General features: G+C 38.4%; 42 protein-coding genes (1 of these 42 running past the window's edge). 19 read left to right on the top strand and 23 right to left on the bottom strand.

The features are described 5' to 3' along the window. Positions 1 to 209: 209 nt before the first annotated feature. The 5 genes from ACKWBX_RS12405 to mvaD all read right to left on the bottom strand — a co-directional run bounded on the left by ACKWBX_RS12405 (position 210) and on the right by mvaD (position 5147). Positions 210 to 1052: a pseudouridine synthase gene (locus ACKWBX_RS12405; RefSeq protein WP_413969017.1), complete on the bottom strand. Its 843-nt coding sequence runs from the start codon at positions 1050 to 1052 to the stop codon at positions 210 to 212. Positions 1053 to 1115: 63 nt separating this feature from the next. Next, on the bottom strand, positions 1116 to 2066 hold the full coding sequence (locus ACKWBX_RS12410) for a carbon-nitrogen hydrolase family protein (protein ID WP_413969444.1): 951 nt from the start codon (positions 2064 to 2066) through the stop codon (positions 1116 to 1118). 2 nt (positions 2067 to 2068) lie between these two features. Beyond that, positions 2069 to 2971, bottom strand: coding sequence for a geranylgeranylglycerol-phosphate geranylgeranyltransferase (locus tag ACKWBX_RS12415; RefSeq protein WP_413969018.1), 903 nt, complete (start codon positions 2969 to 2971; stop codon positions 2069 to 2071). A gap of 10 nt (positions 2972 to 2981) precedes the next feature. After that, complete coding sequence (locus tag ACKWBX_RS12420) at positions 2982 to 3920, bottom strand: mevalonate kinase family protein (RefSeq protein WP_413969019.1); 939 nt, start codon at positions 3918 to 3920, stop codon at positions 2982 to 2984. A 141-nt stretch (positions 3921 to 4061) separates the two neighbouring features. Continuing rightward, the gene (gene mvaD, locus ACKWBX_RS12425; protein ID WP_413969020.1) at positions 4062 to 5147 is read right to left on the bottom strand and encodes a diphosphomevalonate decarboxylase; all 1086 of its coding nucleotides are present in this window, start codon (positions 5145 to 5147) and stop codon (positions 4062 to 4064) included. Positions 5148 to 5226: 79 nt separating this feature from the next. Between mvaD and ACKWBX_RS12430 the strand changes: the two genes are divergently transcribed. Beyond that, positions 5227 to 5700 (top strand): TspO/MBR family protein, encoded by a 474-nt coding sequence (locus ACKWBX_RS12430; RefSeq protein ID WP_413969021.1) that lies wholly within the window; start codon positions 5227 to 5229, stop codon positions 5698 to 5700. Here ACKWBX_RS12430 and ACKWBX_RS12435 read toward each other — a convergent pair. The 7 genes from ACKWBX_RS12435 to ACKWBX_RS12465 form a co-directional block, all read right to left on the bottom strand. Further along, the gene (locus ACKWBX_RS12435) at positions 5697 to 6239 is read right to left on the bottom strand and encodes a DUF1697 domain-containing protein (RefSeq protein ID WP_413969022.1); all 543 of its coding nucleotides are present in this window, start codon (positions 6237 to 6239) and stop codon (positions 5697 to 5699) included. The genes ACKWBX_RS12430 and ACKWBX_RS12435 overlap by 4 nt on opposite strands. 12 nt (positions 6240 to 6251) lie before the next feature. Then, on the bottom strand, positions 6252 to 7520 hold the full coding sequence (locus tag ACKWBX_RS12440) for a BaiN/RdsA family NAD(P)/FAD-dependent oxidoreductase (RefSeq protein WP_413969023.1): 1269 nt from the start codon (positions 7518 to 7520) through the stop codon (positions 6252 to 6254). Beyond that, positions 7520 to 8212, bottom strand: a complete 693-nt coding sequence (locus tag ACKWBX_RS12445; protein ID WP_413969024.1) for a glycerophosphodiester phosphodiesterase — start codon at positions 8210 to 8212, stop codon at positions 7520 to 7522. The genes ACKWBX_RS12440 and ACKWBX_RS12445 overlap by 1 nt, the downstream gene beginning before the upstream one ends. A gap of 61 nt (positions 8213 to 8273) precedes the next feature. Beyond that, complete coding sequence (locus tag ACKWBX_RS12450) at positions 8274 to 10139, bottom strand: alpha-amylase family glycosyl hydrolase (RefSeq protein ID WP_413969025.1); 1866 nt, start codon at positions 10137 to 10139, stop codon at positions 8274 to 8276. Positions 10140 to 10149: 10 nt separating this feature from the next. Further along, the gene (locus ACKWBX_RS12455) at positions 10150 to 12453 is read right to left on the bottom strand and encodes a glycoside hydrolase family 65 protein (RefSeq protein WP_413969026.1); all 2304 of its coding nucleotides are present in this window, start codon (positions 12451 to 12453) and stop codon (positions 10150 to 10152) included. Between the two features lie 70 nt (positions 12454 to 12523). Beyond that, on the bottom strand, positions 12524 to 13186 hold the full coding sequence (gene pgmB, locus ACKWBX_RS12460) for a beta-phosphoglucomutase (RefSeq protein ID WP_413969027.1): 663 nt from the start codon (positions 13184 to 13186) through the stop codon (positions 12524 to 12526). 17 nt (positions 13187 to 13203) lie between these two features. Then, entirely contained in the window at positions 13204 to 14229 is a 1026-nt protein-coding gene (locus ACKWBX_RS12465) for a LacI family DNA-binding transcriptional regulator (protein ID WP_413969028.1), read from the bottom strand. 312 nt (positions 14230 to 14541) lie between these two features. On the opposite strand from ACKWBX_RS12465, the gene ACKWBX_RS12470 reads away from it, so the two are divergent. The 8 genes from ACKWBX_RS12470 (at position 14542) to ACKWBX_RS12505 (ending at position 32474) form a co-directional block, all read left to right on the top strand. Continuing rightward, complete coding sequence (locus tag ACKWBX_RS12470; RefSeq protein WP_413969029.1) at positions 14542 to 17658, top strand: SusC/RagA family TonB-linked outer membrane protein; 3117 nt, start codon at positions 14542 to 14544, stop codon at positions 17656 to 17658. 12 nt (positions 17659 to 17670) lie between these two features. Next, complete coding sequence (locus tag ACKWBX_RS12475) at positions 17671 to 19239, top strand: RagB/SusD family nutrient uptake outer membrane protein (protein ID WP_413969030.1); 1569 nt, start codon at positions 17671 to 17673, stop codon at positions 19237 to 19239. Positions 19240 to 19424: 185 nt separating this feature from the next. Next, on the top strand, positions 19425 to 22706 hold the full coding sequence (locus tag ACKWBX_RS12480; protein ID WP_413969031.1) for a VCBS repeat-containing protein: 3282 nt from the start codon (positions 19425 to 19427) through the stop codon (positions 22704 to 22706). A gap of 2 nt (positions 22707 to 22708) precedes the next feature. Continuing rightward, positions 22709 to 26068, top strand: coding sequence for a VCBS repeat-containing protein (locus ACKWBX_RS12485; protein WP_413969032.1), 3360 nt, complete (start codon positions 22709 to 22711; stop codon positions 26066 to 26068). After that, the gene (locus ACKWBX_RS12490) at positions 26058 to 29315 is read left to right on the top strand and encodes a VCBS repeat-containing protein (RefSeq protein WP_413969033.1); all 3258 of its coding nucleotides are present in this window, start codon (positions 26058 to 26060) and stop codon (positions 29313 to 29315) included. The genes ACKWBX_RS12485 and ACKWBX_RS12490 overlap by 11 nt, the downstream gene beginning before the upstream one ends. 51 nt (positions 29316 to 29366) lie before the next feature. Next, positions 29367 to 30716 (top strand): vanadium-dependent haloperoxidase, encoded by a 1350-nt coding sequence (locus ACKWBX_RS12495; protein WP_413969034.1) that lies wholly within the window; start codon positions 29367 to 29369, stop codon positions 30714 to 30716. A gap of 5 nt (positions 30717 to 30721) precedes the next feature. Further along, positions 30722 to 31618 (top strand): GyrI-like domain-containing protein, encoded by an 897-nt coding sequence (locus ACKWBX_RS12500; RefSeq protein WP_413969035.1) that lies wholly within the window; start codon positions 30722 to 30724, stop codon positions 31616 to 31618. 1 nt (position 31619) lies between these two features. Then, a complete protein-coding gene (locus ACKWBX_RS12505; protein ID WP_413969036.1) occupies positions 31620 to 32474 on the top strand; it encodes a hypothetical protein in 855 nt (284 codons plus the stop codon). On the opposite strand, the gene ACKWBX_RS12510 is transcribed toward ACKWBX_RS12505, so the two are convergent. Beyond that, positions 32471 to 36202: a metallophosphoesterase gene (locus ACKWBX_RS12510; RefSeq protein WP_413969037.1), complete on the bottom strand. Its 3732-nt coding sequence runs from the start codon at positions 36200 to 36202 to the stop codon at positions 32471 to 32473. The two genes, ACKWBX_RS12505 and ACKWBX_RS12510, sit on opposite strands and share 4 nt — an antisense overlap. A 35-nt stretch (positions 36203 to 36237) precedes the next feature. On the opposite strand from ACKWBX_RS12510, the gene ACKWBX_RS12515 reads away from it, so the two are divergent. Continuing rightward, positions 36238 to 37437 carry a Pycsar system effector family protein gene (locus tag ACKWBX_RS12515; RefSeq protein ID WP_413969038.1) on the top strand — a complete coding sequence of 400 codons (1200 nt, stop codon included), beginning with the start codon at positions 36238 to 36240 and terminating at the stop codon, positions 37435 to 37437. A gap of 4 nt (positions 37438 to 37441) precedes the next feature. Here the strand turns inward: ACKWBX_RS12515 and ACKWBX_RS12520 are convergent, their stop codons facing one another. Further along, entirely contained in the window at positions 37442 to 39790 is a 2349-nt protein-coding gene (locus tag ACKWBX_RS12520) for a GAF domain-containing protein (protein ID WP_413969039.1), read from the bottom strand. A gap of 136 nt (positions 39791 to 39926) precedes the next feature. Between ACKWBX_RS12520 and ACKWBX_RS12525 the strand changes: the two genes are divergently transcribed. Then, positions 39927 to 40823 carry a metallophosphoesterase family protein gene (locus tag ACKWBX_RS12525; protein ID WP_413969040.1) on the top strand — a complete coding sequence of 299 codons (897 nt, stop codon included), beginning with the start codon at positions 39927 to 39929 and terminating at the stop codon, positions 40821 to 40823. Between the two features lie 47 nt (positions 40824 to 40870). Here ACKWBX_RS12525 and ACKWBX_RS12530 read toward each other — a convergent pair whose 3' ends face one another. Then, complete coding sequence (locus ACKWBX_RS12530; protein ID WP_413969041.1) at positions 40871 to 41554, bottom strand: outer membrane protein; 684 nt, start codon at positions 41552 to 41554, stop codon at positions 40871 to 40873. A gap of 167 nt (positions 41555 to 41721) precedes the next feature. Between ACKWBX_RS12530 and ACKWBX_RS12535 the strand changes: the two genes are divergently transcribed. The 6 genes from ACKWBX_RS12535 (at position 41722) to ACKWBX_RS12560 (ending at position 47146) form a co-directional block, all read left to right on the top strand. Further along, a complete protein-coding gene (locus ACKWBX_RS12535) occupies positions 41722 to 43038 on the top strand; it encodes a gluconate:H+ symporter (RefSeq protein WP_413969042.1) in 1317 nt (438 codons plus the stop codon). A 10-nt stretch (positions 43039 to 43048) separates the two neighbouring features. Continuing rightward, positions 43049 to 43513 carry a RidA family protein gene (locus ACKWBX_RS12540; RefSeq protein ID WP_413969043.1) on the top strand — a complete coding sequence of 155 codons (465 nt, stop codon included), beginning with the start codon at positions 43049 to 43051 and terminating at the stop codon, positions 43511 to 43513. A 5-nt stretch (positions 43514 to 43518) separates the two neighbouring features. Beyond that, entirely contained in the window at positions 43519 to 44631 is a 1113-nt protein-coding gene (locus ACKWBX_RS12545; RefSeq protein ID WP_413969044.1) for a D-TA family PLP-dependent enzyme, read from the top strand. Positions 44632 to 44633: 2 nt separating this feature from the next. Beyond that, positions 44634 to 45698, top strand: coding sequence for a dipeptidase (locus ACKWBX_RS12550; RefSeq protein ID WP_413969045.1), 1065 nt, complete (start codon positions 44634 to 44636; stop codon positions 45696 to 45698). Then, positions 45695 to 46438, top strand: a complete 744-nt coding sequence (locus tag ACKWBX_RS12555; protein ID WP_413969046.1) for an SGNH/GDSL hydrolase family protein — start codon at positions 45695 to 45697, stop codon at positions 46436 to 46438. The genes ACKWBX_RS12550 and ACKWBX_RS12555 overlap by 4 nt, the downstream gene beginning before the upstream one ends. 69 nt (positions 46439 to 46507) lie before the next feature. Beyond that, the gene (locus ACKWBX_RS12560) at positions 46508 to 47146 is read left to right on the top strand and encodes a hypothetical protein (protein WP_413969047.1); all 639 of its coding nucleotides are present in this window, start codon (positions 46508 to 46510) and stop codon (positions 47144 to 47146) included. A gap of 3 nt (positions 47147 to 47149) precedes the next feature. Here ACKWBX_RS12560 and ACKWBX_RS12565 read toward each other — a convergent pair whose 3' ends face one another. Together ACKWBX_RS12565 and ACKWBX_RS12570 are read right to left on the bottom strand one after the other, a co-directional pair. After that, positions 47150 to 49342: an acylase gene (locus tag ACKWBX_RS12565; protein ID WP_413969048.1), complete on the bottom strand. Its 2193-nt coding sequence runs from the start codon at positions 49340 to 49342 to the stop codon at positions 47150 to 47152. A 50-nt stretch (positions 49343 to 49392) separates the two neighbouring features. Beyond that, the gene (locus ACKWBX_RS12570; RefSeq protein ID WP_413969049.1) at positions 49393 to 50424 is read right to left on the bottom strand and encodes a TPM domain-containing protein; all 1032 of its coding nucleotides are present in this window, start codon (positions 50422 to 50424) and stop codon (positions 49393 to 49395) included. A 104-nt stretch (positions 50425 to 50528) separates the two neighbouring features. On the opposite strand from ACKWBX_RS12570, the gene ACKWBX_RS12575 reads away from it, so the two are divergent. Beyond that, positions 50529 to 52268 carry an ABC transporter ATP-binding protein gene (locus tag ACKWBX_RS12575; RefSeq protein WP_413969050.1) on the top strand — a complete coding sequence of 580 codons (1740 nt, stop codon included), beginning with the start codon at positions 50529 to 50531 and terminating at the stop codon, positions 52266 to 52268. A 333-nt stretch (positions 52269 to 52601) separates the two neighbouring features. Here ACKWBX_RS12575 and ACKWBX_RS12580 read toward each other — a convergent pair whose 3' ends face one another. The 5 genes from ACKWBX_RS12580 to ACKWBX_RS12600 form a co-directional block, all read right to left on the bottom strand. After that, on the bottom strand, positions 52602 to 52931 hold the full coding sequence (locus tag ACKWBX_RS12580) for a 2Fe-2S iron-sulfur cluster-binding family protein (RefSeq protein ID WP_413969051.1): 330 nt from the start codon (positions 52929 to 52931) through the stop codon (positions 52602 to 52604). Between the two features lie 36 nt (positions 52932 to 52967). After that, positions 52968 to 53315, bottom strand: coding sequence for a four helix bundle protein (locus ACKWBX_RS12585; protein ID WP_413969052.1), 348 nt, complete (start codon positions 53313 to 53315; stop codon positions 52968 to 52970). 32 nt (positions 53316 to 53347) lie between these two features. Further along, positions 53348 to 54409 carry an NAD(P)/FAD-dependent oxidoreductase gene (locus ACKWBX_RS12590; protein WP_413969053.1) on the bottom strand — a complete coding sequence of 354 codons (1062 nt, stop codon included), beginning with the start codon at positions 54407 to 54409 and terminating at the stop codon, positions 53348 to 53350. Positions 54410 to 54475: 66 nt separating this feature from the next. Further along, complete coding sequence (locus tag ACKWBX_RS12595; protein ID WP_413969445.1) at positions 54476 to 54715, bottom strand: NifU family protein; 240 nt, start codon at positions 54713 to 54715, stop codon at positions 54476 to 54478. 11 nt (positions 54716 to 54726) lie between these two features. Then, positions 54727 to 55866, bottom strand: coding sequence for an Mrp/NBP35 family ATP-binding protein (locus ACKWBX_RS12600; protein WP_413969054.1), 1140 nt, complete (start codon positions 55864 to 55866; stop codon positions 54727 to 54729). Positions 55867 to 56131: 265 nt separating this feature from the next. Here ACKWBX_RS12600 and ACKWBX_RS12605 point away from each other — a divergent pair, with 265 nt between their 5' ends. Further along, positions 56132 to 57496 carry a Fic family protein gene (locus tag ACKWBX_RS12605; protein ID WP_413969055.1) on the top strand — a complete coding sequence of 455 codons (1365 nt, stop codon included), beginning with the start codon at positions 56132 to 56134 and terminating at the stop codon, positions 57494 to 57496. Positions 57497 to 57506: 10 nt separating this feature from the next. Here the strand turns inward: ACKWBX_RS12605 and ACKWBX_RS12610 are convergent, their stop codons facing one another. After that, on the bottom strand, positions 57507 to 57671 hold the final stretch of the coding sequence (locus tag ACKWBX_RS12610) for a LacI family DNA-binding transcriptional regulator (protein ID WP_413969056.1). The gene runs 411 nt beyond the window's last position; 165 of the gene's 576 nt are visible here — the last part of the coding sequence; its start codon lies beyond the right edge, outside the window — the gene reads right to left on this strand; its stop codon occupies positions 57507 to 57509.

A 57671-nucleotide genomic window follows, 5' to 3' on the forward strand; every position in this document is an offset into this window, starting at 1 on the left:
TCTCAATAAAATCCAGTAACCTAAACCACACAATACAAACCAAATTGAAAATAATCTGAAAAAATGAACGTGTGATATTATATAGTAGGTATCATGAATATTGATATCAAAAGTAGAATCGATATCAGATCTGCAAAAACAGACTTCTAATACTAAAATAATAAACGCCAACAGCCAAAATGTTAAATATGGCTTTTTGTAGATGACCACTATTTTATTATCTTCATATTGATTACTTCTTGGTCCGTTAAATAACGCCAATGTCCCCTGGGCAAATCTCTTTTGGTGAGACTACCATAAATAACGCGATCTGACTTTATTATTTTGTATTCCAATGCTTCGAACAGGCGTTCTACGATTTTATTTCGCGAACTGTAGATTTCGATACCTACTTCTCTCTTGGGAGCATTGTCTATAAAACTGATGTCTTGAACCCGTACCACTTTCTCATCGACCATGATGCCTTCCTGAATCTTTTTCAAATCCGCACTTCGCAATTCCCGGTCTAATACCAAATGATACAGTTTTCTTAGTCCGTTTGCAGGGCTTTTTAGATTTCTGGTCAAATCTCCGTCATTGGTAAATAATAAAAGACCGGTATCTTCCTTATCCAACTTATCCACAGGCAGCAATTTGGATTTAGAAGCCTGTGATATCAGTCCGGAAACATGTCTTTTCCCTTTTTCGTCTCGTACAGTAGTGGTGAAGTCTTTCGGTTTGTTCAATAGTACATATTCCTTTTTAACAGGATTGAGTAGTTGTCCATTGAACTTTACCTCGTCGGTAAGTTTTACTTTATATCCCATCTCTGTAATGGGTTTTCCATTGACGGTGATATTTCCTGCAGCAATATAAATGTCGGCATCCCTTCTAGAACATACACCGGAATTTGAAACGTATTTGTTCAACCGGATGGAATTAGGATCCATAGGCTGCTTAGGTGGCGTATTTTTTTTGATCGGAGAATTCCCTCGAGCGTAACTCTTTTTTCGAAAATTACCTCCTTGCCTACCCGACGGCTTTCTATCCTTCTTGGAATCTCCCCTACTCATAGTTTTCTATTTTGTGCAAAGGTATGAAAATGGCTTCCGCACAAATAGATAAAACAAACTAAATCAGTCTTTAAAATCTACGGTAGATTGGCGTTCCCTGTTAACCATAAGTTTAGTAACATCAGGTCTTGAATAATGGCCTACGGCATCAAAATTCTGGCGTTCTTCATATACCCTATTAAAATCCAAATCTTGATAGATCAACCCCTCCTTGTGAAGTACCGGCTCAAGAATCCATTCCCCATCGGGTCCTGCGATACAGGATCCTCCATTGGCGAGAACTTCCGGAGCTCCGTTCAATATTTTATCAATATGCGGTGTATCCATCGGAAAATCTTCTTTCTTCATCAGCGAAGAAACAGAAATGACATAGCTTCTGGATTCCCTTGCAATAAAACGGGTGATATCTTTTGTATTGTGCTCACTCCCAGGCCAGACGGCAATATGCAGATTTTCCCCTTGTCCATATAGCGCGGCCCTTGGTAAGGGCATCCAATTTTCCCAGCAATTAAGACCTCCTACCGTAAACTGTTTTAAAGAATGTACTTGTAGTCCATTACCATCTCCGGGAGCCCAAGTTAGTCGTTCATCATACGTGGGCTGTAGTTTACGGTGTACGGATTTTAGCTCCCCTTTCTGATCAATGTACACTAAAGAACAGTAGATACTATGTCCGCCACGATCCTTGGCACGTTCCATTATCCCTAAATAAATAGCGATTTTATTTTTTTTGGCCAGTGTACAAATACTATCCAATTCCCCCGCTTCTATTTGAATGGAATTACGAACGTAGTGGCCATGAATTTCTTTGTTCACCTTTAAATCCCACTTGGCGCCATCCGTTAAGGCCAACCAAAAAGGGTATCCCGGTAACAGTGCCTCACCAAAAACAATGAGTTCCGCACCTTCTTTTGCGGCCTTATTTATAGAAGCCTCAATCTTTTTGATCGTGGCAGCTTTGTTCAGCCAAACCGGAGAAATCTGTGCCAAAGCGACTTTTAATATATTTTCCATCATTAAATTCGATTTAAAACGAGGTCTACATCAATCAGTAAAATACTAAAGACGCCCACGATAATAATCAACTTCAAAATATTATGCAACCATACATAGTGCCTTTTTGTCGTAGATTTTAATAATAATATCAAAAAGAGTATTAATAAAATGATGCATCCGGCAAAGTAAAGGTTCATGAACCCTACATCAAACTTATAAATTAAAAGTAGTGAGGGGATTAGGGTAAGAATGATCAAAATAGCAATGCATATCTTAGAAATTCTACCGCCGTAAATAATGGGGATCGTCCTGTAATTTTGGGCCATGTCCCCAGATATATTTTCCAAATCCTTTATCATTTCACGTGCTAAAATGAGCAGAAAAAGAAACATGGCATGTACAAAAATGACCGGTTCAAAATTTTTATAGTACACGAAAACGGCAAAGAATGGTGTGATGGCCAAGGTTGCCGAGACAAAATTCCCAACAAATGGCACTTTTTTTAATTTGTGGGAATAGAACCAAATTCCAAAAATATAGGCCGAAAAAAAAAGTACTGCCCTAAACGAGGCATAGCTTGCCGAAAAGACCGCCAAAAAGTTAAGCACAAAATAGGTAGACAACTTAAAACGCTGGCTGACCAACCGATCCAACATACTTTTTCTAGGCTTGTTTATTAAATCTTTTTCCGCATCATAAAAATTATTGATAATATATCCTGCAGCAATGACGAAAGTAGAAGCCAATACGATTACGAAAAGGTTTGCATCGAAAACCACTTCCCTCAACGGTAAATCGGGTGAAAGTATATAAATAGATGCCAGGTACTGCGCCAGCGCAATCATAAGAATATTGTATCCGCGCACCACGGAAAATAGACTCAATACTTTTAAAAGCAAGAGTTTATTTTTTCTTGAAAACATTTTTTGAATTTTAGAAGTTGTAAACCACTTCTAAATTGTAGTCTTTTAACGCTGTTCTGGCTTTGTCTATGTCTTCCGTAAAGCCTAGAATATAGCCTCCACCACCGGAGCCGCAAAGTTTAAGGTAGTACTCGTTGGTCTCTATGCCCTGTCTCCAGAGTTGATGGAATTTTGACGGAATCATAGGTTTGAAGTTATCCAAAACTACGTTGGAAAGTTGTTTCAAATTCCCGAACAAGGATTTTACATTACCATTTACAAAATCCTCTACGCAGGCATCCGTATGTTTTATAAACTGGTTTTTAAGCATGCTTCTGAAACCTTCCTGCTTCATTTTTTCCATGAAGAGCTGTACCATGGGTGCGGTCTCACCCGTAGAACCGCTATCCAGCAAGAAAACAGCACCTTTACCGTCCGTATTCTGGGAAGGAATGCTCGTAGATTCAATATTATCTTGGGAATTAATTAGGATAGGCAGACTTAAATAACTGTTCAAAGGATCCAATCCGGAAGATTTTCCATGAAAAAAAGACTCCATTTTACCGAAAATCATCTTTAATCGTAACAACTTTTCCCTTGTAAGATTTTCAAGTACGGTAATTTTGTCCGTAGCATACTTATCGTAAATAGCGGCAACTAGAGCACCACTACTCCCAACCCCATATCCTTGGGGAATGGAACTGTCAAAGTACATCCCATTGGATACATCCTCTTTTAAGGTTTCCAAATCAAAGGTTACCAGTTCCGGCTCTTCTTTAGAAAGATTTTCCAAATAATTCGCGAAGGACCTTAAACTTTCATTGGATTTTTTGGTGATTTCAGAAAGATTATCATCCATCTTCAAAGCACCGTTATAAAAATTATAAGGTATGGAAAGCCCTTTGGAATCTTTGATAATCCCGTACTCTCCAAAGAGTAAGATTTTAGAATAAAAAAGTGGCCCTTTCATTTTACTTAAAACAGAAAATTAAATAAAGCTCTATAAATATAAAGAACTCTTATGCAAAGTTTAACCTTTTTCCTTAAATAGCTAAACAAAATAGATAAAATCTAGACTCAAAACGATAATTTTACCTTTTCAGTATCCAATTTAATTCAATTTCTTGGCTCCATAGCCTATACGGTCGCAAATATGCTGTTGGTTTTCACAATATAACACTAACTCTTTTTGGATGAAATCGTATACTTCTTCCTTTTCTTTTTCAGGATATAACACATGAACATTGGCACCCGCATCTAACGTAAAGCAAACATGGGTTCCAGATTTTTCCCTATAAGTCCATATTTTCTGAATAATTTCCAGCGTGTTGGGTTTCATCAGAACAAAATAGGGTTGGCTGGTCATCATCATGGCATGAAGCGTTAAGGCCTCACTTTCCACGATTTTGATGAATGAATCCAAATCGCCCTTCGCAAAAATACCTTTTAAGGCACTTAAATTTTCATGGGCCTGTGCGAAGCGATTTTCCGCAAATGGATGCCCATGCATTAACTTATGCCCCACCGTGCTACTCACCTGCTTCTGTCCTTTATCTACCAATAATATAGTATCATGATACTTCTCGAAAACAGGGTGCACTTCATAAGGGTATTTAATGCCAAATAAGTCCGAACTACCTTGCGTTCCTTTATGTTCGCCCCACTGTACCAGATTACCTTCTATACTTCTACAGGCGCTTCCGGATCCCAAACGAGCTAAAAAAGAAGCTTTTGCAATGAAATGCGCTTGGGTCATTTGCCCGTTTAATTTTCGTTCCATCTCCATTAAGCATAATGCCAAGGCACTCATACCACTAGCCGAAGACGCAATTCCACTGCTGTGCGGAAAGGAATTGGAAGTTTCAATTGTAAGATGATATGATTTTAAGAAAGGTAAATAAACTTCAATGCGGTCAAGGAATGTTTCAATTTTAGGCCTAAAATCTTCGTTTGGTTTTCCCTCAAAAAATAAGTCAAAAGAAAACGAATCCTTTTCCGATTCCATTTTTGAAAAGATAACCGTAGTTATGGTGGCGCAAGCATCCAACGTAAAGCTAATAGACGGATTTGCCGGAATCTGATTTTCCTTTTTCCCCCAATACTTTACCAAGGCAATATTACTGGGCGATTTATAGGTCACTCTACCTTTTTCTATAAATGTATCGTATGTTCTAGGAATGAAATCTTTTTCGGTCATGAAAGCGACATTTCTGCAAAGATAGTTTTTCGCATCTCCAATAAAAATAAATCCTTATTTTAGAGGAAACCCTATAAATTTGAAAAAGAAACTTACCTACGTTTTCATTTCTGTCGTTATTTGCCTGATTATTGGTTTTCTCTCCAGTATTGCCACACAGACCTCTGTGGACGATTGGTACTTGACCCTGAACAAGCCCAGCTTTAATCCCCCAAATGAGATTTTTGCCCCAGTATGGACGGCACTCTATGTTATGATGGGCATTGCCGCCGGTTGGATTTGGGGAAAAGGTTTTCATCACAAGTGGGTGAAGACCGCATTGTATCATTTTGGGTTTCAGCTATTGCTAAATTCTTTATGGAGTATTGTATTTTTTGGGCTCCAACAACCTTTTTGGGGGTTCCTTGTCATCATTTCACTTCTTATCGCATTGATAGCCACTATTAGATGGTTCAAGGTAGTAAGCAAGGTTGCCGCGTTATTAATGGTTCCCTATTTGCTATGGGTCTGCTTCGCGGCATTTTTAAATTATAAAATCTGGGTATTGAACTAATCTTCTGAAAGTTCCAAAAGTTTTTTCATAGTCCTATAATTTCGGGTAGTGGCCTTTACTTTCAATTTTCGTTCTATTAAATTGTTGTTCAGCTTGGCTTTTCCATATCCGTTTTTACAACTTAAATAAACGCAATGGTCAGTAATTTTGAACGCTTCGTTTACAAATTTTTCGGTTTCAAATTCCTTGACTTTTAAGATTTCGGGGACTGTTTGCAGCAACACAAAATAAATTCGGTTATGTTCCAAATCTTCAGTATTATCAAATGGGTTTGCAGCTAAAATCATTTTTATGTCGCTCACTTTCTTGACCAATACAGGTACTTTAAAACCAAAATACTTTTCAATTTTTTGCATTATTGATTTCTCTAAGGCGATGATATAATTTGACTCGCTCTTAAAAATTACGTTTCCACTCTGTATGTAGGTCTTTATATTGGCCATCTCCTCATCTTCAAGAATTTTGCGAAGCTCGGCCATGGGAACTTTTTTCTGTCCGCTTACATTTATGCCCCGTAATAACGCTATATATGTTTCCATCAAAAAAGTTGTTTACGAATTTAAACTTTCAGTAATTCCGGCAGCCGCTATGTAAGCCCCGGTCCAAGCGTTCTGAAAATTGAACCCTCCCGTAACGGCATCGACATTGATTACCTCACCAGCAAAGAAAAGGTTCGGCATTAATTTGCTTTCATAATTTTTAAAATTTACTTCCTTTAGATCAACACCTCCCGCCGTCACGAATTCTTCTTTAAAAGTACTTTTTCCTTCAACCAAAAAAATACTATTGGTCAATTGTTCCGCCAAGGATTGTAATTGTTGTTTGGAAACTTCCGGCCAAGTGAGCTTATCAGTTATACCGACAGCCTTTGCCAAATTTAGCCATAGCCGTTTAGGAATGTCCAACACTTTTGTTCTGATAACGGTCTTCTTTTCCACTTTTTTGACATCCATGAACAACTCTAAAAGACCATCCTGATGGTATTCCGGAACCCAATTTACCTTAATCTTGAAACGATACCCGTATTCATTTAATATTCTTGCCCCCCAAGCCGAAAGTTTTAGAATGGCCGGACCACTCATTCCCCAATGCGTTATCAAAAGTGGGCCTTCAGAAAACAACTCCGCTGCCTTTTGTTTTTTATATTTTGATTTTAGATAGATGCTTTTCTTTGGCAAAACCGTGACTTCGGCATGTGTACTTACCCCAGGGATATTGGAGATTCTGCTGTCCGTAATATTAAAAGTGAAGAGCGAAGGTACCGGAGCCACAATACTATGCCCCAGTTTTGAGAGCATATCCCATATTTTTGGATTACTGCCCGTGGCAACAAGCACTTTTTTCGTTTCGAATATCGTATCGTGTGTAAGAACCCTCCAAACGTTAAGGTTTTCTTCCGTTCGTTCTAAACCCGTTACAGCAGTTTTTGTCAAAACTTCAACTCCTAGACGATTTGCTTCGGATGTAAAACAATCGATAATAGTCTGAGAAGAATCCGTCACCGGGAACATTCTACCGTCTGCCTCAATTTTTAAGGATATGCCCTTCCTTTCAAAAAATTGAACAGTATCGCCACTGGCATACGTATGAAAAGGCCCTAAAAGTTCTTTATCCCCTCGCGGATAGTTTTTTGTAAGTTCACTTGGATTAAATTCGGCATGAGTCACATTACAACGTCCACCGCCGGAAACCTTGACTTTCGTCAATACTTCCTTGCCCCTTTCCAAAATGGCAATCTTATAATTAGGATTGGCCTCCGCAATATGAATTGCACTGTAAAAACCGGCCGCCCCGCCACCTATGATAAGTACATCATACATTAACGAATACGTTCCGGATAGTTCGTAATAATACCATCTACCCCTAAACGCTTCATTTCCATTATTGCTTGTTCGTCATTCACTGTCCATGGGTAAATCTTTAAACCGGCTTGCTTGATTATTTTATTGTTCTCTCTCGTCAAGTTTTTGTAATAAGGATTTATGGCAACGGCATTTAATTCCTGGGCTATGGGTATGGCATCTACCGGGTCGTCCTCAGTCAAAACAGCGATTGCAACACTAGCGTTTAACTTGCGCATCTCCTTAAGTTCATCCCAGTTAAAACTGGATATTAAAAAATTCTCAGCGGACCAACCTTTTTCTTTGATGTAATAATTCATGATAAAATTGACCCGGTCCGAAGTGTTGGACCCCTTTAGTTCAATATTCAACGCTACCTGATTATCTATGAGTTTTAAAACATCCTGTAGCATGGGTATTTTATGATTTCCGTCCAAAATCAATTTATTTAAATCGAAAATATTGTATTCCTCTATTCTGCCACCGCTATTGGCCAGCCTGTCCACGGTCTCATCATGAAAAACGACGATCTCACCGCTTTCTATTTTGAACACATCAATTTCTATCATATCTATCCCTAGATCCAAAGCCTTCTGGACCGAAGCCAAGGTATTTTCGGTTTCATGGCCCATAGCTCCCCTATGCCCTATTACCAAAGGTTGATTTCCCATATTGCATGATGTCATTAAGATTAGACTCAGTACTATACAAATTTTTCGAAGCATAATTCCATTACTTTAATTCAAAAATAAAAGATTCCAACGGATTCAGTCTTACCGGAATATGGCCCGATCCTTCAGAAACGATTAAATTTTGTTCGCTGCCGTACAGAACGTCCTTTAAATTATATTTTCCGTTGACCAAATTCCATCTAGAAATAATCTCGGCAGGAATTTTTAGGTCAAACTCATAACTTTTGTTCCCGTCAAAATTAGAAACTACAATCAATCGTTGTGTTTCGCTCCATCTGACATAGGATAATACCCTATGGTCATAATTTTCAGTATTAGCCTTATTATAAAAATGGATTTCTTCGTAACTACCCATTAAAGCATCGCTTTTTATGGTAAAGTTCAGCAATCGCTTATAAAAGTCTCGCAGATTGCTTTCTTTTTCTGAAAGTTGGCCACCATCAAACTTCTTGTCGTTTACCCACTTCTGAAAATTGGGTACACCTATATAATCAAATATCGAGGTTCTGGTAGGGTCACCAAACCCGGCATTCTCAGCTGCCGGCTCCCCCACCTCCTGACCAAAATAAACCATGGTGGGCGAAGTACTTATCGTAGCCGAAACCACCATGGCCGGTCTGGCCAATTCGGCATCCCCAACAAAATCCGGGCTCGCTATGCGCTGCTCGTCGTGATTCTCCAAAAAGTGCAACATGTGATGCTCAATATCCTTGAGTCCTTCTTGAACGACAGGTATATGGTCTGTCCACCCATATCCTTTCATGATATGTTTTATGCTATCGTACAGTTCCACTTTATCATAGAGATAATCCATTTTTCCTTTATGGATATACTCACGATATAAGTCGGGATTGTACACTTCCGCCAGTAAAAAAGCATTGGGGTTTTTCATTTTGATACTGGAATTCATGAAACTCCAAAACGATACCGGAACCATTTCCGCCATATCAAAACGAAAGCCATCTACTCCAAAATCCAACCAGTATAAAGCAATATCCCGAAACTTTATCCAAGAGTTGGGCACATTCTTTTCTTTCCAAAAATTAAAATGCTCCTTGTAATCTTTTTGGGCAAATTCATCGGGAAGGACTTCAAAATCTTTAGTGCCATCCGGCCGTACCCCATAGTTTATTTTGACGGTCTCGTACCAATCGTTCATATCCGGTTGAGCCAACCGAGAGCCATTTCCTGTCCATTTTGCAGGTGTTTCCTTAAATTTTCCATCCTCCCTTGCGGCTATTTCACCTCCCAAAGGGGAATAGCCGTCCTTCCATTGAGGAACTTTAAAATCTTCTCCCGGTATATAATAAAAGTTATTCTCCCTATGGTATTCCAATGTAGTATCATCTTCAGCCCCAAAATCCGAAACGCCATCTGGATTCGTTAAACCCTCATAAGCTCTGGCGACATGATTAGGGACTATATCTATAACTACTTTCATCCCTTGCTCATGGGTACGGTCTACCAAATCTTTAAACTCTTGTAATCTGTTTTTGGGGTCCGTAGCCAAATCAGGATTTACATTATAATAATCCTTGACCGCGTAAGGCGAACCTGCTCTCCCCTTGACCACATCTGGGTCGTCATTGGAGATTCCGAATTCCGTATAATCATTGATGACAGCATGATGTGGAATACCCGTATACCATATGTGGGTGATGCCCAAATCCTTGATTTCCTTTAAAGCCTTTGGTGTAAAATCCGCAAACTTCCCCACGCCATTTTCCGCTATGGTCCCCCAAGGTTTATTGGTTGTATTGGTGTTCCCGAACAGTCTAGTGAAAACCTGATACACTACAGCTTTCTTTTTGTTTGACATTTCTTTGGTATCTGTAGTTTTTGAATTGAAATTACATGAAGCCATGATCGTAATCACAAAAGACCATAACAACATATATTTTTTCATAGAACATGTATTATACTTTCACTGTTTTTCCGGGAAGTAGTGCCACTCGTTTATCGTTTACCCGTATGGTCATTTCTTCATCTCCGGAAAATTCAAAGTAGGCATGATCTTTATCCACCATTACTTTAATAATTCTATTTCTGAAATTAACCTTGAAGGAGTACGATTTCCACTGTTTTGGAATCTGGGGTGTAAAGGATAATTTATCATTTATAACACGCATTCCCCCAAAACCTTCTACGATACTCATCCAAGTGCCTGCCATAGAGGTAATGTGCAAACCTTCTTCCACTTCTTTATTGTAATCGTCCAAATCCAAGCGAGAGGTTCTTAAATAAAATGCATACGCTTGTTCCATCCTACCCAACTTTGCTGCCTGAATGCTATGCACACAAGGAGACAAAGAAGACTCATGAACGGTAAACGGTTCATAAAAATCAAAGTGTTTTTCCAAGGTTTCTTTTGAAAAATGGTCTTCAAAAAAATAAAAGCCTTGGAGCACGTCTGCCTGTTTAATGTAAGGGGATCTCAGAATTCTGTCCCAACTCCATTTTTGATTAATGGGCCTGTTGGATTTTGGCAAATCGGCGACCGGAATTAATTCCTTATCCAAAAAACCATCTTGTTGTAAAAAGATTTCTCTCTTCCCATCAAAAGGAAAGTACATGTTATCAGCTACTTTTTTCCATTGGTCACATTCGCGTTGCGTCAATTTTGTCTTTCCAATGACTCTTTTGTAATCTTCTGGATAACCGTCTTTCACTTTGCTTAGTTGTTCCAACGCATAATCAATGCACCACTTGGCCAAATAATTGGTGTACCAGTTGTTGTTTACATTGTTTTCGTACTCATTGGGGCCCGTAACCCCCAGCATGACGTATTTATTTTTTTCCTCTGAAAAATTAACGCGCTGATGCCAAAATCTGGCAATCCCGAGCAATACTTCTAATCCCATTTCAGGGATATAACTATAATCGCCAGTATATCTGTAATAGTTAAAAATTGCGAACGCAATGGCACCGTTCCTGTGAATTTCCTCAAACGTAATTTCCCACTCATTGTGGCATTCTTCCCCGTTCATGGTAACCATTGGGTATAATGCCGCTCCGTTATCAAAACCTAACTTTTTGGCATTGGCAATGGCCTTGTCCAAATGATTGTAACGGTACTTTAATAGTTTTCGAGCCGCCTTTTCATCTTTCGTGGCCATATAAAATGGAATACAATAGGCTTCCGTATCCCAATAGGTACTTCCTCCATACTTTTCTCCCGTAAATCCTTTTGGACCAATATTCAACCGTGAATCTGTACCCAGATAGGTCTGATTCAATTGAAATATGTTAAACCGAATGCCCTGCTGCGCCTTTACATCACCATCAATAACAATATCGCTCATTTCCCAAATGGCAGACCATGCCAATGCCTGTTTTTTCAGTAAATCTTCAAACCCTATTTTGGAAGCCTTATCCAAAACGTTATTGGCTGCTTTTACCAGTTCGGATGATTCATGATTTCTAGAAACCGTATATCCGCCAAATTTGGTAAGCTTTATTTTTTGACCTTTCTTGACCTTATGTTTAAAATGGAGGGAAACAAAATTTTCAGTCTTTGAGGTTTCATCAATATTAATAGATTCTCCGTTAGATTCTGCGGAAGCCTGCATAAAAGTGCAGGTTTCAAAATTGGTCTTTATGGTATGCGCCGCTATAAAAGCACGGTTATCATTTGAAGAAACTTTGGTCGTATTCCAAAATGTATCGTCCCAATTACTGTCTTCATTTGTAATTCCGGCATCCAAATAGGGAACCATTCGCACTTCTGCATCAGAATTCAGTAGTTCCAGTTCATATTGAATGGCCCCGAGTTCATCCAAATCCAGACTGAGAAACCTTGTAATTTCTGCCTTGACTTCAACGTCGTTTGGCAACAACGCTTTAAAACTCCGTTTATACCATCCCTCTTGCATATTTAATTCCCGCTTAAATTCGGAAACCTTTTTACACGTGGCCAAGTCTAGTTCCTGAGTGTCCACTATCACTTGAACACCTATCCAATTGGGCGCATTCAGCACCTTTGCAAAATATTCAGGATATCCGTTCTTCCACCATCCCACTCTGGTTTTATCCGGATAGTAAACCCCGGCAATGTAACTTCCTTGAAATGTTTCCCCGGAATAGGTTTCTTCAAAATTGGCACGCTGCCCCATAGCACCATTACCGATACTGAAAAGACTCTCGGACGATTTTACGCTTTCCGGATCAAATCCTTCTTCAATGATAGACCAAGGATGCTGTTTTATATAATCTTGATTCATGTAATAACAATAATTGAAAAGGCCCTTGAAATTTATAGGGCTCGTTGAAATAATTTAGTAAAAGTAAATTTTAAACCGATTCATTTAGAAGTCCTTCTAAAAAATCAGCATCCATCTCCGTAAAGTCTTTAAAATTGAACTTTGCCTCCGATAAAATCGATTCATCACCAATACCAATACTCGTCATATTGGCTATGTTGGCGGCCTCTATTCCTGCAACGGCGTCCTCAAAAACAACACAGGCGCTAGGATGCACCTTTAAATTCTCAGCGGCCATTAAAAACACCTCCGGATCTGGTTTGGCTTTGGTAACGCTGTTGCCATCTACAATACTATCAAAATAATGCAATAACTTTACTTTTTCCAAAATCGGTTTTGCATTTTTACTTGCGGAACCTAATGCCATGGGTATGTTTCTTTCTTTTAGAAATTTCAATACTCTGGGCACATCCGGCAATATTTCCGAGGAATCCATTTTTTCAATAAATTCAAGATAATCCTCATTCTTTTCGACCATCCAAGTATCAAACTGTTCTTGGGTAGCCTTGATATTTCCAATATCCAGAAGGATTTCCAAACATTTTTTTCTACTCACTCCTTTGAATAACTCGTTCTGCTCCTTGGTGAATTCAAAACCAAGTTCGTTGGCCAATTTTTTCCATGCCAAATAATGATATTTGGCCGTATCGACAATAACACCATCCAAATCGAAAATAAATCCGGTTTTACTCATTATATGATATAAATCAGTTAATTATTGGTAGATTCCCGTTCTATAAGGGTAGCCTTGATAACTTCGGTCTTAAATGTTTCCTCTTCATTTTCATCAATTTCAGTCTCCACTCTTTTTATGAGCATTTTGGCGGCCAGTTCGCCCATGAGGTCCCCATGTTGTGCTATCGTAGATAAGGCAGGAAAGGAGTATCTAGATAAGAGACCATCCGTAAACCCAACAAAGGAAATGTCTTCGGGTATTCTTTTGCCCATTTTTCGTGCAATTCCCATAGCATAAATGGCAAATATCTCATTTACTGCCAATACACCATCAAAATTCATTTCTTTCATAAAGGATTGGATATCATCAGGGCTTTCGTTGTAGGGTAGTTGCAAAATCAACTTTTCATCAACTTCTATATTACTTTCTTCAAGTGCTTTCCTGTAACCCTTTTCCCTGTCCATACTTACATTAAAGAAATTTGCAGTAGTTAAAAGAGCTATCCTTTTTTTGCCGGAAGCTATCATTCTTTTAACTGCCTCACATGCAATTTCGGTGTCGTTAATAACAACCTTATCACATTCTATCTCTTCCGAAACCCTATCAAATAACACCAACGGTATACCCTGCCGCGTTATTTCCCTAATATGGTTAAAATCATTTTTCAATTGGGTTTCCCCTGAAAGTGCCATGATAAACCCATCAACACTACCATTTGCAAGCATCTCCATATTAATGACCTCTTTATCGAAGGATTCGTCAGAAACACAGATAATAACATTATATCCTTTCTCGTTAGCATATTTTTCAATTCCGCGAAAAACGGTAGTAAAAAAATGATGGACAATATTTGGAATGATTACTCCAATATTTTTCGTGTACTTGTTTTTTAAGCTTATTGCTATGTTATTAGGCTTGTAATTATATAGTTTGGCAAAAGCCTGGACTTTATCTTTGGTGTCCCTACTAATTTCTTCGCTGTTTTTTAAAGCCTTGGATACCGTTGAAATAGATACGTCCAATTCCTTTGCTATATGCTTTAAAGTTATTTTTCTTTTCAAGATGTTATGAATGTTGAATCAAATTTATGCATTTATAGTAGCAATAAATACTTGTTCAATTTTTTTATGAATTCTTGCAATTTAAAAAATGTTATATTTGTAAAAAATTGCCAATTATACTTTTATTGATGAATTAATTGCGAATCCTTTATTATAATAGAGACTCAATTATGAAACTCCTAACATCTGAAAGTTATTAACACGAAAACGGTTTCGTTGATTTAGAAACGTCTGTTTACAATATATTGACGACGATTTTACATATTTTTAACGACTATATTTCAAATTAACTCAAACTAAAATTAATTATTTATGAAGATTACACTACTAAAATGCCTGTTGGTTCTTGGAGCAGTTTTGTCTTTTGGAACTGTACAAGCCCAAGAAGTTTCCGGAACGGTTTCTGATGCAAGCGGTCCATTACCGGGAGCAAGCGTTCTAGAGAAAGGAACCACCAATGGTACTCAAACGGATTTTGATGGCAATTATACTCTCTCAGTTGGGAATAGTGCCATTTTGGTCGTAAGTTACATTGGTTATAAAACCGTTGAAGTTCCCGTCAATGGGCAATCAACCATAAACTTTACCCTTGAAGAAGATGCAGAGGCCTTGGAAGAAGTCGTAATTATAGGTTATGGTACAACAACGGTCAAGGATGCAACCGGTTCTGTTGCATCTGTGAACGCCGAAGATTTTAACTCAGGTGTAATCGCCTCTCCTGAAGAACTTATTCAAGGAAAGACCGCAGGTGTTCAAATAACACAAAATAGTGGTGCACCCGGAGCAGGTATAGATGTAAGAATAAGGGGTGCAAATTCTATTCGCTCAAATAACAATCCCTTATTCGTGGTTGATGGGGTCCCACTGTCAGGAGGAAATTCTTCTCCTCAAGGGCAGGATGTAGGTTTTGGTTCAAGTGGAGCTCAAAATCCACTTAACTTTTTGAACCCATCCGATATTGCCAGCATGAGTATATTAAAGGATGCTTCTGCAACGGCCATCTATGGTTCAAGAGGTGCCAATGGTGTTGTTATCATTACTACAAAGAGTGGTAAAGGTGCAGGCACCGGTCCAAAATTTGAATTTAACTCTACGCTTAGTGTAGCAGGTCCGGCAAGAAGATATGACTTATTGGATAGAGGAGAGTTCTTGGATGCTGTAGAACAGTTTGGCGGAAGTGCATCCGACCAGGATTTTGGAGCCAACACTGATTGGCAGGACGTAGTCACCAGAACCGCTGCATCCCAAAATCAAAATCTATCATATTCACAAAATTATGGAAAGGGTAATGTAAGGGCGACCTTTGGTTACGGCAAGCAATTTGGGGTTATCGAAAATTCTTCTTTAGAGCGTATTACCGGAAGATTAAATTGGAATCATAGGTTTCTTGATGATAAATTGAATTTAAACTTTACAGGTACAATATCCAGAGTAAATGATGAACAGCCTCCATTAAGTGGAAACGCTGGTTCTCAAGGTGATGTGCTAGGTGCCGCATATTCTGCCAATCCCACATGGCCTAGCAGTGCGAACTTTAATCCACAAGGTGGTAATTTAAATCCTGCTAATTTTTTAGCTTCGTACCAGAGTATAACCAATACGAACAGGGCACTCTTTAATTTTTCTGCCGACTATGCAATTACCCCTGAATTAAATGCCAAGGTTACCGTAGGTTATGATAATTCAGAATCTACTCGAAAAAGCGTTTTGTCCGGAGATATTCTAGGATTTAATAATGGTGCTCCAGAAAACGGGCGAGGATCAGTCAATGATGTGAATTCAGAAAATACTTTATTGGAATTTACTGTAAATTATAAGAAGGAATTTGAAAATTCAAGAATCGATGCTTTAGTAGGGTACTCTTATCAAGAATTTGCCACCGATGGCAGAAATGTTGGTGGTTTTGGGTTCAATACCAGAGACCTTAACCAAATGGGCAGAGATTTGGAAAATGGTGCGAATATTATAGAAAATGCCCTTTCAGGTAATTATCAACAATATGGTTTTGGAACAAATCAATCGGAAATTTTTGTCAATCGTTTTGATGAGGGTGCAAATTCTATAGCAATTCCTAGTGACGTTAGGCTTAGGGGTATAGTTGGTGACACATTCAACAATGCTGATGAACTCCAATCCTTCTTTGGAAGAGTAAATTATAGCATTAATGATAAATATTTGTTCACGGCCACTGTGAGAGCAGATGGTTCCTCAAAATTTGGACCGAATAATCAATATGGTATTTTCCCTTCCGGTGCTTTTGCATGGAAATTATCCGAAGAAGATTTTATTGGAGATGCCGTTTCTACATTGAAACTTCGTGCAAGTTATGGTATTACGGGTAATCAAGATGGTCTTGCTTTTGGTCAATTTGTAAGGCGCGAAAGATTTGGAGTTGCAAATTTCAACCAGGCCGGTGAAATAGGAAATATCCCCGGATTGGCACCAGTATCTTTTGTTAATAATGATTTGAAATGGGAAGAGACCACTTCTTATGGTATAGGCTTGGATTTTGGTTTTGGAAACGACAGGTTATCCGGTAGTTTGGATGTATATCGAAGAGAAACAACAGATTTATTATTTCAGATTCAGGCTGCACAACCTTCTCCCCAGCCCTTCTTTTTTCAAAATCTAGATGCAGTTTTGGTGAATCAAGGTATTGAATTCGCTTTAGCATATGATTTGGTACAGTCAGAAGATTTTAACTGGAGTGCATCCTTTAATATAGCCTACAACCAGAATGATTTGGAAGACTTTGATGGATTAGTGCCTGCCGGAACTATTTTTGGACAAGGTCTTACTGGAGCATTTGCTCAAAGGTTACAGGGTGATAGTCCTTTGTTTTCCTATTTCCTCAGGGAGTTTGAAGGTTTTGACGAAAATGGTCAGCCAATTGGAGATATCCAACAATTTGTTGGAGAAGACGCTATTCCAGATTTTACAGGTGGTTTTTCCACCAACCTTTCTTATAAGAATTGGGATTTTTCCACTTTTTTCACAGGACAATCAGGTTTCTCTGTATATAATAATACTCGAAATGCCTTTTTTACGGCCGGAGCTATTAATAATGCACGGAACGTAACTCAGGATGTATTGACGAGCGGCGAAGCTGGTAGTGCTGCTGCTGCTGTGTCGACACGTTTCTTAGAAAAAGGCGATTTTATTCGTTTACAGAACGCAACCATTGGATACAATGTGAATCTTAAAGATGAAGGTCTTTTTAAATCAATGAGACTGTCCTTAACTGGTCAAAATCTTTGGTTGATCACAAATTACTCTGGTCTAGACCCAGAAGTAAGTACTTCTGCCGGTACTGGAACCGATGCCAATGGCAATCCAAGACTATTAAACAATCTTCCAACCGCAGGTATCGATTATGTTGCCTATCCAAGGCCAACAACGGTTACACTTGGTATTAATGTTACTTTTTAAAAAAATTGAATTATGATAAATAAAGTTAATAGTAAATCGTTTATGAGCATAGCACTCGCTGCAATGCTCGCCGTATCCTGTACGGATTTAGAAATTGAAGCAACAGACTCTCTTATTGATGAATCCACGTCTTCAGGAGGAATTTTCAATGGTGTTGAAAATGTTGAAAGTGCCTTGGACAATGTTTATGGCGGTTTCAATAGAATTGGTGATCAGCAAAATATTTATGCCTTGAACGAAGTCACTACAGATGAATTACTAGTTCCAACAAGAGGAACTGACTGGGGTGACAATGGGTTATGGAGAACATTACATCAGCATACTTGGGATGCTTCCCATCCCCACGTATTAAATACTTGGAATGATTGGAATTCTTCAGTTTTTCTAGCTTCAGAGATTATAGATTCAAGGAGTGGTGCCTCTGCGGCCCAACAAGCCGATGCTAAATTTTTAAGAGCTTACGCTATGTGGGTAATTATGGATTTATATGGGCAAGTTCCTTTTAGAGCTCCAGACGAAGGCCCTGAAATTAATCCGACTGTTTTTAGCAGATCTGAAGCTTTGGATTTCGTTATAAAAGATTTGACCGAAGCAATTCCAGATTTGCCATCTAGGGGTCCAGATGCAATCGAATCCAACAATAGGGCGAGCAAAGCAACAGGGCGATTTTTATTGGCCAAGGTTCTTTTAAATGCCCACATATATAGAGGAACCGCACCTGATAATGCAGATATGGCGCAAGTTATTTCTTTAGTTGATGAAATAGCTGCGGATGGATATGCACTACAAGAAGGTTATTTTGACATCTTTAAAGAAGATGCCGATTCCGAAACTATTTGGTGGATTCCGACCGGGGTTGGAAATAGAATTTGGAACGGAATGCATTACAATATTAATTCACCCGATAACGGCGGTGGTGGATGGAACGGATTCAGCACGCTAGCAGAATTCTATGATTTATTCGAGGGTGATCCAAACTCAAATTACATTGGGGACGGGCAAGAAGAAAGAAGAGGATGGGTCCCGGATGCGGATACAGCCGATCCTGAAACTAATTTTGGTATTGGTTATGGTTTTTTAATTGGTCAACAATATGACGGTGATGGTTCGCCATTAAAAGATCGTCCTGGTAATCCGTTGATTTTCACAAAAGAATTCCCAGGCTTGATAGGTAATAACGAAGTTACTGGTGTGAGAACAATAAAATACCATCCAGCTGATGGAGGTTCATTTAGAAGTCATGAGATTGTTTTCAGGTATGCAGATGCGTATTTGATGAAAGCAGAAGCCATGTTAAGAAGTGGTCAAGATCCTACCAATATGGTCAACGATCTTCGTATCCTCAGAGGTGCTTCCGTTTTAGGTTCTGCCGTTACGGAGCAAGACTTGTTGGATGAAAGAGGCAGGGAATTATATAAGGAAATGACTAGAAGAAATGATATGATTCGTTTTGGTCAATTTACTAGGGATTGGGAATTCAAAAACCCAGAAGCAGTTGGTGACGAAACAAAAAATCTTTTCCCTATACCCGATAATGCATTATTGTCCAATCCTAATTTGGTACAGAATCCAGGATACTAATTACCTGTTATCTATTTAAGTGTTTAAAGGACCGTCCTATAAGGACGGTCCTTTCACTTTCTTAGCGAACCATGAATTGAATTCGAAAGCTAAATAGAGGTACTCCAAAAATGATAAAAAATAACTGCGAGGAGTGTAAGGGAAATTAAAAATCCTGATGTATTAATGAATAAAAAAAATAGCAAATGAAAAGAGTATATTTTTGCCACTTTTTTGTTGCATTTATATTCATTTCATGTGAAGATAAATCCCTGAAACTATTTGAAAATTTAGATAAATCTGTAACACATATAGATTTTGAGAATACTATTTCTAACGCTGAAGATTTAAATATTCTAAACTACATATATTATTATAATGGTGGTGGTGTTGCTATTGGTGATTTCAATAATGACGATTTAGACGACATCTATTTTACTTCGAACCAAAATGCGGACCAATTCTATTTGAACAAGGGGAATCTCACCTTTCAGAACAGCACTAATAAATCATTGATCGAGAATAAAACAGGATGGACAACGGGAGTTACCACCGTTGATATTAACAATGACGGTCTTTTGGATATCTATGTATGCAAGGTCTCTGGTCACTTAAGCCTGAAAAGACATAATTTATTATATATAAATCATGGATTAAAAGACGGTGTCCCGGTTTTCAAGGAAGAGTCAAAAGATTACGGTTTGGATTTCTCAGGATTCTCCACACAAGCAGCTTTCTTTGATTATGATTTAGATGGTGATTTGGATATGTATTTACTAAATCATTCTATTTCTCCAAATTCAAATTATGGAAAAGGCGGTCAAAGAAAAATCCCCAACGAACAAAGTGGTGACAAGCTTTATGAAAACCATAACGGTATTTATAGAGATATAAGTGTATCCGCTGGAATTTACCAAGGAAAAATCGGTTATGGTTTAGGACTTAGTGTAGGAGACTTGAATAACGACGGATTTCCAGATATATATGTTGGGAATGATTTTTTTGAAAACGATTATCTATATATAAATAAACAAGATGGCACGTTTGACGAGATTATTTCGAAAAACGCTGAAAACTTAGGTCATACCACCCATTTTTCTATGGGCAATGATATAGCAGATTTCAACAATGATGGTTTAATGGATATTTTTTCAGTGGATATGCTGCCAGAAAATTTAGAAACCTATAAAGCATCTGGTCGGGAATATGCATATCCTATCTACGAGAATTATCTAAAGAAGGGGTATTCACCTCAATACATGCAAAACACCCTACACATGAACTTGGGCGAAACTAAATTCAGTGAAATAGCGGCAATGGCAGGCATACATGCTTCGGAATGGTCATGGGGGCCACTTGTTGCGGATTATGACAATGATGGTTTAAAGGATTTATTTATTTCCAATGGAATATTAGGAGCCACCAATGACATGGATTTTATAAACTTTATTGCCAATGATAATATTCAAAAAAAATTAAGTGAGGGTACCACAAAGGAAGATTTGAAATTCATAAAAAAACTGCCAACCAAAAAAGTGGCCAACTATTTTTTCAAAAATAAAGGGAATTTAACCTTTGAAAACACTACCACTAAATGGTACGAAAAACAACCATCATATAGTCATGGTGCCGCATACGCAGATTTGGACAATGACGGTGATTTGGAACTAGTGGTCAATAATACCAATGAGCCTGCCTATATTTTAAAAAACAATTCAAGGGAAATTTCGGAAAATAATTATTTGAAAATAAAATTAGAAGGGTCGGCCCAGAATAAGATGGGAATCGGAGCCTTGATAAAATTGTATGTCAAAGGAGGAGAGATTACCCATGAGCATTTTAATACTAGAGGTTATTTATCTTCTATTTCCAACACATTGAATATTGGTTTGGGGAATAATAAACTTATAGACTCCTTAACCATTAGATGGCCGTCTGGAGCAATGCAGACCATTAACAAAATAGATGCCAATACAACCTTGCAACTAAACCATCATGAATCTATTGAGAAGAAAGCTTATCCCATAGTAAACGAAAAAAATAAAAAAACGTCCAAAAATTTATCTTTTGTACACAAAGATGGTAATTCTATTGAATTTTACAGAGACCCTCTTATTCCTTTTGCCAATACCAATGAGGGGCCAAATATTTCCATTGTTGATTTTAATAAGGATGGTTTACAGGATTTTTATGTAGGTGGGGCAAAAAAACAGACATCGGCATTGTTTCTGCAAACTTCCAATGGTAGTTTCCAAAGAGTGCTAGATTCCTTGTTTAAAGAAGATTCGACCAGTGAAGATTTAGCCCACATATTTTTTGATGCTGACAACGATGGCGATCAGGATCTTATTGTGGCAAGTGGGGGAAACGAATTCAAAAGTGGCAAGAATCTAGTTCCAAGATATTATACGAATGAGAATGGCCATCTTAGAAAAGATACAGTCCAATTTAAAAATATCAATATAAACGCCTCCCAAATTAAAACCTGGGATATGAATAACGATGGTTTTCAAGATATAATTATCACTTCTGATCAAAAACCATGGGAATTTGGTATTACTCCTGTTCAGTATATTTTTAAAAATGATACGAATGGTCATTTTCAGCTCGTCACAGGAAAATACTCGGAGGAATTTAGCGCTTCAGGAAATATAAAAGACCTTGTTATTACAGATTTAGACGGGAACGGTTTTCAAGATATTATAGCTGTGGGTCATTGGATGCCCATTTCTGTTTTTTACAATGATGGCACTATACTTAAAAAAGCAAAGGATAACTTACTTGAGACTAACGGGTTTTGGAACACTATTGAAGTTGAAGATTTTGATGGCGATGGCGACATGGATATTATTGCGGGAAATTGGGGCGAGAATAGCAAACTTAAAGCTTCTTTGTATAAACCCATAGTACTTTATAAGACGGACTTGGATGACAACGGGACCGTAGAGACGTTGATGACCTATTTTCACAATGATATACCAACTGTTTTTTCAGCCAAGGATGAGCTTACAAAACAAATACCGTCATTAAATAAAAAGTTTCTCTCTTATCATGATTTTGCAAAAGCAGATTTAAAGGAATTATTCCCCAAAAATAAATTGGAAAGTGCCATTCAAAAAAAGGTGTATGAATTAAGAAGTTGTTTTTTTGAAAATTTAGGTGGTGGGGATTTCAAAAAACATCCCTTACCAAAAATAGCTCAGTCATCAACTGTTCAAGACATTTTGGTAGAAAAGGAAAAGAATGCCTTTAAAATTATCTTGGTAGGGAACAATTATGAAATTAGTACTCAGTTAGGTAGGATGGATGCTTCGCATGGACTAATTTTATATACTGCTCCAAACGCTATGGATAAAATTCTTCGAACGGAGATTTTAGGGGTATCAGGGGCAAGCAGAAGTATTTCTAAAATTAAAATTGGTGGAGAGGACGGGTATCTTGTTTCCAGAAACAATGACAGTTTGATATTCGTTCCAAAAAATAAATGAAAATGAAGGGATTGTTGGATAAAAATATTCTATTGGTTTTATTCTCTATTACGCTATTCTCTTGTGATTTCGAGGAAAAAAAAGAGCGCAATAAAGAAGAAAAGAAAACCACTCTTTTTACGCTTTTATCTGCTGAGGAAACAGGGGTCAACTTTAGAAACGATGTTCAAAATGGTAAAGAAATGAACATTTTTAAATATCGAAACTTTTATAATGGTGGAGGTGTGGCCATTGGTGATATAAATAATGATGGTCTGGCCGATATCTTCTTTTCAGGAAACAAAGTAGTTAACAGACTCTATTTAAACAAAGGCGATTTTAAATTTGAAGATATCTCTGAAACTGCCGGAATAAAAGGAAACAAACCTTGGTCTACGGGAGTAGTCATGGCAGATGTAAATAACGATGGTCTTTTGGATATTTATGTGAGCAATGCAGGCAATATGAAAGGTAACAATCATGACAATGACCTTTACATCAATAACGGGGATTTAACTTTTACGGAACGTGCGGCCGAATTTAATTTAGCGAAAACCGGTTTCTCTACCCATGCTTCCTTTTTTGATTATGACAAAGACGGTGACTTGGACGCTTATATTTTGAACAACAGTAACATTCCGGTCAGTAGTCTGGGTTATGCCGAACAGCGAGAGGTAAGAGCACAGGATTGGGAGGGTGTCCCGGATATTTTTAAAGGTGTAGGAGATATGCTGCTCAGAAATGATAACGGTACGTTTACAGATGTCAGTGAAGCAGCCGGAATATATGGAAGTCTCATAGGTTTTGGCTTGGGAGTAATGGTGGTGGATATCAACAAAGACCTTTATCCTGATATTTATGTTTCCAATGATTTTTACGAGAGGGATTATCTCTATATAAATAATCAAGACGGTACATTTCGAGAAGAAATCAAGGAATGGACAAATCATTTGAGCCTATCGGCAATGGGTATTGATATTGCAGATATTAATAATGACGGCCTTTCCGACATCTTTATTACCGATATGCTCCCTGAACCGGACCAAAGGGTAAAATCGGTCATGGAATTTGAAGGCTATAATATTTTCAAATTAAAACAAAGCAAAGATTTTCATCAGCAGTACATCCAAAACACGTTACAGCTCAATAACGGAAATGGTTCTTTTTCCGAAGTGGCCTATTATAGTGGTATTGAGGCTACGGACTGGAGTTGGTCAGGGCTGTTGTTCGATATGGATAATGATGGGTTAAAGGATATTTTCATCACTAATGGTATAAATCATGATTTAACAGATTTGGATTTTGTCGATTTTTTCGCAAACGAAATCATTCAAAAAATGGCCTTGACCGGAAAGAAAGAATCTATTGATTCTATCATAAATAAAATGCCCGTTACTCCTCTACCTAACTATGCGTATCGGAACAACGGAGACATTACATTTTCCAACAATAACAAAGATTGGGGGTTTGAAATGCCTACAAGGTCCAATGGGGCCGCTTATGGGGATTTGGATAATGATGGCGATTTAGATTTGGTAGTCAACAATGTAAATATGGAAAGTTTTATTTACAGAAATAATACAAATGAGCAAAAGGACCATAATTATATTAAACTAAGATTTAAAGGACCGGACGGAAATAAATTTGGAGTCGGTACTGTTGCCAGTATATATTTTAAAGATCAAATCATTGAACAGACATTGATGCCCTCCAGAGGTTTTCAATCTTCAATGGAATATGCCATGACCATAGGTTTGGGAACGAGTAATCAAATCGATTCCATAAGAATCATATGGCCAGATGATAAAACGCAAAAATTTGATATGGTAAAGATCAATCAAACCTTGGTTTTGAAACATTCTGACGCAACTGAAACTTATATTAGACAAAAAGCCAAACCCAAAGACCAACTGCTCCAACAGATTCAAAACAATTCATTGATTGCCCATAAAGAAAATAATTATATAGATTTTGACAATGAAGGACTCATATACAAATCCTTGGCACAAGAAGGTCCGGCTTTGGCAGTAGGTGATGTAAATGGTGATGGGAACGAAGATATATTTATCGGTGGTGCTAAAGGGCAGTCTGCGGCACTTTATCTTCATAAATTGAATGGCCAACTTGACAAACCTGAAACAGCATATTTTGAACAGGATGCCATTCATGAAGATACGGCTGCGGCATTTTTAGATGTTGATTCGGATGGCGATTTGGATTTAGTGGTCGGTAGTGGCGGAAATGAAATAGGAATACAAAATAGTTATGGCGCTAGGCTGTATCTAAATAATGGAAAGGGTATTTTTTCCAAATCTGGGAATAAGTTGCCCTCTACAAACAATAACATTGCCACCATAGCGCCCTATGATTTTAATGCAGATGGGAAAACCGATTTATTTATTGGCTCCAGAAGTATCGTGGGCACTTACGGTGTTGATCCAACCCATTTACTTTTAAAAAATAATGGTGATGGCACTTTTTCCGATATTACAGAACGTTCTGCCTATGATTTAAAAAATGTAGGGATGGTCACGGACGCGCAGTGGGTGGATTATGATGGGGATTCAAAAAAAGATTTGGTCACCATTTCGGATTGGGGCAGTCCTCAAATTTTCAAAAACTCCGGAAGGCGATTAAGTAAGGTAGAAAGCAGTCTTGATAGCTTAACAGGTTGGTGGGGAGCACTTCACATCAAAGATTTGGACAATGACGGCGATTTGGATTTTATCCTTGGAAATTCAGGAAGTAATCTGCATTACAAACCAAAGGAAAATCAACCAATGCGCATGTGGGTGAATGATTTTGATAATGACGGGACTATCGAACAAATTCTCACCCAATCGTACAACGGTGGTGACTATCCTATCCATCAGAAAAAAGAACTCACGTCTCAAATTCTAGCGCTCAAAAAGGAGAATATCAAAGCCTCGGAATACGCCAAGAAGACAATTCATGAGCTATTTTCACCCGAGGTGATAGAGAACACTATTGTTAAAGAAGTAGCTATTTCTGAGTCTGTTCTGGCTATCAACGAAGGAGACGGAAAATTCACTATCAAAATACTGCCTCCCCAAGTTCAATTTTCATGTATCTGCGGCATTGAATGCATTGATATAAACGGTGATGAAAATCTAGATTTGATCATGGCAGGGAATAATTTTGAATTTAAGCCCCAATTCTCTAGACTGGATGCAAATTATGGCAACGTGCTTTTAGGGGATGGCAATTTAGGTTTTGAGTGGCAAAATTATACAGATAGCGGATTTTTCATTAGAAACGAGGTCAAGCAAATAGAATTGTTCAAAGACAAAAACGGAAAAGCATTTTTGGTTACTGCCATAAACAATGACTATCCTAAAATCTATGAGCTGAATGAAAACTAAACTTATATTTCTTTTATTTCTCCCTTTTGTTTTTGGTTGTATTGATAAAAATACCGGAGAGGTTTTCAAAAAACTTAGTCCAGAAAAAACTGGAGTAAAGTTTTCCAATAACCTCACTGAGTCTAATGACCTGAATATTTTGGACTACCTCTATTTCTACAACGGTGGCGGTGTGGCTATTGGTGATATTAACAACGATAGTTTACCGGATATCTTTCTTTCGGCAAATCAAACGGAAAATAAACTCTATCTCAATAAAGGAAATCTGGTCTTTGAAGATATTAGTGAAAGCGCCGGCATCAGCGGAAATAGTTCATGGAACACGGGAGCTGTAATGGCCGATGTTAATAATGATGGCCTTTTGGATATTTACGTATGTGCAGTGGTTGGTTTAAATGGTTTTAACGGTCATAACGAGCTTTTTATAAACCAAGGTGAGGGAATTTTTAAGGAAATGGCTTCATCATACGGACTGGATTTTGAATCCTATAGTTCTAATGCCGCATTTCTAGATTATGATTTAGATGGTGACTTGGACATGTATTTGCTCAACCACGCAATCCATACGCAAGAATCATTTGGCAAAGTAGCTTTAAGATATGAGCGCAACTATGAAACCGGCGACAAGCTTTTGAGAAATGATAACGGCAAATTTGTAGATGTTAGTGAAGCTGCCGGTATTTTTGGGGGAATAAACGGTTATGGTTTGGGAATAGCAGTTTCGGATTTTAATCAAGATGGCTATCCCGATATATTTATCGGAAATGATTTTCATGAAGATGACTATTATTATTTGAATAATGGGGATGGTACCTTCACCGAAAGCTTGAAAAAATATTTCGGACATACTTCTAGATTTTCCATGGGGAATGACGTGGCCGATTTAAATCATGATGGGCTTCCTGATTTAATTTCCTTGGATATGCTACCTGATGAGGAAAAAGTATTAAAATCATCGGAAGGGGACGATAACGTTCAGATTCAAAAACTTAGAACCAATACTTACGGCTATCATTACCAATTTACGCGCAACATGTTGTACATAAACCAACCTGACGGAAAATTTATGGAGACCGGTTTACAAAATGGTGTAGCGGCAACCGATTGGAGCTGGAGTGCACTTTTTTCAGATTATGATCAAGATGGTGAGCAAGATCTATTCATAAGCAATGGTATTCCAAAAAGACCCAATGATTTGGATTACATAAATTTTGTATCAAATGAAAAAATTCAAAATAAAATCAATAACACAAACCTGGTAGATCAAAAGGCTTTAAATCTCATGCCATCCGGAAATGTGAACAACAGGATTTTTCAAGGGAAATCCAATCTCCATTTTGAGGACCGATCAAGAAAATGGCTCCCTTATGACACTCTAGTCTCGGGCGCAACTGCCTATGGGGATTTGGATAATGATGGTGACTTGGATCTAGTGATCAATAATTTAAATAGCTCCGTATCTATCTATGAAAATCTAACCAACGAGAAAGGGAACTTTTTAAAAATAAAATTTAATTATAAAAATGAGAATCCTTTTGGAATCGGAACAAAGGTTTACTCATATATTGATGGTAAAAAACAATTTAAAGAACTGTTTACCGTAAGAGGGTTTCAGTCCTCTTCTGAACCCATCATTCATTTTGGATATGGAAATATTGCCAAGATTGATTCCTTAAAAGTTATTTGGCCAGATAAAACCTATCAAACTTTAAAAAATGTTACAACCAACCAAACGATAACAATTATCCCTAATAATCCTAAAGCCTTTAGTTATGAATCATTAAAACAAAAACGCAATCTGTTGTTCGGTAAAGTGAAAAGTAATCTGGGAATCAATTTTAAACATGAGGAAGATCGTTATACCGATTTTAATCGCCAACCATTAATCCCTTATCAACTATCCGACCGTGGTCCGGCCATTGCAATAGGTGATATAAACAATGACGGAAGAGAAGATGTCTTTTTTGGCGGTTCTAAATTTGTTTCACCAGAGATTTTTGTACAGACAGATACCTCCTTTTCCCCTGTAACCTACCCTATTATCACTAAAGATTCCATTAAAGAAAATGTGGTTGCCTTATTAAAGGATTTCAACAATGACGGCTCGCAAGAACTTTTGGTCGGTAATGGTGGGGCTGATTTTTTCAACCAAATGAAACCTTTGACCGACAATCACTTTAGTATCAAGGATTCAATCGTCATAGCTATGGAATTTCCAGAGTTATTTAACAATACATCGGTAATTGTACCTATAGATTTTGATGGTGATGGCGACCTGGACATATTTTTAGGAAATCAATCTGTATCCGCAGATTTTGGAAATTTTCCTGATTCTTATGTGTTACAGAACAATGATGGAAAATTTATTGTAAATAAAAACAATACTTTTAAAAATTTGGGAATGGTAACAGATGCCATAGCCGAAGATTTTGATTTAGATGGGGACGAAGACCTCATCATAGTGGGGGAATGGATGGCCCCTCAATTTTACAAAAATGAAAACGCTATGTTCAGTCTAGTTGAAAATCTTGATTTTGATTCTCTTAAAGGACTTTGGCAAACTATTGAAAGTTTTGATATTGATGGTGATGGCGATCAAGATTATCTTTTGGGAAACTGGGGAAACAATACAAAGTTTACGGCATCCGAAGAAAAACCCATGAAAATGTTCTATGCGGATTTTGACGAAAACGGGACAACGGAAACAATCATTACTACTTCCAAAAATAATACCGATTATCCGTTAGAAGGCTTGGACGAACTTTCAAGTCAGCTTATTTTTCTACGCAAAAAGTTTAATTCATACAGTTCTTTTGCGGGGAAATCCATAACGGAGATATTAGATGCTGATATGCTTGACAAAACTACTATACTGACCGTATCTATGTTAAAATCAGGTTATTTAAAAAATGAAAATGGCACTTTTTCATTTGTTCCGTTTAATTTTGTATTACAAACTGCTCCTTTAATGAGTTTTTTAAGGTATGACTTTGATAAAGATGGAAAAGAAGAAATATTGGTTGGAGGAAACTATTTTGGTATAAAGCCATTTCACGGAAGATTGGATTCCTTTCCTGGTGCATTGATTAATAATGAAGAAGATATCGTTACAGGAAACGAGGTTGGTTTAGATTTTATGTCCAAATCTGTTCGTCACTTGAATATCGTTCATTTAAATGAAGAGCCCTACCTCTTGGCAACTTTTAATAATGAACCCGCTCAAGTATACCGATTGTTGAAAAAATAAAATATAGAGACTATCCTTTGAAAAAAATGTGATAGCCAAATTAGAAGTGCAATGAAAAAAATAATAATCTATATAGGATTGGGAATTGTTCTTACGGCCTGTAAACAAAAAGAAAAACCCATTCCTGTTAGTCCGGAAGATTTACATGCTGTTGTAGATAAGGTTACGGAAATTATGATTCACGATATTTTCTCGCCTCCAGTAGCTAGTAGAATTTTTGCTTACCCCAATGTGGCCGCATATGAAATCATTGCACAAACCAATCCAAAATATATTTCCCTTGCAGGTCAGGTAGGTGCATTGACCAATGTTCCAAAAATAGATACTACCGCCGGGGTCAACCCGCAACTGGCCGCCATCATTGCGCATATGGATGTAAGCAAAGAACTTATTTTTTCTGAAGACAAATTTAAGGTTTTACAGGATAGTCTCTACCAAAGTTGGAGAAATCTCAATAAAGACGAGTTTGAAGCTTCAGAAACATATGGCCTAAAAGTATCGGAACACATCAAAAGCTGGATGGACAAGGACAACTATAAACAAACACGGACAATGCCGAAATTTACGGTAGATACGGATGATGTCTCTAGATGGCAACCTACCCCACCGGCTTATATGGATGGTATAGAGCCCCACTGGAACAAAATACGACCCTTTTTCTTGGATTCTGCGGCACAGTTCAAGCCATTGCCCCCACCACCATTTTCTATGGAAAAAGAATCTGGCTTTTATAAGGAATTATTGGAAGTATATGATATAAGCAATGAAATTACCAAAAATGGAGATAACTCTGAAGAAGTTGAAATTGCCAAATTCTGGGATTGCAATCCCTATGTCTCAGTAACAAGAGGACACCTTATGTTCGCAACAAAAAAAATTACACCTGGGGCACACTGGATCGGAATAACCAAAATAGCGAGTAGAAAAACCAATAGTGATTTTGATGATACGCTTTTCGCCTACACCAAAACCTCTTTGGCCATAGCGGATGCCTTCATTAGTTGTTGGGATGAAAAATATCGCAGTAATCTCATCCGACCGGAAACCTTGATCAATCAACATATTGATGAAAATTGGAAACCCATTTTGCAAACACCACCCTTCCCTGAATACACAAGTGGCCATAGCGTGGTTTCAGGAGCGGCAGGGGTTGCCCTAACAAGTATCTTTGGTGATAATTTTCAATTTGACGATGATACGGAAGTTGCCTACGGGCTTCCGGTTCGTAGTTTTGAATCATTTAACAAAGCTGCGGACGAAGCGGCAATCAGTAGAATGTACGGTGGTATTCATTACAGAGCGGCAGTAGAAGTCGGTGTGGGGCAAGGAAGAAAAATTGGCAATTTATTGTTAAAAAAAGTGAAGATGTTGAATAATGAGAAAATTGCATCAAACTTATAATGGGTATGAAAAGAGGAATTGGTATTACTCTTGTGATAATTGCCATTGGTGTTTTATGGTACCTTTTTTTTAAACCACAAGATTATAGAATTAATGTTGAGGTAAACTCCATTCCTGGAACCATTAACCAAAGTTTGAAGCTTTGGAGTACAAATCTAGGTACAAACAGTAAAATTACCCAAAATAAAGATTTCAATCACTTAACTCAAACTATTCAGGTTTCTGCTGATTCTACAGATCAATTAGAATGGTTTATTGAATCCTTGAACGATTCTACCTCACGAATAAAAGTTGACGTTACCGATTTACAACACAGCCTCGGCAACAAAATTCAAATTCCATTTTCTGACACTGACTTTGAGAAGCGGTCAAGGAAAACAGTTCGTAACTTCATCGAAAAACTTAGAGAACATGAAAAAAGTTTTCAAATAACCTTAGTTGGCAACGAAGAGCTTTTAAGCACGTCCTGCGCATGTATTGCCATAGAGAGCAGTCAATACGAAAAGGCAGGTGAGATGATGAAAGGCTTTCCACTTTTAAATACAGTTTTTGCGCAAAATGAAATCCAGTTGAATGGTTTGCCTTTTATTAAGATAAACGATTGGAACATGCTAGAAAATCGTATAAGCTATGACTTTTGTTATCCCATTATACAAAAAGATGACATGCCATTTATAAAAGGGGTTTCATATAAAAGTTTTGAAGGAGGAAAAGCTTTAAAAGCCATTTATAATGGTAATTATATCTCATCTGACCGCGCTTGGTATGCACTCTTGGATTATGCTAAAAAGGAAAACATAGAAGTTGAACCCAAACCTATTGAGTTTTTCTTTAATAACCCAAATATGGGAGGTGATGAACTTTCTTGGAAAACAGAAGTCTTTCTCCCTTTAAAAAATTAGAATGTCCAAACTCCTTCTTTTTTGCTTATTCTTTACATGTATTTCCTGTACCAACTACGGACAGCTAACCTATATGGCAGAACTACCCAATAATTTGGAAGAAAACTCTGGAATGGTATCCATGAAGGATTCTACCATCTGGATGATTGAGGACAATGGAAATAAAGATGATATTTATAAAGTTGATTTTAAAGGGGAATTATTAAAATCGTTTGATGTTAAAAATGCCAAAAACAATGATTGGGAAGACCTGACCAAAGATAAAAATGGTAACGTATATATTGCCGATATCGGCAACAATAAAAACAATCGAAAAAATCTAGTCATATATAAATTACCGAATCCAGAAAAAGAGCCTGGAGATAAGATAGATGCCGAAGAAATAAAATTCTACTATCCCGAACAAGAAGAATTTCCTCCAAAAAAATCAAAAAGATTCTATGATGCCGAAGCTATATTTCATCATGGGGAAAAGCTATTTATAGTGACGAAGAACCGCTCAAATCCTTTTTCAGGGGATACTTTTATCTACACTGTTCCGGATTCTAAAGGAGAATATACCGCAAAATTAGTAGGTACTGTTGCCATATGCGATGATTGGGAGACATGCCAGATTACAAGCATAGACATTTCTCCCAATGGCAAAAAAATAGTAGCCCTATCCTATGGAAAGCTTTTTGTTTTTACGGACTTTACTTGGGATGATTTTTCGATTGGAAAGATGAAAACAATAGACCTTGGTATACGAACACAGCTGGAATCTATCTGCTTCATCAACGATACTACCCTTCTACTTTCCGATGAAGTATCGCATAACCGAGGAGGTAATTTATATTCGTTTACGCTGACCGACTAAAACCCAAATCCCAACCCGAACGTGAACCTCAACCCATCGTCGCTATTAAAAAGCGCTAGGTTAATGGATAGAATATCCGAGCCGTTTAGAAAAAAACCGCCACCGTAAGAAGTATGCCATCTGTTAGAAGCTATTTCGGGAGACCAGACCCTACCATAATCAAATCCTCCGAACATGCCCAATGCGGTTGGTAAAATGCGAGTTCGCATTTTTCTAAGGCTAAATCTTAAATCCGTATTCTGATAGTAAGCCGTTTTTCCGGTAAATCTTTGGTTTCTAAAACCTCTTAATCCGTCTATCCCGCCTATATTGGCCCCTTGATAAAACTCGTATCCATTCCCGATGTTAAAGTGTCCTTTCCACTTTGTGGCGAGTACCAATCTACCGTTGGGTATAAGCTTATAATCAAAGGCGATAGAGGGAATTATATATCCGAAATTTTGGTCGTCTTCATTGATATTATCCTTGTATCCAACGGCAATAGAAGTTGCCATTCCAAGGGTTGGAAAACCAGTATTATCCCTATTCTCATAAGTATACTCGCCATGCACCCCAACAAAATCATTTTGGGTTTCCGTACCGTTGGCCTGAAAGAAAGAATTTATAAATCTATCTTCCGTTTCCTCAACTTCAATAGACTCATAGGAAACTCCTATTTTGAACTTCGCCCCTAATTTTCCTCGCCATACCAAGGAAGGCGAAAATTCTAACGTTTGTAAACGAACCCTATTAAAATCCAAGCCTTCATCATCATCAAAATTCTCCGTATTGTTTCCAAACCCGAAAAAATTAACTGCAAAATTTGGACTGGTAAAACGTCCGGCAAGTTCTAAATTCCAATGTTCAAAAAGCTCAGCAAACTCACCTGTGTACCCTAAGCTAAAACCATTGGTGGCAAAGTAATAAGACGCATTAAATTTATGTTGTTGTGTAAAGGGATTTTGTCTGAAACCATTGTACGTATAGGTATTCGCAAAGCCTATTCGTATGCCATCATCCGGATTAAAGCCTATTGTCGGTATCAATTGGTTCGTACTATTCCTAATATTTAAAGGACGATATGTGTTTACGTTATAATCATCCGTTAACTTTACTTTGGCACCACTGGTCTTCTTCAACGTATTGGGTTTGCTCTTGTAATCGTAAATAGCGATTCCTTTACCATTACCCACTTCATAAATATCGTTATTTTGGCCCCCGATCAAACGCACCTTTATTCCACTTAGCCCTTTCTTATTTTTTACCTCAAAGATATCGTCATCGTCTAAACCATATATCCAAATTTCTTTGGTCTCGGACTTTGTAAAGGTTTTTTCAAAGAACAGCTTCTTTTTCTTGCCCTTCATATTTCGATATGCGCGTACTCGTGTTTCTTTGGCATTCAATCTATCTACCTCAAACCAATCATCCTTGTCCGTTCCCGTTACCACTGCATATTTATTGATGACTTCATAGTATTCTTTCGCCGTTTCTTCAATATTCTTCAATCTTGCCAAAAGCACTCTTTTTAATCTATCAACGGTTTCGTCTTGTACCTCTTCGGGAAATTCCTTGAATGCTTCCGTTATAGTTTTACTGTCCAGATTTTCTTTGAGGAATCTTGCCTGTTCTATCCACTGACTCTTTTTGGTTTCGCTCAACAAGGCCAAATCCAAAACATATGTTTTCGGAGAGGAATTAAAACCTTTTACGTTTCTAATTTCCTCATTGAAACCTTCCATTAACCTTAATCCGGGGACAATTCGCGTAGCAATTCCCATAAAGAATCCATCGCCCATTATAGAAAAGGCCTGATCACGGTCTCTAGGCACCGGTCTATAAAAAATTTTATTATCCTCCTTAAACTCTGCCCAGCGCCACTGGTCCACATGCCGGTCCCAATCCCCGATCACCATATCAAATAGGCGCGCCCGTAAGTAAAGGTCACTATCAACACCGTATTTTTCATCGTCCCTGAGGTCCTCCAACATGGCATCCGTACTCTTAAGCTCATTGGAAAATCCAAAACTGGCCTTATCACCATGATTATCACCAGCGTGTTCCTCTATCATATACAGTTCATCCCCATAAACATCGTTATATTTTCCAAGAGCGCTCTGTTTTGGTATATAATACAAAGTTGGGTTGGTATGATATAAGGAAACGGCATCCGACAGTTTTCCAACGGCAAAAGGCGCATAAGGATGGGAACCTGTGTAAAAATCCGCCAAAAGTTCTTGCGTATAAGTATCTTTTAAGTCCTCCAACACGTACATATCCTGAAAAGCCATGGCCTGTAGGTACAATCCTGGTAATTTCCTGAGCGCCCGCATTACATATTCCCTACCCTGCTTATCGCGAAGCCTTAATGATTTAGATTGATGCCCACCTCCCATTTTTACAGGGACCAGCCCTCCATATAAGGTGTCTAAAAGAACTGTTGGCGCCTCTATTTTTCTGCTGTAATATTCGCGATATCTTTTTCCCCAAAAACGCTGGAACAGTTTGCTTTTTTCTGTTTCCTGTTCCGAATAAATTGAAGCTTCTACCGTTTTAGGGATGTCATTCTTAAATTCCACCAACGTTTCAGACCTGACCGGAGGTAAAACGGCACTCGTGAATAAAAATTCTTCTTCTTCAGCTGCATCTACCCCAAAAAAGCGAACCCGGGAAGACCCATCCGTATAGACCTCCAATGTGGCATACCCCATTCTTCCGGTAGAAAACCTACTTCCGTTCAACAATTTCGTTGCACTTTCCTTGGCCCCTGCTCCACTTACAATTTGTGGAATTCCATTTTCAACGATATATTGTAGGGTATGCTCATGACCCGCTGTAAAAATAACACGGTCCGAATATTGGGCCAATGTAGTAATCCTGTTCCTCAATTCACGATAACGCTTATTTTGCAAATCCGCTATAGAGGCCCCAGTAGTGGTTCTCAGAACATTGATAAAAGTTCCTAGAACGGGTAAAGGAAAAGGCAGTTTTTTAGGATAAAATTGTTTTTTTAACGAGAACTGCCCACCATGTGTTCCATAGCTAGACATGGGGTGGTGCATAGCAATTAGGGTAGTTCGTTGTCTGTTATCCTTGATCGCATCTTCCAGTTCCAGAAAAAATTTATCCCTACTTTTTATATCACACTTGTCATTAATATCCGGTCTTTTGTCCCAATTGGTCAAATACCATTCCGTATCCAGTATGATGATGGCAATATCTTCCCCAATTTGTTTCACCTCAATGGGGCAGCCATTTTCGGGCTGAAAGGCATCTTTATCGTCCAAAACTTTTTGGACATATTTTTCTTGCCGTTCCAATCCGATCAATCCCTCCGTATACCAATCGTGGTTTCCTGGAATGAATATGGGTTTCCCCTTAAAATTCTTTAGCGTATTGAGTTGGGCGTCCAAATGACTTTTCGCTTCTCGATAGGCTATCGTAGAATCCTTGGGGTCCGGTAATCCTGCGGGATAAATATTATCCCCCAAGAATATTGCGGTACTGTTGGCATCTGCCTGATCTAGTTTTTCCTTGAAAATTTTTAAGGCCGGGTTCATACCTCCTATGGGAGAAAGGCCAGCGTCACCTATCAAGTAAAAGGTGTGGGACACCTCTTTATCTATAGTGATGTCTTGACTGTCCAAGCTATTGGCATATTTGGCCTTATACGTAGCGCAACCCGTAATAAAAAATGCTAAAACTATTCCTACGTAATATTTATTCATATCAAATGTTCCTGTGTTCAAATTTTCGTATTTTGGATAATTCTAACCCAATATATATGTCGGCCATTTTAGAAAAAACTGAAAATTTTGTAGTAGCCCTTTTATCCAATGAGCTCGACAATAACTACTTATACCACAATTTAAGGCATACCCAACGCGTAGTTAAAAGTACTAAAGAATTATTGAATTCCTGTGCGCTATCGGATTCCGAAAATGAGGCTATCCTACTGGCCGCGTGGCTCCACGATACGGGGTACACCCAAGAAACGGACAATCATGAAAGAAAGAGTTGCCAAATTGCCAAAACATTTTTGGAAAAAGAGGGATATAATGCTAAAATGATCGATCAGGTTTTAGCGTGCATCATGGCAACGGTACGGTATGCCGAACCTAAATCTATCCACGAAGAAATCTTAAGGGATGCCGATGCTTCCCATTTTGCTCAAAAAAGTTATTTGGAAACAGCAGATTTGCTACGCGAGGAACTTAAATTGCTTGGAATTGCAGACTATAGCCATAAAGAATGGCTCAATGCCAATATAAAAATGTTCAGAACGGAGCATCGGTTCTACACCGATTATGCAAAAGAAAACTGGCAAGCCGGAAAAGACAAAAACCTAAGAAGACTTGTAAAAGACAAGAAGTCCGAAAAGGAAATAGCCAAAAAAGAGGCTTTAAAAGCAAAGTACAAAAGTGAAAGCCCAGATCGTGGAATCCAGACCCTTTTTAGGGTTACCTTAAAAAATCACATTACCCTAAGTGACATCGCCGATACGAAGGCGAACATACTTTTGTCCGTAAATGCGATCATTATTTCATTGGCATTATCCAACCTCATCCCCAAACTAGATAATCCATCTAACGAATACTTGATATATCCTACCGTTATTTTCGTTGTTTTTAGTATTATTTCCATGATTTTGGCCGTATTGGCCACACGACCTAATGTGACTAGCGGACAGTTTTCAAAAGAAGATGTAAAACAGAAAAAAGTGAATCTCTTGTTTTTTGGAAACTTTCATAAAATGAAATTGGACGAATACGAATGGGCCATAAATGAATTGGTCAAGGACAAAGATTATATCTACTCCTCCTTGACCAAAGATCTCTATTTTTTAGGATTGGTCTTAGATAGGAAATATAAGCTGCTACGATGGACCTACACTATTTTTATGATAGGAATGATAGTTTCGGTAATCGCTTTTGCATTTTCCTTCAAAATGTACGGCCCCGAAAGAATGATGGCACTGTTATAAGATTTTAATCTTTCAACTCCTCCATTAAATCGTCATAGGTATAGGTCTTTTCAGAGCTTTCGTCGGACTTGTATAATATCTCGGCACGTATTGCCTTGAGTCCGGAAACCCCTTGTAGACCTTCTAGCTCCACAATCTCTATATTGTCCGTGAAATAGCCTTTGGATTTCAAGAATTTAATATACCGCAAGTATTCCAGCTCATCCTTTTTTTGTGAATACACAATGGCCATTTTACCTGTTTGCGTCAGCCTTTCATTGGTACCTTTAATATAAGATTTATCAATACGTTTTTTGATAATCTCATAACGTGCGTTGTAGGTACCATCTACATCAAACTGTTTTTCGTCCATACGAAAACGGATGGATAACGAAGTATTATATACCAATATCAAAGAGGTAGCGTCCAATTGTACCGGTAGCTCTGATTTTAGGCTATAATGCACATTTTCCATTTCGCACATTACCTGAAGCTGCCAAAGTCTTAAATTATTAAGATATAATGGGTCAAATTCTTTTTTGTTAGAAATGGATTCCCCTATATACATATTGTGCTCCACACCGTCTGTCTTGTAACGTTCAAAATAGTGCGGAAACATTTCTTGGGCATCTTCTTGTTTACCATCGATTACCGAGGCCAATCTTTTATTGATAAGCATGACGCTCTCATCGTAGTTTTTTCTATGGTCATAATAAGATTCCGTACCGGAATCTATTTGTGCTTCATACAATAGGACATGCTCGGAAAGTTCTTTATCGAACTTTTTAAGATGTTTAAAAACAGGTGCAATTTCTTGCTTGACAAAATCAAAAATAGATTGCTCACTATTGGTATACAAGGTTTCCTTTATACTGTCCAAATGATTGTTCACCCTATATATCAACTCCTCATAAATAGGAAGTTTATGTTTCTCGAAAGCTTCTTTTAACACCTCATTTATGGCAGATAATTGAATCATGAGATCTCTCTGAATAGCCTTGTTACGGGCTTTTGAAGAATCTTTTATATCAATTTGTCCGTAAAGCGGATACACATCTTTAAAAACAATTTCCTTGAAAGAAGGTTGCCTGCCTTCCAGTTGATCTTTTATGAAGTATTTTGCCTCTTCCTGAAATCTCCAGTACACGGAAGAATGTACCGAAGTACACTCATTTTGGATAATGGCATCAATTAAATTCTCTTCTTCTATTTTAGAGCGTACCACCGCAGAAACAATGAACGGCATAACATCGTCCAGTTTTCTGGCATTAACTCCATTAAGTACGTTTTTCTTTTCCGAAACTATTTCCAACACCCCTAAAAGTTCCCCTTCAAAAGCAATGGGAGCAAAAATAGCACTCTTTATACCCTGTTTTTTTAGTGTTTTATAAGGATCCATCCCTTCGGATTTTTCCTCGTATTTATCCACATCCGAAATAGCGAAATAGGAATTCTCCTTGATCAACCTTCTGTAAGAATATTGGCAGAGCGCCTCGTTACAGACCTGTGCGTCTTTTCCATTTAAAATAAAACTGGCAATACCTTTACCATATACAGGTTCAAATTGATCATCCCTATTGTTATATGTCACAAAGCCTACTTTAACATCGGGCAGCCTGAAGAAAGATCTAAAGGTTTCCTGCAGATCTGACATGAAATTATCGCTCCCACGTTTATCGCTTGCAATAAGTTCTGACTTGATTTCTGAAATAGAATGTTCCGCGGTAACATCGAACATATTGGAAATAACAAATCCTTTGGAAATAAAACTCTCCGGTGGAATTTTATCCATCCACAATTTTAGATCATCCGGATTTTCCAAGAGTTCATCTACATCTTCTTGGCTGATTTCCTTTGATTTTTCGGTAGGCATAATGTCCATAAAATCCGCATTGTACAGAATTCTATAATGGTGCATTACACCGTTGGCATCGGGAATATCATAGAACATTGGTCTGGTCATGTCCAGTTTAAAACCATAATAAAAATTGAGGATAACGATACAACCCATGATATAATCAAAACCTTCTATCTGATCTCTCATAGTAGGTTCAAAACCAGGACCGGCTTCCTTTACTATTTTTTGGAAACGTTTTGTAGAATTGAATATCAAGTCATAATAGGGGAGCGAGGCAACTTTGATCTCATTATCGCTCAGCACTTGGGAGAAACTGTCCTGAAGAATCTCACTAATGGGCTCTTTATATTTTTCCAATAGACTAAGGTCGTAGAAACCTTTCCTGAGCTCTGGAAATTTTTTTTCTATCTTAAGTACTTCCTTGGCCCTGGACGCTACCAAAACATCGTTACTATCCTTCAATTCATCATACTTTCCCAAAAGCTTTTCAAAGCTAATGAGATGTTTTAACGGCATTATTTTGTCCTCGACTTTTACCATACCTTTATTTGTCTCAAAAACACCATTAAAATTACAAAACTATACGTAGTTTTTTGTTAAAAGATTTCGCAGTTAGTCGAGTACTTTTCGGATATTTATGCAAAATTGAGACATGTCATCAGCGAGCAGACTTACGAGGGCATTTGAAAGGGCCAAGATCATTCCCTTTGATGATACCTCCAAGTTCATTCTTTTTAGTGATTGCCATCGTGGGGACAACAGTTTTGCCGATGATTTTGCCAATAACAGAAATATCTATTTTCACGCCCTGACGCACTATTACAGCGAAGGTTTTGAATACTGCGAATTAGGGGATGGGGACGAGCTTTGGGAGAACATTAATTTTGCTTCTATTTTTGAAGCGCATAAAAATGTTTTTAAGCTTCTTAGACAATTTCACTTGGAAAACAGATTGCATATGGTTTGGGGAAACCATGATATGGTCTACCAAGACCAGGCTTATGTGGACAAGAATCTATCCAGTTATTTTGAACCGATAGACGGTGAAAACAAAGAACTCTTTGAAGGCCTAAAATATCACGAGGCACTAGTACTAAAACATTCCAAAACGGATCAAGAACTCTTTTTGACCCACGGTCATCAGGCAGATTGGTGGAATTATAACTTTTGGCGTTGGGGGCGATTTTTAGTGCGCGTACTATGGAAACCGCTACAAGTATGGGGTATTGCCGATCCCACCAGTCCCGCTAAAAATTATAAGGAACTTATTAAGTTAGAACGAAGAATAAAACGTTGGATTCTCAAAAACAATCTGCTCATTACCATCGTGGGCCACACACATAGACCCCGTTTTCCGGAGCCCGGTGACATTCCCTTTTTTAATGATGGGAGTTGCGTACACCCTAGAAGCATTACAGGCATTGAGATTGAAAATGGACAAATTTCCCTGATCAAATGGCAAATTGAAACCACGGTTGACGGTACTTTAAAAGTAGTTCGTATTCTTTTGGAAGGGCCACAAAAATTGATTGATTATAAAGAAAGATAAAAGCCCGTTGAGCAATAACGGACTTTTAATACTTTTAATCCTGGTTTTTAAAAATAATAGGAAAGCCCAAATAATAGATCCGAAGAATTTAAACTGAAGTTGAAAGCACTGGAATCACTAGTTCTTTCAGAATTGTCGTTATCAAATGAAAAATATGATTTTCTATAACCCAAAGAACCTAGAGAGGTTTCCAACGCTAGTTTATCGGATATGAAAAAAGTTATTCCCGGACGAATCCCTAAAAAAATCTGATTCGTCGTTCGTTGAGGCCCTTCTAATTCCAAAAGCCTATCTTGATTTTTGAATTTAACAAAATCATATCTCCCTTCGGCTTGAATATAAAATGCGAGATTCTTATGCACTGGCCAATACGTTCTTATATAAGGAAACACGATAAATGTATCAAACTCATTTAAACTTGAACTTGTCACTTCACCATTATTATTTCCAAGATTTTCAGATTTGGTATATCCGTAACCCAAGCCTAGGCCTACAATAAAATTATCCTTTACGGTGTAGCCAAGATTGGGAAGAAAAGTAAAGGAAAAGTTTTTATTTTCATTAAAAAAGGACTCATTCTCATTCTGGTTATTACTAAAACTCAAAGAGAAATTCCCCCCTAAATTCCATGTTCCCTTTTCAATAATTAGCTTCTTTTCATTTTCATTATCTGTTTGGGCGAGACAAATGCCAACAAAAAATAATGTTGTAATACATAATACTGTTTTCATATAAGATTGTTTTTAAGATTATATTAAAGGCGTACCAAGCTTTGTACCGCTTCTTCTTAAAAAGGACTAATTGATATTAGTTTAACCATTTGATAGCAATTGGATAAAACTCCTCCAAGAAGCTGTTCTAAAATTGTATATTTAACTTTTCGCTTAAACCCAGCCCTATGCCATTACTTATCGTAGTCATTGGAATACTTCTTTTGTTTTTACTGATTGCCAAATTCAAACTCAACGGTTTTATCGCTTTTATTCTGGTATCCCTATTTGTGGGGATAACCGAAGGAATGGAGCCCGTTGCCGTGGTAAGTTCCATTCAAAAAGGAATTGGGAATATCCTCGGATTTTTAGTCCTTATTTTGGGGCTTGGCGCCATGTTGGGAAAATTAGTGGCCGAAAGTGGTGCCGCACAACGTATTACGACCAAGCTAGTCGATAAATTTGGAAAGAAAAACATACAATGGGCAGTGGTCCTTACAGGGTTTATCGTAGGAATTCCTATGTTTTATTCTGTGGGTTTCGTAATCCTTATTCCATTGGTCTTTACCATCGCGGCAGCTACGGGACTTCCTTTGATCTATGTAGGATTGCCTATGTTGGCTTCCCTATCCGTTACGCACGGTTATCTTCCTCCCCATCCCGCGCCTACGGCCATCGCGGCAACTTTTAATGCGGATATTGGGAAAACATTGTTTTATGGTATTATCGTAGCCATACCTGCCATCATTGTTGCCGGACCGCTGTTCTCCAGAACTTTGAAAAATATCAAAGCGACTCCTTTAGAAGGTTTTACGAGCCCTACCGTATTAAAGGACGAGGAAATGCCCGGAACCGGAATCAGTATTTTCACGGCATTACTTCCTGTTATCCTTATGGCCGTTGCCGCACTGGCCGAGCTTTTTCTCCCCAATGATACCGTTTTAAAAACCATTCTTGTTTTTATGGGAAATCCGGTAATGGCAATGTTGATCTCTGTTTTAGTCGCTATTTACACCTTGGGACTTGCTCGTGGTAGAAATATGAAACAAGTTATGGAAACCGCTGGGAGTGCCGTTAAGGGCATCACCATGATACTGCTTATCATTGCCGGAGCCGGAGCCTTAAAACAAGTTTTGATCGATAGCGGCGTAAGCGAATATATTGGAGGCGTTTTAGAAGGTTCCACAATATCGCCTTTAGTATTGGCATGGCTTATTACCACGGTGATCAGGGTATGTGTAGGTTCTGCAACCGTAGCAGGACTTACCGCCGCAGGTATTGTTTTACCACTTGTTGAAGGAGCAGGCGTGAGCGCTGAATTAATGGTTCTGGCCATCGGTTCTGGAAGTTTAATGCTTTCCCATGTGAACGACAGTGGATTTTGGCTTTTTAAAGAGTATTTTAACTTGTCCATAAAAGATACGCTTAAATCTTGGACAATCATGGAGACCACCGTTGGAGTTATGGGCTTGGTGGGAGTCCTTATCCTAAATCAATTCATATAAATCAAATCATATGAAACCATCTGAAAAAATTAAGGAATTAGGATTAGTTATACCGCCCGCTCCCAAACCCGCAGGTCTTTACAGGCCCATACTTGTGGTAGATAACTTTTTGTACGTTTCCGGGCAAAGCCCCACCTTGAACGATGGTACCTTGTTTACAGGTCGCGTTGGGGACTCCCTAAGTCTTGAGCAAGGAAAAGAGGCGGCAAGACAGGTTGCCCTTACCATGCTTTCTACCATCACCACCCATTTTGGAGACATCAATAGGATCAAAAGGCTGGTCAAAACCCTAGGGATGGTCAATTGTACTCCAGATTTTAATAGCCAACCTTTGGTCATCAATGGTTTTAGTGAATTAATGGCCGATGTTTTTGGTTTTGAATATGGCGTGGGCGTAAGAAGTGCCGTAGGCATGATGTTACCGGACCAAGTAGCCGTAGAAATTGAGGCGATGTTTGAACTTTACAAAGATTAACAAAGATGAAGACCGATGAATGGTTTCGATTAAAAAATCCTGAAAAAGTCATTTCCCCGTCGTTATTGGTATATCCGGACAGGGTGATGCATAATATCCGAACCATGATTACTATGGCCGGCGGACCCGAAAATTTACGTCCGCATATCAAAACGCACAAAAACGCGGATATTATCAAAGCGCAATTAGATTATGGCATTAACAAATTTAAATGTGCCACCATAGCCGAGGCGGAACTATTGGCGCAGTGCAACGCACCGGATGTATTGTTGGCCATGCAGCCTGTAGGTGCCAATAGGGAACGTTTTATCAATCTTATTCAAAAATTCCCGAAGACCGTTTTTTCCACATTGGTTGACAATCCGCTCACGGTAAAACAATTGGGAAATCTGGCAGCAAAAAACAAGTTGCAGCTGAATTTATATATTGATCTTAACGTTGGTATGAACCGTACAGGCATCATACCCGATGATGAAGCGCTGAAGCTCTATGAGACCATCTCAACACATCCACATTTATTGGCGGTCGGCTTACACGCCTACGACGGGCATTTACGGAATCCCGATGCTAAGATCAGAAAGCAAAATTGTGACGAAGCTTTTGAAAAAGTACTTCATTTAAAAGAGAATATTATAAAAATGGGCTTAGCGGAACCCGTTATTATTGCCGGCGGCTCCCCCTCCTTTCCTTTTCATTGTAGAAGAAAAAATGTAATTGCCAGCCCGGGAACAACTTTGTTATGGGATGCGGGATATGGAGATCTTTTCCCCGAAATGGATTTTCTTCCTGCAGCAGTATTGTTCACTAGAATTTTGAGCAAACCAAAAGCCGGTATATTATGTTTTGATCTGGGCCATAAATCACTGGCTTCGGAAATGCCATTCCCCAGAGTTCAATTTTTAACCTTGGAACATGGAAAGCAACTCAAACAATCTGAAGAGCATTTTATGGTTCAGTATGACGATTTGAAAGTTTTGGAAGTTGGTGAAGAACATTATGCCGTTCCCATGCATATCTGCCCCACCGTGGCCAAATACGAGGAATTGATTGTTGTGGAAGATGGAAAAGTTACCGGAAATTGGAAAGTGGCGGCCCGCAATCAAAAAATTACGGTTTAATAATGTTCATTTTTGATGCCCACTTAGATCTGGCCATGAACGCAATGGAATGGAACAGGAATCTTACTTGGTCTATCCAAACTATTCGTGAAAGCGAAAAAGGAATGACCGATAAGCCTGATCGTGGTAATAATACCGTTTCTTTTGAAGCCATGCGAAAAGGCAATGTTGGCCTTTGCGTAGCTACCCAAATTGCACGATATGTAAAACCGGAGAATCCGTTGCCCGGTTGGAATTCCCCGCAACAAGCTTGGGCGCAGACACAGGGACAATTGGCGTGGTACAAATCCGTGGAAGAACTGGGGATTTTGACGCCCATAACCAATAGCCAAGAACTGAATGTTCATCTGAAAAACTGGCATGCCGATAACGAAAATACGCCTATCGGATACATTTTAAGTTTGGAAGGAGCAGACTCCATTATCGACCTTTCCTATCTTGAAAAATCCTATCAAAACGGACTTAGGGCCATTGGACCCGCACATTATGGCCCGGGTACATACGCTTTTGGTACGGATTCCATTGGAGATATTGGCATAAAAGGAAAAGCTCTTTTGAAAGAAATAGAAAGATTGAACCTCATCCTTGATGCAACCCATTTGTGTGACAAAAGTTTTTGGGAAACCATGAACAATTATAACGGCCCCGTTTGGGCCAGCCATAATAACTGCAGAACATTCGTAAACCATAACCGTCAATTTTCAGACGAACAATTGTTGGAACTTATTAATCGAAAAGCGGTTATTGGCGTTGCCTTGGACGCGTGGATGATGGTCCCCAATTGGAAAAGAGGTGTTTCTATACCTCAAGAAATGGGTGTTACCTTACGCCACATGGTTCAAAACATAGATCATATTTGTCAACTTTCGGGCAATTCCCTGCATGTAGGTATTGGAACCGATTTGGATGGTGGCTTTGGCACGGAACAATCTCCTGCCGATTTGGATTCTATTGCCGATTTACAAAAAATTCCACAAAAATTAAAAGAAAAAGGGTACCGTGACGAGGATATTGCTAATATTATGCATGGAAATTTTATCCGTTTTTTACATAATACTTGGGAATGAATAGAAGAACTTTTGTAACCACTTCGTCATTAGCAGCTTTGGGCACATTATTCGTGAAATGTTCCGGCTCCTCTACTATTTTGCTCAAAAAAAATCAGGTCATTGCATGTCTTGGCGATAGCGTTACCTATGCCGGAAAAGATGGGTATGTAGAACGATTGCAAAAATACACCGATACAAACTGCCCACAATTAAACTTGAAATTCCTGAATTGGGGAAAAAATAGCGAGACCATCACCGGACTCACAGAGGAAGATCATCCCGGACCACGACCCTATCTATTTAATAGATTGGATGGCTTGTTGAATGCGACCGACGTTGACGTTATTTTTTTCTGTTTCGGTATAAATTGTGGTATTTATGGAAAGCCGTCGCCACAACTTTTTGATAGTTACAAAATTGGAATTTATTCTTTTTTGGAAAAAATTAAGCTAAAGAAAATTCAGGCCGTATTGCTAACACCGCCGCCATTGGCTTTGAAAGCAGTTCCCTTGAAAAAATTACCTGCTGCTACTCCTTTCAGTTGGAAAAACCCTTATCCCCTATATGAGGAAGAAGTATTACAGGAATTCAAAAAAATAGTATTGGAGGTAAAGCATTCCAATCTTTTGGGCACGATAGATATTCACACCCCGCTTTTAAAAAACCAAACTGAATTATATACCGATGACCCCATACACCCAAATCCTAAAGGTCATGAGCTGATTGCCGGTACGGTCATCGATCATTTGAGATTTTAACTTCCTCTTAAGCCCTTATGGCAGGGTATTTGTTATTTTTAGAGTCATTTATCGACTGTTTTATAGCTTATGAAGGCGATACTACCTTTTATATTTATGTTATTGATACCGTTTATTGGATTATGCCAATCGGATATTCCTACGCAAAAACCATTAAAGATAGAGGCAGTCAAGAAAGCGGATCCAACGGGAAATACCAAATCCGGTCCTGTATTGAACATCCCTTCCGTAATACAACCTCAGCCTAAATTTGATTTGGATAAAAAGAACCCTATAAAAATGCTACCGGACGAGGAGTTGGTTCAAGCGGGAACGGGTCTTAAAATAGACCCTAGAATTGGCCCAAGGGAAAAAGAAGGTTCTAGCCAGTATTTTCCGGATCAGTATTTAGGCGATGTGAAAAGTAACGGGAAGTTTGTAGGGATTGTTTGTAGGGATCACGAATATGTAGATGGGGACCGCGTAAAAATCTATGTAAACGATGTTGTGGTTGACCCTAACATGTTGTTGACCGGGGCATTTAAAGGAGTTAATGTTGATCTACAATCCGGTTTTAACAAGCTGGAATTTGAAGCCTTAAATCATGGCTCTTCCGCACCAAATACAGCCCAAGTTGATGTTTACAATGATGAAGGACAATTGATTTATTCCAACAAATGGTTATTGTCCTCCGGGTCTAAAGCGACTTTGATCGTTACGAAGGAGTAAACTTTATTTTCTGTTGCCCGGCGTATATGTTTCCTTGGCTCTTTTTAGTACATCTTCCTTATAAAAAGCGGCATCTTTCCAATCCACATCGGCATATTTTTGAATCTGGTCATCAAAGTGAGGCGATTCAGGATTTCCGCTTTGTCCCCCTGCCAAAATCGTTTTCGCTTTTACCCTATCCCCGAACTCTACGGCAGCCACGAAACTGTTTCCCCGCGTTCCATATATTTTCTTTGCACCCTCCGTTGTATAACGAGCACCATAAGCCGCTAAAGCGCCCCATCTTCCCGAAGCAAAACCAATAGGAATACTCGGTTTATCATCATCAAAATGTTGACGAATATCTCCCGTTATACGTTGGTAACGGTTTACTTCTCCCCAAGCAATGTTCCAAGTACCAAAATCGCTTATTAGTTGATCAATTGTTTTTTCAAAAATTTGAAGATGTTGCCGCGGGTTCTTTCCCCAATGCTCAAATCGTTGCATGGGTGATAATCCTTCAGGATACATGCCTTCTTGATAAAACCTTGTCCCATAAAAATGTGCCAAGGTCATTGCTACGGACGCTTTAGAGGTTCTATAATCCCATTTTTCCAAAACTGCAATGGCCTCTCTCAATTTTGGATTTTTATCATCATAACGATTATACGATTTTATCAATCCGGGAATCAAGGCTTCAAACGCCGGTAGATAGGGGTCATGCGCCAATTCAATCAAACCATCCAGGGTAAAGTCCTTTTTATTCTTTAATAGGCCAATGGCATGTACACCGCGGAAATTTTCTCGGTCAATGGACATGTAATTTGGATAGTTTTCCTTCTTTGGACTGAATTCCGCCGCAGCGGTATAGGGTGTAGAATTGCAATTTTGTATCCATCCGTTCTTAGGATTCAGGACCAGGATATTTTCGTCAACCGTATGCAAACCTTGCCAATCGGTCTTTGGGTTCCAACCTTCTACAGGATTTGAATAGTCAAAACTTACATCGCGTTTGGGTACAAAATTACCATGGAAATAAGCAATGTTTCCCTCCGTATCCGCATAAACGGTATTATTGCTGGAATTGGTCCTCATATCCATCATTTCCCGAAAACCTTTATAACCATCCTGCTTTGTCCGTATAAAAGATTGTTCCAAGGCTTTAACGGGTTCCCACATCATGGCAGAGGCTGTCCACATGCCATCTTCCATATGGGTGATAGGGCCATGGTGAGTGCGATAGGCAGGGAAAACCTTTTGCTTCAAGCTATCCCCTTCTTTATATGTTAAACTGATTTCCGAAACTTCTACAGGTCGTAATTCTTCCCCATATTGATACATGATGTTTCCATCCAACGTGGTAATATTCTCCTTGAATTCATCCATTACATCGGTATAGGTAGAAGTGTGCATCCAGCCTGTTTTTTCATTAAAGCCTTGATACACAAAAAACTGCCCCCAAGTGACTGCCCCATAGGCGTTGAGACCCTCTTCGGAAACGACATGAACCTCGCCCCTGAAATAAAAGGAAGTATGTGGATTGATCAATAGCATGGCATTCCCAGATCGTGTTATATCTCCTGAAAGAGCAATACCGTTAGAACCTTGCGGTTCTGCCATTTCTTCTTGTTTTTCCAATTCCATAATTTTAGCCTTAGGAACTTCCATATTACCTTCATAAAACGCTTTTATTTTACTGGTTCTGATACGTTCAATATCCCCGCCAATACTTCCTTCACTAAAATACATGGGCATCCAAGGCTCAAAATGGGTCAACAGTTTCGGTTTAACTTCGGGATGGGTCTCCAAATAATAGTTGATACCATCTGCGAACGCATCACAAAGCTTTTTGAGCCATTCCGGACTTTTCTCGTAGTTGGTCTTTGCTTCTTCTTCGGTCATAAAAAGCTTCGCTCTTAAATCACTATAAATAGCACTTTCACCCTCTACTTCTGCCAATCTTCCCGTAGCCCATATATAATTTTGCTCCACGCGGTTAAAATCGTCCTCACATTGTGCATACAACAATCCAAAAACGGCATCGGCATCTGTCTTGCCATAAATATGTGGGATACCGTAATCATCCCTTATTATGGTAACTCTTTCGGCTTTTTCAACCAAACTTAGACTGTCGTAATCTACCTTTTTTTCTTTTTTAGTTTCTGTTTTGCAAGAAAGAAACAGCGCTAAAAGTGCAATTAAAATTGTCCGTGACATACTTTTGTTTTACAGTTTTGAAGATACAGGAAAACTTCTACTTAAGAAAGCTACCAACTACCACTTGCACCGCCGCCGCCAGAGCTTCCTCCACGGCCGGAAAAACTACTGGAACTAGAACTGGAGCCAAAAGACGACGATCCACTAGAAGAAAAAGTCTTGCGCATATAGCTTTTATCGTTTTTGATCATGGAAATTTTCAAGTCTTCCTTTCCGAAGATTTTAATTTTGATAAGAGCTATGACCACGGTAAATAATAGGAACCCAATAAGGAAATAAATTACATATTTAGAATCTTTCAATAAAAACTCATACTTAGATAGGTCATATTCGTTGAACATTAAGAAAAGAAAAACGGGAAGCGCCAAAAAGAATAAGGACATAAAAACAGGGATAGCAGAAAAAACGACCAGAAACAGACCACTTACCAAACCAATCTTACCAATAAACATACCCCTAAAAAGCTCTATAAAACCCTTATATGTCCTATAGAAAAAGAAACCGCCGGCCAGCACAAAAACGGAAAAGAAAATAAGCATAAAAACCATACCTATCCTGTCATCCCTTCGTTGCGACTCCTCCATTTCGGTCTTGAACTCTTCTAAAGCTTCAGGATTGTTCAATAGCGTAATAATTTGATTCGCAGCCCCATCAATTCCTTCAAAATACTTTTCTTCCTTGAATTTAGGAATCATGGTATTTCTAATGATTCTGGAAGCTACCGCATCCGTAATATAGGGTTCCAGACCATAACCGACTTCAATACGAACCTCCCTATCCAATTTGGAAAAGAGAATCAAAAGACCATTGTCTTTTCCTTTTTGACCCAGTCCGTTTTGATTGAACGTTTTGTTGGCATAGGTCTCAATCGTTTCATAACCCAAACCATTGATAGTCAACACTACCAATTGATTGGTAGTCTCCTTTTCAAAATCCGTAAGCTTCTTTCTTAGGCCTTCCAGCTGGTTTGGAGTGAAAATCGTGGCACTATCCGTAACTATTTGTTCGAGTACGGGATACTGTTGCGAAAAAATCGAAAACGAAATCGATAAAAAAATAAATGAAAAGGCTTTTTTAAACATGATATTGTTAAGCGACGATTTTTCAAAGATAACACGCTTGTTTAAAAAATAAGGGCACTTCTATTTTCTACAATTTCAAGTAACTTGCACTTTCTTTTATAACTATGGCAGAAAAAAAAGTAAGTATCCTTAAAGCATTTAAAACAATTATCTGGCCGAGACGAAAATTGGTTTTCCTAGGGCTTTTTTTAATAGTGATAAGTAAAGCCGCAAGTTTTGTGGCTCCTGTTTCTTTACGCTATTTTTTGGATGACATTGTTCCTAACAAAGACTACGATTTTCTAAAAATACTGGTTGCGGTGGTTATCCTTTCCTTTTTTTTGCAGGGGCTCATGTCTTTTCTTCTGACGAAAGTATTGAGTATCCAAGCACAATTTATGATTTCCGAGCTGCGGGCGCAGGTCCAAAAACAGGTACTTTCCTTGCCCATACGTTTTTTTGACAATACAAAATCCGGGGCACTGGTCTCTCGTATCATGAGCGATGTGGAAGGGGTACGGAATCTTATTGGAACGGGGCTCGTGCAGCTTGTTGGTGGAACCATTACCGCTGTCGTTTCTCTAATTCTCTTACTGCGAATTAGTCCCACCATGACCTTGCTCACTTTTGTTCCCTTGATTCTGTTCGCATTCATCGCCTTAAAAGCGTTTAAAATTATACGCCCCGTGTTTAGGGAACGAGGGAAAATAAATGCCGAAGTAAAGGGTAGGTTGACCGAAACATTAGGAGGAATACGAGTCATAAAAGGTTTTAATGCCGAAGAACAGGAAGGAAAAGTCTTTGAAAGTGGTGTGGACCGATTGTATCAAAACGTAAAGAAGAGCCTAACGGCAACTGCAATAATGACGAGTTCCTCCACTTTTTTGTTAGGCTTGGCCACTACTGGAATTATGATGGGGTTTGGAGGTTATAAAATGATGCAGGGCGAGCTCACTACAGGAGAATATTTTGAATTTACCTTTTTGCTCGCACTCATGGTAGCACCCATAGTTCAAATGAGCAATATCGGTAGTCAACTGACCGAAGCCTTAGCAGGATTGGACCGTACCGAAGAGCTAATGAACCAAGTAGCGGAAGCTGATGAAAAAGACCGTACCATTCAACTTTCAGAGATTAAAGGTGATATGACCTTTAAGAATGTTTCCTTTGCTTATGAGGAAGATAAAGACGTGCTGCACAATATTAGTTTTGAAGCCAAAGCAGGTGAAGTCATAGCGCTTGTAGGCAGTTCGGGTTCAGGGAAATCTACCATAGCGGGACTGGCCGCAAGTTTTTTGAATCCGGATTCTGGTGAAATCACCATTGATGGGCAGGATTTGGCAAAAGTAGACCTGACCAGTTTCCGCAAATTTTTGGGTGTTGTCTTGCAGGACGATTTTCTCTTTGAAGGAACCATTCGTGAAAATATTCTCTTTCCAAGGCCCAATGCATCGGAGGAAGAATTAAAAGCCGCTGTAAAAGCCGCCTACGTAGATGAGTTTACAGATAGGTTCGATGATGGTTTGGATACCTTAATAGGGGAACGTGGCGTTAAACTTTCCGGTGGGCAGCGCCAGCGTATTGCCATTGCCAGGGCTGTTTTGGCGAATCCTAAAATCTTGATTTTGGACGAGGCTACTTCCAATCTGGATACTGAAAGTGAAGCCTTGATTCAAAAAAGTTTGGCAGAACTCACCAAAGGACGTACCACCTTTGTCATAGCACACCGGTTAAGTACCATCCGTAAAGCAAACCAGATTTTGGTCATTGAAAACGGTCGTATCGCGGAACATGGCACCCATGATGAATTGATTGTAAAGGAAGGCAGGTATTACAACTTGTTTACCTATCAGGCGAGGATTTAAATTAGAACGCTTCGCTCTAAGACACTAGACTTTAGACCGCTTCGCTCTTAGATTCAAAATGTTATCTTTTAAGTACGTTTTCTAAATTTTTCCAAGTAAAAAATAGTTGAAGAAATAAGTAAAATCTACCATTACGCAAAGTTGTCAATTGTCATTGAACATATTCTGCCATCAATGAATTTGAAAACTAAAGTAGCTGCAATTTCATTGCAAGGTTTTGACATTTAACTAGATAATAGTTAATATTCGTCGGTTAGAACGGAGTCGAGAACTTTTGAAAAGAGCAACTTGAAATATGTTTTAACGGATTATTTTCGTGCACATATCTTTTTATTAAACCTCCTCTGGTGCCAGCTCCACTTCAAGACCATCCATATCTTCAGTGATGTGTAATTGACACCCTAAACGAGAATTGTCCTCTACGTTAAAGGCTTCGGCAAGCATCGCTTCTTCATCATCTGATTTTTTGGGTAGACTGTGATTGGAATTTACATAGCATTGGCAGGATGCGCACATCGCCATCCCTCCGCAGATACCAATAGTGCCCTCAGGAGCCAGTTCATAGGAACGAACCACTTCCATCAAGTTCATATTCATATCGGTAGGTGCATCAATCTCGTGTAGCACTCCGTCACGGTCGGTAATTTTGATTTTGATATCCATAAAAGGGATTGGTATTTAGGAATTAGTGAACTAGTATTATTTCATTGATTGAATTAGTCCGTAAAGCATCCTAGAAATTTCATTTGATTTTTCAATTCTTTTTTTAGCATTCTCAGATTCCAAATAATTCAACCGATCCGCCAAATATAGCATAGATCTGACTTCACTCGTAGAACTAATTACAATATATAGGAATCTAATAAAATTGGGGTTTGTTCTTCTGTCAAAGCCCTCAGCTATATTATTAGAAATAGAAACTGACGCTCTTGAAATTTGGTCTTTAAAAGAATAATCTTTCAAAATTTTAAAATCATTGTAGATAACTACAGCAAAATCTTGTGATTTCTGCCAAACCAATAAGTCTTCAAATCTTTTTACTGCCATAAAACAACCAACTCCTAATTCCTAACAACTAATCAATTTATTGATTTCACTATTGCTTTCGGTGCTTCTTTTTTACTTCCATCAAAACCGGTCACGCCACCCACCGTCGTGTACTTCATCACATACTTTTTATCCGGAAAAATTCGCTGATACGCACTTTGGCACATTAGTGTTGCTTCATGGAAACCACAGAGAATAAGTTTTAATTTTCCGGGGTAGGTGTTAACATCCCCAATCGCGTATATCCCCGGGATATTGGTCTGGTAATCTAAGGTATTGTCCACTTTGATGGCATTTTTTTCAATCTCTAGACCCCAGTCCGCAATGGGTCCAAGTTTTGGGGACAATCCAAAAAGTGGAATAAAATTATCCACTTCCAACAAAATATCCTCTGCGGCATTGGAGGTTTTTCGGATAACTACGGATTCCAGTTTTTCGGCCCCATTTAATCCTACAATTTCAGCTGGCGTAATCAAGTTTATCTTGCCTTGGTTCTTCAACTGTTGTACTTTTTCTACGGAATCCAAGGCACCACGAAATTCGTTCCTACGATGTACTAGCGTTACTTCCGAAGCAACATCGGCCAAAAAAATACTCCAGTCCAATGCGGAATCTCCACCACCGGCGATAACCACTTTTTTGTTTCTGTAAACTTCCGGGTCCTTAATGATATAGGCCACACCCTTATCCTCATATTTTGCTAGATTTTCCAACAGGGGTTTTCTAGGCTCAAAGCTGCCCAATCCTCCAGCAATAGCAACCACCGGAGCTTGATGTTTTGTGCCTTTGTTGGTAGTCACCATAAAAGTATCGTCCTCCAATTTTTCAATCGTCTCAGCTCGTTCACCCAAGGTAAACCCCGGTTGAAACGGCTTTATCTGTTCCATTAGATTGTCCACTAATTCACCTGCCAAAACTTCGGGGAAACCAGGAATATCATAAATAGGTTTTTTGGGATAAATTTCCGAGCATTGTCCTCCGGCCTGTGGCAATGCATCGATTAAATGGCATTTTAATTTTAAAAGGCCTGCCTCAAAAACAGCAAAAAGACCCGTAGGTCCCGCGCCAATTATCAATATATCTGTTTTAATCATCAGGAGTGCTGTTAAGCGAGCTAAATTAATGGAAGTGCTCTAGGCGGAATATGATTTAAATCAAGGTTAGCTAATGTTAATGACCTCATCAATTTGCGGCGCATACTTTTTTATGGTCATTTCCACGCCGCTTTTAAGTGTCATTTGATTTACGGAACAACCTACACAGGCCCCTTCCAACTTTACCTTAACGGAATTTTCATTATCTATGGATATCAAGGAGATATCACCACCATCGCTTTGTAAAAATGGACGAATTTCCTCCAAGGCTTTTTCCACGTTTGTTCTTAATTCGTCTGAAGTCATTGCAGTCATAACTACTTCTTTTTAACAGCAGCGCAACCTGCCATTGTTGTTATTTGAATCGCCTCTGTTGGAGGAATATTTTTATTTCTGTTCACTACTTCCTGTACCACATTTTTTGTGATCTCTTCAAAAGCAGCTTCAATTGGTGTTGCCGTTTGCATTGCCGCAGGGCGACCTATATCACCGGCCTCACGAATACTTTGTACTAAAGGGATTTCTCCCAAAAAAGGAACTTTTAAATCTTCGGAGAGGTGTTTTGCACCTTCTTTCCCAAAGATATAATATTTATTTTCCGGAAGCTCTTCCGGTGTAAAATAGGCCATATTTTCTACAATCCCTAAAACAGGTACATTTATGGAGTCTTGCTGAAACATCGCAACTCCTTTTCGGGCATCGGCCAAGGCCACTTCCTGGGGTGTACTGACCACAACAGCACCGGTAACGGGCATCGCTTGCATAATGCTTAAATGAATATCTCCCGTTCCGGGAGGCAGATCCAACAACATAAAATCTATTTCGCCCCAATGTGCATCAAAAATCATCTGATTCAATGCTTTGGAAGCCATAGGCCCTCTCCATATTACAGCCTGGCTCGGTTGTGTAAAAAATCCAATGGACAACAGTTTTACACCATAACTTTCTACCGGTTTCATTTTTGATTTTCCGCCTATATTAACGGCCAAAGGTTTTTCTTGCGCCACATCGAACATGATGGGCATGGACGGACCGTAAATATCCGCATCCAACAACCCTACCTTAAAGCCCATTTTTGCCAAGGTTACGGCCAAATTAGCGGTAACCGTAGATTTTCCTACCCCACCTTTACCGGATGCCACCGCAATGATATTTTTGATTCCGGGAATAGGTTTACCCTTTATCTCATTGGTCTTGGGCTTAGAAGGAACATCGACTTTGATATTGACCTTTATCTTGGCTTTTTCGTAAACCTCTCTGTGAATGACCTTTAAAATTTCGACCTCGGTTTTTTTGCGCGCCTGCAGACTTGGGTTTGCTATGGTAATATCAACCTCAACTTCATCGCCAAAAACCTGTATGTTTTTTACTGCTCCGCTTTCTACCATATTTTGGCCCTCACCCGGAACTGTAATATGTTCCAATGCCTTTAAAATAGCTTTCTTTTCAATCTTCATTATATAAAATCATTCTAAACAACAAAGATAGTTCTTAGGCCCGAGATTATGAAGTAGTTAGATTGAAAATGGAGATAAGATTATAACGAAGGTTTATTCCTTTGACTATGCTCAGGACATGGGTTGATGGTTGATGGTTGATGGTTGATGGTAAGAAATTAAAAAATATGATTTATCCTAATTATTTAAAAATTTACAAATAATTACATATATTTGAATGCGTTAATTTATCCTAATTTTTAAAAAATTAGTAAATAAAATAATCATGATTGAAAAAGCACCTGACTTAGACAATTATAGTCTGGATTTAATAAGTGACTTTAAACATGAAAAAACTTATACGTCCTTAATAGTGCCTCAATTAAATAAAATTGAAAAAGATTATCAGTATTGGGATAAAATAAAATATATCAAGAAACCAAAATCCTTAATAATGGAAAATCAGGAAGATTATCCGTTAGAAGTCTGGAGACTTGTAAAAACCCAAAGAGAATTTAACTTAAAAAACTATTCTCTTAGGCGTTCAGAGTCTAAAAGCAAATTTTCTAATCGGATTGGTGTTGATTATAAATTTTATTCAAATCCTTACCTCCAACAAAAACTACACTACCTAGATTTTAATTTTGGCGCAGGTATTCAAAAAGAAAAACTCCTTTCTGACTTGGATAAAGAACAATACCTAAATAATGCCTTAATGGAAGAATCCATCTTTTCTTCGATGATTGAGGGTGCAACCACCACAAGAGTAAAAGCCAAAGAAATGTTACGTAAGAAGAAAAAGCCACGTAACAAATCGGAACAGATGATACTTAACAATTATCAAGCAATCCAATATATAAGTGAACATCAAGATGATGAAATATCAATTCAAAAATTATTTGAAATTCATCAACTGGTTACGGAAAATACTTTGGATAGCGAAAATGTAGGTGTTTTTAGAACTTCCAATGATGTTCATGTAATGAATGAAATTACAGGTGAAATCGTTCATACGCCGCCAGAGTTTGAAGAGTTGAATGAACTGATGCAATCCTTTTGTGAGTTTTTTAATTCCAACCCCAAAGAGAATTTCATCCACCCCATTGTAAAAGCTTCTATCTTACATTTTTTAATTGGGTACATACATCCTTTCGTAGATGGCAATGGTCGTACTGCGCGTGCCATATTTTACTGGTATTTGCTCAAAAATGGATATTGGTTAGCCGAATACCTCTCTATTTCACGCGTAATCATGAAAACGAAGACACAGTATGAAAAGGCATATATCTATACTGAAATTGACGATATGGACGTGACTTACTTTATCCATTATCAAGTAAAAATACTAACACAAGCTTTTGAAGATTTAAAGAAATACATAGCCAAAAAGAAAACAGAGCAAAAAGATATTTCCAGATTTTTAAAACTAAAAAATATAAATGAGCGACAAGCTCAAATACTTTTCTGGATAGAAAAAGACGCTGAACGTTCTTTTACAGTTAAAGAAGTAGAAACTATATTTTCAGTAACAAATCAAACTGCAAGAACAGATTTGGAAGAACTCGTAGAAAAAAATCTACTTAAAAAAATAGCTATCAATAAAAAGTCTTCCAATTATTGGAAAGGTGATAGTTTTGATAATCTATCCTAATTTTTGGTAATCAGGACGCTTTTACCTTTTTAGAGGATTCAATCAATTGTAATAGCTCCAAGAATATTTCTTTCCCCATGGTTTTGGACACCAAGGGAGAAGTATCCTTCTCCGGAAAGAGAGAAAAATCCATTTTTACACTAGGTAGGGGCCCCTCTAAAACCTTCTTTATAAA

Source organism: Maribacter algae, assembly GCF_047345745.1.
In the GTDB taxonomy this organism is placed as follows: Bacteria; Bacteroidota; Bacteroidia; order Flavobacteriales; family Flavobacteriaceae; genus Maribacter.

Coding starts and splice junctions, on each gene's coding strand:
- ACKWBX_RS12405 (WP_413969017.1), bottom strand. CDS start 1,052: ATGAGTAGGGGAGATTCCAAGAAGGATAGAAAGCCGTCGGGTAGGCAA.
- ACKWBX_RS12410 (WP_413969444.1), bottom strand. CDS start 2,066: ATGGAAAATATATTAAAAGTCGCTTTGGCACAGATTTCTCCGGTTTGG.
- ACKWBX_RS12415 (WP_413969018.1), bottom strand. CDS start 2,971: ATGTTTTCAAGAAAAAATAAACTCTTGCTTTTAAAAGTATTGAGTCTA.
- ACKWBX_RS12420 (WP_413969019.1), bottom strand. CDS start 3,920: ATGAAAGGGCCACTTTTTTATTCTAAAATCTTACTCTTTGGAGAGTAC.
- mvaD (WP_413969020.1), bottom strand. CDS start 5,147: ATGACCGAAAAAGATTTCATTCCTAGAACATACGATACATTTATAGAA.
- ACKWBX_RS12435 (WP_413969022.1), bottom strand. CDS start 6,239: ATGGAAACATATATAGCGTTATTACGGGGCATAAATGTAAGCGGACAG.
- ACKWBX_RS12440 (WP_413969023.1), bottom strand. CDS start 7,520: ATGTATGATGTACTTATCATAGGTGGCGGGGCGGCCGGTTTTTACAGT.
- ACKWBX_RS12445 (WP_413969024.1), bottom strand. CDS start 8,212: ATGGGAAATCAACCTTTGGTAATAGGGCATAGGGGAGCTATGGGCCAT.
- ACKWBX_RS12450 (WP_413969025.1), bottom strand. CDS start 10,139: ATGAAAAAATATATGTTGTTATGGTCTTTTGTGATTACGATCATGGCT.
- ACKWBX_RS12455 (WP_413969026.1), bottom strand. CDS start 12,453: ATGAATCAAGATTATATAAAACAGCATCCTTGGTCTATCATTGAAGAA.
- pgmB (WP_413969027.1), bottom strand. CDS start 13,186: ATGAGTAAAACCGGATTTATTTTCGATTTGGATGGTGTTATTGTCGAT.
- ACKWBX_RS12470 (WP_413969029.1), top strand. CDS start 14,542: ATGAAGATTACACTACTAAAATGCCTGTTGGTTCTTGGAGCAGTTTTG.
- ACKWBX_RS12475 (WP_413969030.1), top strand. CDS start 17,671: ATGATAAATAAAGTTAATAGTAAATCGTTTATGAGCATAGCACTCGCT.
- ACKWBX_RS12480 (WP_413969031.1), top strand. CDS start 19,425: ATGAAAAGAGTATATTTTTGCCACTTTTTTGTTGCATTTATATTCATT.
- ACKWBX_RS12485 (WP_413969032.1), top strand. CDS start 22,709: ATGAAGGGATTGTTGGATAAAAATATTCTATTGGTTTTATTCTCTATT.
- ACKWBX_RS12490 (WP_413969033.1), top strand. CDS start 26,058: ATGAAAACTAAACTTATATTTCTTTTATTTCTCCCTTTTGTTTTTGGT.
- ACKWBX_RS12495 (WP_413969034.1), top strand. CDS start 29,367: ATGAAAAAAATAATAATCTATATAGGATTGGGAATTGTTCTTACGGCC.
- ACKWBX_RS12500 (WP_413969035.1), top strand. CDS start 30,722: ATGAAAAGAGGAATTGGTATTACTCTTGTGATAATTGCCATTGGTGTT.
- ACKWBX_RS12505 (WP_413969036.1), top strand. CDS start 31,620: ATGTCCAAACTCCTTCTTTTTTGCTTATTCTTTACATGTATTTCCTGT.
- ACKWBX_RS12515 (WP_413969038.1), top strand. CDS start 36,238: ATGTCGGCCATTTTAGAAAAAACTGAAAATTTTGTAGTAGCCCTTTTA.
- ACKWBX_RS12520 (WP_413969039.1), bottom strand. CDS start 39,790: ATGCCGTTAAAACATCTCATTAGCTTTGAAAAGCTTTTGGGAAAGTAT.
- ACKWBX_RS12525 (WP_413969040.1), top strand. CDS start 39,927: ATGTCATCAGCGAGCAGACTTACGAGGGCATTTGAAAGGGCCAAGATC.
- ACKWBX_RS12530 (WP_413969041.1), bottom strand. CDS start 41,554: ATGAAAACAGTATTATGTATTACAACATTATTTTTTGTTGGCATTTGT.
- ACKWBX_RS12535 (WP_413969042.1), top strand. CDS start 41,722: ATGCCATTACTTATCGTAGTCATTGGAATACTTCTTTTGTTTTTACTG.
- ACKWBX_RS12540 (WP_413969043.1), top strand. CDS start 43,049: ATGAAACCATCTGAAAAAATTAAGGAATTAGGATTAGTTATACCGCCC.
- ACKWBX_RS12545 (WP_413969044.1), top strand. CDS start 43,519: ATGAAGACCGATGAATGGTTTCGATTAAAAAATCCTGAAAAAGTCATT.
- ACKWBX_RS12550 (WP_413969045.1), top strand. CDS start 44,634: ATGTTCATTTTTGATGCCCACTTAGATCTGGCCATGAACGCAATGGAA.
- ACKWBX_RS12555 (WP_413969046.1), top strand. CDS start 45,695: ATGAATAGAAGAACTTTTGTAACCACTTCGTCATTAGCAGCTTTGGGC.
- ACKWBX_RS12560 (WP_413969047.1), top strand. CDS start 46,508: ATGAAGGCGATACTACCTTTTATATTTATGTTATTGATACCGTTTATT.
- ACKWBX_RS12565 (WP_413969048.1), bottom strand. CDS start 49,342: ATGTCACGGACAATTTTAATTGCACTTTTAGCGCTGTTTCTTTCTTGC.
- ACKWBX_RS12570 (WP_413969049.1), bottom strand. CDS start 50,424: ATGTTTAAAAAAGCCTTTTCATTTATTTTTTTATCGATTTCGTTTTCG.
- ACKWBX_RS12575 (WP_413969050.1), top strand. CDS start 50,529: ATGGCAGAAAAAAAAGTAAGTATCCTTAAAGCATTTAAAACAATTATC.
- ACKWBX_RS12580 (WP_413969051.1), bottom strand. CDS start 52,931: ATGGATATCAAAATCAAAATTACCGACCGTGACGGAGTGCTACACGAG.
- ACKWBX_RS12585 (WP_413969052.1), bottom strand. CDS start 53,315: ATGGCAGTAAAAAGATTTGAAGACTTATTGGTTTGGCAGAAATCACAA.
- ACKWBX_RS12590 (WP_413969053.1), bottom strand. CDS start 54,409: ATGATTAAAACAGATATATTGATAATTGGCGCGGGACCTACGGGTCTT.
- ACKWBX_RS12595 (WP_413969445.1), bottom strand. CDS start 54,715: ATGACTTCAGACGAATTAAGAACAAACGTGGAAAAAGCCTTGGAGGAA.
- ACKWBX_RS12600 (WP_413969054.1), bottom strand. CDS start 55,866: ATGAAGATTGAAAAGAAAGCTATTTTAAAGGCATTGGAACATATTACA.
- ACKWBX_RS12605 (WP_413969055.1), top strand. CDS start 56,132: ATGATTGAAAAAGCACCTGACTTAGACAATTATAGTCTGGATTTAATA.